Source organism: Gottfriedia sp. NPDC057991, from assembly GCF_042886615.1.
GTDB lineage: Bacteria > Bacillota > Bacilli > Bacillales > Bacillaceae_G > Gottfriedia.
Map to the genome: position 1 here is coordinate 1 of NZ_JBHVQN010000011.1, position 52539 is coordinate 52539.

At 34.4% G+C, this 52539-nt stretch carries 53 protein-coding genes and 2 tRNA genes; 54 read left to right on the forward strand and 1 reads right to left on the reverse strand.

Translation table 11 applies throughout. The features are described 5' to 3' along the window. Positions 1 to 549 precede the first annotated feature (549 nt). From ACFVR2_RS24015 to rsmI, 9 genes are all read left to right on the forward strand, one after another. The gene (locus ACFVR2_RS24015; RefSeq protein ID WP_387367811.1) at positions 550 to 738 is read left to right on the forward strand and encodes a sigma factor G inhibitor Gin; all 189 of its coding nucleotides are present in this window, start codon (positions 550 to 552) and stop codon (positions 736 to 738) included. Between the two features lie 339 nt (positions 739 to 1077). Beyond that, positions 1078 to 2496, forward strand: a complete 1419-nt coding sequence (locus tag ACFVR2_RS24020; RefSeq protein WP_387367814.1) for an aminotransferase class I/II-fold pyridoxal phosphate-dependent enzyme — start codon at positions 1078 to 1080, stop codon at positions 2494 to 2496. A gap of 12 nt (positions 2497 to 2508) precedes the next feature. Then, positions 2509 to 3141 carry a dTMP kinase gene (gene tmk, locus ACFVR2_RS24025; protein ID WP_387367817.1) on the forward strand — a complete coding sequence of 211 codons (633 nt, stop codon included), beginning with the start codon at positions 2509 to 2511 and terminating at the stop codon, positions 3139 to 3141. A gap of 213 nt (positions 3142 to 3354) precedes the next feature. Beyond that, positions 3355 to 4350, forward strand: coding sequence for a DNA polymerase III subunit delta' (gene holB, locus ACFVR2_RS24030; RefSeq protein WP_387367820.1), 996 nt, complete (start codon positions 3355 to 3357; stop codon positions 4348 to 4350). Positions 4351 to 4353: 3 nt separating this feature from the next. Next, a complete protein-coding gene (locus ACFVR2_RS24035; protein WP_098429647.1) occupies positions 4354 to 5181 on the forward strand; it encodes a PSP1 domain-containing protein in 828 nt (275 codons plus the stop codon). Between the two features lie 12 nt (positions 5182 to 5193). After that, the gene (gene yabA / locus ACFVR2_RS24040) at positions 5194 to 5553 is read left to right on the forward strand and encodes a DNA replication initiation control protein YabA (RefSeq protein ID WP_056474527.1); all 360 of its coding nucleotides are present in this window, start codon (positions 5194 to 5196) and stop codon (positions 5551 to 5553) included. Positions 5554 to 5738: 185 nt separating this feature from the next. Further along, positions 5739 to 6479 carry a tRNA1(Val) (adenine(37)-N6)-methyltransferase gene (locus ACFVR2_RS24045; RefSeq protein WP_387367917.1) on the forward strand — a complete coding sequence of 247 codons (741 nt, stop codon included), beginning with the start codon at positions 5739 to 5741 and terminating at the stop codon, positions 6477 to 6479. Next, a complete protein-coding gene (locus ACFVR2_RS24050; RefSeq protein WP_387367825.1) occupies positions 6466 to 6732 on the forward strand; it encodes a GIY-YIG nuclease family protein in 267 nt (88 codons plus the stop codon). Before ACFVR2_RS24045 ends, ACFVR2_RS24050 begins: the two co-directional genes overlap by 14 nt. Beyond that, complete coding sequence (gene rsmI, locus ACFVR2_RS24055) at positions 6728 to 7603, forward strand: 16S rRNA (cytidine(1402)-2'-O)-methyltransferase (protein ID WP_387367920.1); 876 nt, start codon at positions 6728 to 6730, stop codon at positions 7601 to 7603. Before ACFVR2_RS24050 ends, rsmI begins: the two co-directional genes overlap by 5 nt. 107 nt (positions 7604 to 7710) lie before the next feature. Here the strand turns inward: rsmI and ACFVR2_RS24060 are convergent, their stop codons facing one another. Continuing rightward, complete coding sequence (locus ACFVR2_RS24060) at positions 7711 to 7995, reverse strand: AbrB/MazE/SpoVT family DNA-binding domain-containing protein (protein ID WP_088014761.1); 285 nt, start codon at positions 7993 to 7995, stop codon at positions 7711 to 7713. A 303-nt stretch (positions 7996 to 8298) separates the two neighbouring features. Here ACFVR2_RS24060 and metG point away from each other — a divergent pair, with 303 nt between their 5' ends. From metG to lysS, 45 genes are all read left to right on the forward strand, one after another. Continuing rightward, positions 8299 to 10275 (forward strand): methionine--tRNA ligase, encoded by a 1977-nt coding sequence (gene metG, locus ACFVR2_RS24065; RefSeq protein ID WP_387367829.1) that lies wholly within the window; start codon positions 8299 to 8301, stop codon positions 10273 to 10275. Positions 10276 to 10699: 424 nt separating this feature from the next. Further along, positions 10700 to 11470 carry a TatD family hydrolase gene (locus ACFVR2_RS24070; RefSeq protein WP_387367832.1) on the forward strand — a complete coding sequence of 257 codons (771 nt, stop codon included), beginning with the start codon at positions 10700 to 10702 and terminating at the stop codon, positions 11468 to 11470. Positions 11471 to 11656: 186 nt separating this feature from the next. Next, entirely contained in the window at positions 11657 to 12865 is a 1209-nt protein-coding gene (locus ACFVR2_RS24075; protein WP_387367835.1) for a resuscitation-promoting factor, read from the forward strand. Between the two features lie 140 nt (positions 12866 to 13005). Then, a complete protein-coding gene (gene rnmV / locus ACFVR2_RS24080) occupies positions 13006 to 13560 on the forward strand; it encodes a ribonuclease M5 (RefSeq protein ID WP_387367838.1) in 555 nt (184 codons plus the stop codon). Beyond that, complete coding sequence (gene rsmA, locus ACFVR2_RS24085; protein WP_387367841.1) at positions 13560 to 14435, forward strand: 16S rRNA (adenine(1518)-N(6)/adenine(1519)-N(6))-dimethyltransferase RsmA; 876 nt, start codon at positions 13560 to 13562, stop codon at positions 14433 to 14435. The genes rnmV and rsmA overlap by 1 nt, the downstream gene beginning before the upstream one ends. 190 nt (positions 14436 to 14625) lie before the next feature. Then, positions 14626 to 15504, forward strand: a complete 879-nt coding sequence (yabG, locus tag ACFVR2_RS24090; RefSeq protein ID WP_056474498.1) for a sporulation peptidase YabG — start codon at positions 14626 to 14628, stop codon at positions 15502 to 15504. Between the two features lie 205 nt (positions 15505 to 15709). Continuing rightward, complete coding sequence (gene veg / locus ACFVR2_RS24095; RefSeq protein ID WP_097979271.1) at positions 15710 to 15979, forward strand: biofilm formation stimulator Veg; 270 nt, start codon at positions 15710 to 15712, stop codon at positions 15977 to 15979. Positions 15980 to 16098: 119 nt separating this feature from the next. After that, complete coding sequence (locus ACFVR2_RS24100) at positions 16099 to 16257, forward strand: small, acid-soluble spore protein, alpha/beta type (protein WP_387367923.1); 159 nt, start codon at positions 16099 to 16101, stop codon at positions 16255 to 16257. A gap of 183 nt (positions 16258 to 16440) precedes the next feature. Next, positions 16441 to 17310 (forward strand): 4-(cytidine 5'-diphospho)-2-C-methyl-D-erythritol kinase, encoded by an 870-nt coding sequence (gene ispE / locus ACFVR2_RS24105; protein ID WP_097979270.1) that lies wholly within the window; start codon positions 16441 to 16443, stop codon positions 17308 to 17310. A 53-nt stretch (positions 17311 to 17363) separates the two neighbouring features. Continuing rightward, the gene (gene purR / locus ACFVR2_RS24110; protein WP_387367845.1) at positions 17364 to 18221 is read left to right on the forward strand and encodes a pur operon repressor; all 858 of its coding nucleotides are present in this window, start codon (positions 17364 to 17366) and stop codon (positions 18219 to 18221) included. A 36-nt stretch (positions 18222 to 18257) separates the two neighbouring features. Continuing rightward, on the forward strand, positions 18258 to 18629 hold the full coding sequence (locus ACFVR2_RS24115; protein ID WP_056474488.1) for a RidA family protein: 372 nt from the start codon (positions 18258 to 18260) through the stop codon (positions 18627 to 18629). A 208-nt stretch (positions 18630 to 18837) separates the two neighbouring features. Beyond that, positions 18838 to 19128, forward strand: a complete 291-nt coding sequence (gene spoVG, locus ACFVR2_RS24120; RefSeq protein ID WP_056474486.1) for a septation regulator SpoVG — start codon at positions 18838 to 18840, stop codon at positions 19126 to 19128. A gap of 141 nt (positions 19129 to 19269) precedes the next feature. After that, positions 19270 to 20628, forward strand: a complete 1359-nt coding sequence (glmU, locus tag ACFVR2_RS24125) for a bifunctional UDP-N-acetylglucosamine diphosphorylase/glucosamine-1-phosphate N-acetyltransferase GlmU (protein WP_387367849.1) — start codon at positions 19270 to 19272, stop codon at positions 20626 to 20628. A 44-nt stretch (positions 20629 to 20672) separates the two neighbouring features. Further along, positions 20673 to 21626 (forward strand): ribose-phosphate diphosphokinase, encoded by a 954-nt coding sequence (locus ACFVR2_RS24130; protein ID WP_056474480.1) that lies wholly within the window; start codon positions 20673 to 20675, stop codon positions 21624 to 21626. 101 nt (positions 21627 to 21727) lie between these two features. Continuing rightward, on the forward strand, positions 21728 to 22291 hold the full coding sequence (gene pth / locus ACFVR2_RS24135; RefSeq protein ID WP_387367852.1) for an aminoacyl-tRNA hydrolase: 564 nt from the start codon (positions 21728 to 21730) through the stop codon (positions 22289 to 22291). A gap of 90 nt (positions 22292 to 22381) precedes the next feature. Beyond that, positions 22382 to 22615, forward strand: a complete 234-nt coding sequence (locus tag ACFVR2_RS24140) for an anti-sigma-F factor Fin (protein ID WP_165347225.1) — start codon at positions 22382 to 22384, stop codon at positions 22613 to 22615. A 177-nt stretch (positions 22616 to 22792) separates the two neighbouring features. After that, entirely contained in the window at positions 22793 to 26323 is a 3531-nt protein-coding gene (gene mfd, locus ACFVR2_RS24145) for a transcription-repair coupling factor (RefSeq protein WP_387367856.1), read from the forward strand. Positions 26324 to 26554: 231 nt separating this feature from the next. Further along, positions 26555 to 27091, forward strand: coding sequence for a stage V sporulation protein T (gene spoVT, locus ACFVR2_RS24150; RefSeq protein WP_387367859.1), 537 nt, complete (start codon positions 26555 to 26557; stop codon positions 27089 to 27091). A gap of 224 nt (positions 27092 to 27315) precedes the next feature. Beyond that, entirely contained in the window at positions 27316 to 28905 is a 1590-nt protein-coding gene (locus ACFVR2_RS24155) for a putative polysaccharide biosynthesis protein (protein WP_387367862.1), read from the forward strand. 18 nt (positions 28906 to 28923) lie between these two features. Continuing rightward, on the forward strand, positions 28924 to 30378 hold the full coding sequence (gene yabN / locus ACFVR2_RS24160; protein ID WP_387367865.1) for a bifunctional methyltransferase/pyrophosphohydrolase YabN: 1455 nt from the start codon (positions 28924 to 28926) through the stop codon (positions 30376 to 30378). Between the two features lie 34 nt (positions 30379 to 30412). Then, a complete protein-coding gene (locus ACFVR2_RS24165) occupies positions 30413 to 30682 on the forward strand; it encodes an RNA-binding S4 domain-containing protein (RefSeq protein WP_088014778.1) in 270 nt (89 codons plus the stop codon). 90 nt (positions 30683 to 30772) lie between these two features. Then, entirely contained in the window at positions 30773 to 31078 is a 306-nt protein-coding gene (gene yabP / locus ACFVR2_RS24170) for a sporulation protein YabP (RefSeq protein WP_056474457.1), read from the forward strand. Further along, a complete protein-coding gene (gene yabQ, locus ACFVR2_RS24175) occupies positions 31075 to 31686 on the forward strand; it encodes a spore cortex biosynthesis protein YabQ (protein WP_387367870.1) in 612 nt (203 codons plus the stop codon). The genes yabP and yabQ overlap by 4 nt, the downstream gene beginning before the upstream one ends. Then, positions 31687 to 32064, forward strand: a complete 378-nt coding sequence (locus ACFVR2_RS24180; protein ID WP_387367873.1) for an FtsB family cell division protein — start codon at positions 31687 to 31689, stop codon at positions 32062 to 32064. Positions 32065 to 32149: 85 nt separating this feature from the next. Next, positions 32150 to 32620 carry a S1 domain-containing RNA-binding protein gene (locus ACFVR2_RS24185; RefSeq protein ID WP_056474447.1) on the forward strand — a complete coding sequence of 157 codons (471 nt, stop codon included), beginning with the start codon at positions 32150 to 32152 and terminating at the stop codon, positions 32618 to 32620. A 155-nt stretch (positions 32621 to 32775) separates the two neighbouring features. Further along, a tRNA-Met gene (locus ACFVR2_RS24190) sits at positions 32776 to 32852 on the forward strand. An 11-nt stretch (positions 32853 to 32863) separates the two neighbouring features. Beyond that, a tRNA-Glu gene (locus ACFVR2_RS24195) sits at positions 32864 to 32935 on the forward strand. Positions 32936 to 33265: 330 nt separating this feature from the next. Then, positions 33266 to 35740 (forward strand): stage II sporulation protein E, encoded by a 2475-nt coding sequence (spoIIE, locus tag ACFVR2_RS24200; protein ID WP_387367875.1) that lies wholly within the window; start codon positions 33266 to 33268, stop codon positions 35738 to 35740. Positions 35741 to 35819: 79 nt separating this feature from the next. Next, positions 35820 to 36554 (forward strand): VWA domain-containing protein, encoded by a 735-nt coding sequence (locus tag ACFVR2_RS24205; RefSeq protein ID WP_387367878.1) that lies wholly within the window; start codon positions 35820 to 35822, stop codon positions 36552 to 36554. After that, positions 36523 to 37656, forward strand: a complete 1134-nt coding sequence (locus ACFVR2_RS24210) for a protein kinase domain-containing protein (protein ID WP_387367881.1) — start codon at positions 36523 to 36525, stop codon at positions 37654 to 37656. The genes ACFVR2_RS24205 and ACFVR2_RS24210 overlap by 32 nt, the downstream gene beginning before the upstream one ends. A gap of 71 nt (positions 37657 to 37727) precedes the next feature. Then, a complete protein-coding gene (tilS, locus tag ACFVR2_RS24215; protein ID WP_387367884.1) occupies positions 37728 to 39116 on the forward strand; it encodes a tRNA lysidine(34) synthetase TilS in 1389 nt (462 codons plus the stop codon). Positions 39117 to 39125: 9 nt separating this feature from the next. Then, positions 39126 to 39665: a hypoxanthine phosphoribosyltransferase gene (gene hpt / locus ACFVR2_RS24220; protein WP_088014785.1), complete on the forward strand. Its 540-nt coding sequence runs from the start codon at positions 39126 to 39128 to the stop codon at positions 39663 to 39665. A gap of 81 nt (positions 39666 to 39746) precedes the next feature. Next, positions 39747 to 41663: an ATP-dependent zinc metalloprotease FtsH gene (ftsH, locus tag ACFVR2_RS24225; protein WP_387367887.1), complete on the forward strand. Its 1917-nt coding sequence runs from the start codon at positions 39747 to 39749 to the stop codon at positions 41661 to 41663. A 257-nt stretch (positions 41664 to 41920) separates the two neighbouring features. Further along, positions 41921 to 42685 carry a type III pantothenate kinase gene (locus tag ACFVR2_RS24230; protein WP_056474433.1) on the forward strand — a complete coding sequence of 255 codons (765 nt, stop codon included), beginning with the start codon at positions 41921 to 41923 and terminating at the stop codon, positions 42683 to 42685. Positions 42686 to 42698: 13 nt separating this feature from the next. Continuing rightward, positions 42699 to 43574: an Hsp33 family molecular chaperone HslO gene (gene hslO / locus ACFVR2_RS24235; protein WP_387367890.1), complete on the forward strand. Its 876-nt coding sequence runs from the start codon at positions 42699 to 42701 to the stop codon at positions 43572 to 43574. A gap of 154 nt (positions 43575 to 43728) precedes the next feature. Then, positions 43729 to 44649 carry a cysteine synthase A gene (gene cysK / locus ACFVR2_RS24240; protein WP_387367893.1) on the forward strand — a complete coding sequence of 307 codons (921 nt, stop codon included), beginning with the start codon at positions 43729 to 43731 and terminating at the stop codon, positions 44647 to 44649. 145 nt (positions 44650 to 44794) lie between these two features. Further along, positions 44795 to 46225: an anthranilate synthase component I family protein gene (locus ACFVR2_RS24245; protein ID WP_387367896.1), complete on the forward strand. Its 1431-nt coding sequence runs from the start codon at positions 44795 to 44797 to the stop codon at positions 46223 to 46225. Beyond that, a complete protein-coding gene (gene pabA / locus ACFVR2_RS24250; protein ID WP_387367899.1) occupies positions 46222 to 46809 on the forward strand; it encodes an aminodeoxychorismate/anthranilate synthase component II in 588 nt (195 codons plus the stop codon). Before ACFVR2_RS24245 ends, pabA begins: the two co-directional genes overlap by 4 nt. Beyond that, a complete protein-coding gene (pabC, locus tag ACFVR2_RS24255; protein WP_387367902.1) occupies positions 46806 to 47678 on the forward strand; it encodes an aminodeoxychorismate lyase in 873 nt (290 codons plus the stop codon). Before pabA ends, pabC begins: the two co-directional genes overlap by 4 nt. Next, positions 47675 to 48517 carry a dihydropteroate synthase gene (folP, locus tag ACFVR2_RS24260; protein WP_387367905.1) on the forward strand — a complete coding sequence of 281 codons (843 nt, stop codon included), beginning with the start codon at positions 47675 to 47677 and terminating at the stop codon, positions 48515 to 48517. The genes pabC and folP overlap by 4 nt, the downstream gene beginning before the upstream one ends. Further along, a complete protein-coding gene (gene folB / locus ACFVR2_RS24265; protein WP_056474411.1) occupies positions 48510 to 48872 on the forward strand; it encodes a dihydroneopterin aldolase in 363 nt (120 codons plus the stop codon). Before folP ends, folB begins: the two co-directional genes overlap by 8 nt. Then, the gene (gene folK / locus ACFVR2_RS24270) at positions 48869 to 49366 is read left to right on the forward strand and encodes a 2-amino-4-hydroxy-6-hydroxymethyldihydropteridine diphosphokinase (RefSeq protein ID WP_387367908.1); all 498 of its coding nucleotides are present in this window, start codon (positions 48869 to 48871) and stop codon (positions 49364 to 49366) included. The genes folB and folK overlap by 4 nt, the downstream gene beginning before the upstream one ends. Beyond that, positions 49318 to 49518: a helix-turn-helix domain-containing protein gene (locus ACFVR2_RS24275; protein ID WP_056474403.1), complete on the forward strand. Its 201-nt coding sequence runs from the start codon at positions 49318 to 49320 to the stop codon at positions 49516 to 49518. The genes folK and ACFVR2_RS24275 overlap by 49 nt, the downstream gene beginning before the upstream one ends. 30 nt (positions 49519 to 49548) lie before the next feature. Then, on the forward strand, positions 49549 to 50547 hold the full coding sequence (gene dusB, locus ACFVR2_RS24280; RefSeq protein ID WP_387367911.1) for a tRNA dihydrouridine synthase DusB: 999 nt from the start codon (positions 49549 to 49551) through the stop codon (positions 50545 to 50547). Positions 50548 to 50681: 134 nt separating this feature from the next. Continuing rightward, the gene (gene lysS, locus ACFVR2_RS24285) at positions 50682 to 52163 is read left to right on the forward strand and encodes a lysine--tRNA ligase (protein ID WP_387367914.1); all 1482 of its coding nucleotides are present in this window, start codon (positions 50682 to 50684) and stop codon (positions 52161 to 52163) included. Positions 52164 to 52539 lie beyond the last annotated feature (376 nt).

Sequence of the window (52539 nt, forward strand, 5' to 3'; positions counted from 1 at the left end):
CTCTTTTGCGTCGATGGTAGTTGGGGGTTTCCCCCTGTGAGAGTAGAACGTCGCCTGGTAACCAAAAACATCAGCTATTAGGCTGATGTTTTTTTGTATTATATAACATAAAAAAATTAAGAATCAAAGTTAAAGAATACGAAACTTGATCAATATGTTCAAACAAAGCTAATTATACTGGTACTTCTCTTAAAGCTATTTATTTAAGTAGCAGTTCTTTCGAGGCACAGAGTTACCCTGTATGATAATGAGCACCGCGCAGTAACGAAGAATATGATCGGTTTAGCCGGTAGTCTGAGACTACAAACTAATTGTAGTCCTTTTTTAGTAGTTAAAAGGAACAAAAATAAGATCAAAGCAGGAAAGTAGTATCATATTTAGAAAAAAAAATTAGAATATAGAGCACAAAATTAGAACTATTTTCATATATTACAAAAAAATAGGCCCTAAATTGTATAAAAAGTTTTTAATTTGCAAAACTAAATAATAAACGAAATTGTTTAATCAATCGTAAATTACACTGGAAGTACACTTAGAGGAGGAATAAAGGTGAATAGTTTATCAAAATGTATAGTTTGTGAAGAGAAAAAGGAACATGGCATTCATATTATTGAGGCATTCGTATGCGAAGAGTGTGAAAAGGAAATCGTAAAAACTGAAACAGATGCACCTATATACAATTCCTTTGTAGAGAAATTAAGATGTATTAGTACGGTGAAAGAAGAAATTGTGAATTAGAGCTTAGTATAAGCGTAATAGACTAATAGTAGTAGTCTAATAAGTTTTTGTAAGTTAAAATAAGATATAAATGAAGGACCGATTTTATATACAGGTACCTCTGCCATAATTTATTACTGTTTGGTCGCCCCTTTAGTGACTGAGCCTTTAAGTAATGGAGAGGACTTGTAAATATAATCGGTTTTTATATTGTCTCTAAATTATTGGATTTTGAATTAGGTAGTTGTATTAAATTATCGAAAAGTATATTAGGTATGTTAAATTAAAAAAGCTAACAAAAAATATACTAGTATAACGACACATGCAAACAATTTGCGGAAATTAAAGGAAGCGTTAATGATGAATAAAATGCCATTACTAAATGCACTGAAACAGTTTGTTAAAGAAGAAACAATATCTTTACATGTTCCAGGTCATAAAAATGGAAAGCACACTTTTATAAATGAATTAGGATTACCAAATATATTAAATTATGATGTGACGGAATTAAACGGCTTAGATGACTTACATTATCCTTCAGAGGTGATCAGTGAGGCTCAAATAATGTTAGCCAAAGTATACAAAGCAGAAGAAAGTTTCTTTTTAGTAAATGGATCAACTGTAGGTAACCTAGCTGCGATTTTATCGTTATGTGGCGAAAATGACGAAGTATTGGTACAACGAAATTGTCATAAGTCGGTTTTTCATGGTCTTTTACTTGCTGGAGCAAAGCCTATATTCTTGCCATTAGATATTGATGAAGAGCTAGGACAGCCACTTGGGGTAAACGCTGAGCAATCTATGAATGTAATAAAAAATTATCCAAAAGCAAAAGCAATCATTTTAACAAATCCTAATTATTTTGGAATGTCTCAGAACTTAAAAAATATAATTGAGGTTGCCCATAATATGGAGATCCCAACGATAGTGGATGAGGCTCATGGAACGCATTTTATAATTGGGGCACCTTTTCCAGAAGATGCGCTCTCTATGGGTGCCGATATTGTCATACAGTCAGCGCATAAAACTTTGCCCGCAATGACGATGGGTTCATACTTACATATAAAATCAAAACTTGTTTGCAAAGATAAAGTAAGAGAAATGCTGAGAATGCTACAAAGCAGCAGTCCTTCTTATCCAATCATGGCTTCCTTAGATTACGCAAGGAGTTTTGTCGAAACATTTTCTATTGATAAAGTGAAAATACTTCAAAAGAAAATTGCCGAATTTATTAAAGAAGTTAATGATTTATCTAGTATACAGATTGTTTCATCAAGTCATATAAGCTATACACAAGATTTACTAAAAGTAATCGTAAAAAGTGTAAAAGGACATACCGGTAAACAATTACAGGAAATATTTGAAAATGAGGGAATCTATTCTGAGCTATCAGATTGGGGACATGTTCTGTTTATCCTTCCGCTAGATGAAGGAATGGATTTTAGTGACCTTATTAATCGTATAAAAAAAGCAACTGAATCTATGGTATATATTGAAAGCAAACAGCCTAAGCTTAACGTACCTAATTTTACGAGTACAGTTTTACATAGTTACGCTGATTTAAAGAAAAAGAGGAAGTTGGTAAAAGATTTGGCAGATTCGGTTGGAGAAATCTCTGCTGAAAATATTGTTCCTTATCCACCAGGAATTCCGATTTTATTAAAAGGTGAACTAGTTACTACTAAGCATGTTGATTATATTCATGATGTATATCAATATGGAATGACGATTCAAAATTTGATTGAAGATAAAAATTTACAAATTGAAGTATTGATTTAGGAGGAAACACACTTGAAATCTTTGTTCATTACATTTGAAGGACCAGAGGGTGCAGGGAAAACAACAATTATAAATATGATCTCGGAGGAACTTCTTAAAAGAAGTGTAAATTTTATATCCACTCGCGAACCAGGTGGTATACGTATCGCTGAAAGTATAAGAAATATTATTTTAGATACAGAGAATATTGAAATGGACAAGCGTACGGAGGCACTACTTTATGCTGCAGCAAGAAGACAGCATTTAGCAGAGAAAGTAATCCCTGCATTGGAAGAAGGGAAAATCGTGCTATGTGATCGTTTTGTAGATAGCTCGCTTGCATACCAAGGTGTCGGTAGAGGGATCGGAATAGATGAAATTTATAATATCAATCAATTTGCGATCGATGGTTTAATGCCTGATTTAACGATTTACTTTGATTTAGACCCTAAAGTTGGGTTAAATAGAGTTCATCAAGCAGATGAGAGAGAAATCAATCGATTGGATTTGGAAGAACTAGATTTTCATTTAAAAGTTCAAAGTGGATATGCTGAAATCATGAAGAGAGAACCATGGCGCTTTAAACGAATTGATGCATCAAACCAGGTCGATCAAGTATTTAATGATACGTTAAAAGTCATTTTAGAAAAAATAGAAGAAATTTAATTATTTACAAAAATTGATTACATGAACAATAACATGACGGAACTGGTATAATAGAAGAAAGAATATTTTCGGAACTTAACTGAAAATTAATTGTACCAATAGATAAAAGTAGGCCAAAAACTAGGTTGGTGTAATTGGTAAAACAATTTTTAAAAAAGAGATACAATTGAAAAAGTATCATTGATTATTTTATAGATATAAGTAGGTGTAAACATGAAAACATCTTGGGAGAAACTTTGCGATCGTCAGCCAGTTGCTACAAAAATGTTAAAAAATGCAGTAATTAAGAACAGGGTAGCTCATGCTTACCTATTTGAGGGTCCAAGAGGAACTGGTAAACGCGAACTTGCATTATACTACACAAAAGTATTACTATGTGAGAATGTAAGTGACGCTAAACCTTGTGGAACTTGTCGTAATTGTAAGCGTGTCGATTCTGGTAATCACCCAAATGTTTATGTAATTGAGCCTGAAGAAGCCTCTATAAAGAAACATCAAATTCAACAATTACAAGAAGAATTCTCTAAAACAGCTGTTGAATCGAATCGAAAAATTTATATAATAGACCATGCTGATCGAATGACGACAAATGCAGCTAATTCTTTATTAAAATTTTTGGAAGAGCCGGTCTCAATTACAACTGCATTTTTATTAACTGAACAAGTACAACAAATTTTGCCGACGATACAATCTCGCTGTCAATCAATCCATTTTAATCCATTACCAACAAAATACTTTGAAGAACATTTAGTTAATATCGAGCTCCAATCAAACTTAGTCCCATTATTAGCAAGGTTAACAAATAGTGAAGCAGTCGCACTTCAAATTGCTGAAGAAGAATGGTTTGCACAAGCTAGAGATTTAGTGATAGAATTATATGAAGCATTATTAACGACAAAAAAAGATAGTCTTCTAGTCATACAACAAAATGTTTCTCGTTATTTTGATACGAAGGAACAGTTACAAATGATGCTTGATATGCTTGTATTAGCCTTTAAAGATATGCTATATATATATGCTGAGCAAAATCAAAACGTTGTTTTTAAAAATGAAGAACCATTAATGACACAAGCATTAAATCGTATTTCATTAGAGAAAATAACCACTTGTTTAGAAATCATCCTTTTTGCTAAAAAGCGATTAACATCCAACGCAAATATGTTAATGGTTTTAGAGCAAATGATTATAGAGCTACAGGAGGGATTGTAGATTGTGTACGAAGTAGTCGGAGTACGTTTTAAAAAAGCTGGTAAAATCTATTATTTCGATCCAAATGGATTAGCAATCCCTAAAGATACTTTTGTCATCGTTGAGACGGTGAGAGGGATTGAATTTGGAAAAGTAGTTGTACCAAATAAAAAGGTCGGAGAAAATGACGTAGTCCTTCCGTTAAAAAAAGTTATGCGATTAGCTGATGAGCATGATCGTATGATTGTTGAAGAGAATAGACAATCAGCTAAAGAAGCTTATGAAGTTTGTTCTAGTAAAGTTATGCAACATGAACTAGATATGAAATTAGTTGATGTCGAATATACGTTTGACCGAAATAAAGTCATCTTTTATTTTACAGCAGATGGTAGAATAGACTTTAGGGAATTAGTAAAGGATTTAGCTGCTGTATTCCGTACTCGAATTGAATTAAGACAAATAGGCGTACGTGATGAAGCTAAAATGCTTGGTGGGATTGGGCCTTGCGGTAGAATGTTGTGTTGTTCAACGTTCTTAGGTGATTTTGAACCAGTATCCATTAAAATGGCTAAAGATCAAAACCTTTCTCTTAACCCGGCGAAAATTTCAGGACTTTGTGGCCGATTAATGTGCTGCTTAAAATATGAAAATGACGAGTATGAGGCTGCAAAAGAACAACTTCCAGACTTAGAGGATATCATCAAAACAGCAGAAGGTCCTGGAAGAGTAGTAGGATTAAACATCTTAGAACGAGTTATTCAGGTAGAATTGATCAAAAAAGAACGCGTTGTGGAGTATACCCTAGATGATTTAATTCACGAGGGAGTCGTGTCAATACAAACCACAGATTAAGAGGTGGTAAGATTGGACAAGAAGAATATATTCTTATCTCTTTCCAATATGGAAGAACAAATTCAAGATTTATCAACACAGCTTAGTGAATTAAAACAATATATTGCTGAGCTACTAGAAGAAAACCACTATACGAAAATTGAGAATGATCATTTACGAGAAAGATTAGGTCTAAATAAACGTATAGAAGAAAAAGAGCAAATAAAAGACTCAAAGAAGAAAAAGGTACAAAAGGATAAGGATCTTGGGGAAGGCTATGATAATTTAGCAAGATTGTACCAAGAAGGTTTCCATATTTGTAATCTCCATTATGGAAGCGTACGTCATGGCGAGGACTGTCTGTTTTGTTTATCCTTCTTTGATAAAAAGTAATGGTAGGCTATTCCGGAAGAAGCGAGCAATTACCTTTTTAAAAAACAGCTATTAAATAAGCTGGTTAAAAAGGTAATCGCGCGCAGGTTCCAAATGGAATAGCTTCTTTTTATGCATTGCTAGTTAATTATTAGACGATTAGGTAATGCTAAATGATAATATTGGTGTGAATTTGAAAGGAACTAATTATGCTTATAGGTGACGAACGTTTAGATTACTTATTAACCGATGATATGAGGATTATTCAAAGTCCATCTGTTTTTTCATTTTCATTAGATGCAGTTCTTTTATCCAATTTTACATATGTCCCGATCCAAAAAGGTACAATTGTTGATTTATGCTCTGGAAATGGAGTTATTCCATTGATGCTACACCGAAGATCTAAAGCAAATATAATAGGTGTAGAAATACAAGAGCGTTTATATGATATGGCTAAAAGAAGCATTGAATATAACAAGTTAGATGAAAAAGTATCAATGATTCATGACGATTTAAAAAATGCACCAGATAAAATAGGTAGAGAGTTTGTAGATGTTGTTACATGTAATCCACCATACTTTCAAGATATTCCGACTTCTGAACAGAATATGAATGAGCATTATGCAATAGCGAGACATGAGATTAAAACGAATTTAGAAGAAGTAATCAATGCAAGTAAACAACTTTTGAAGCACGGTGGAAAATTGGCGATGGTTCATCGTCCAGGACGTATGTTGGATATTGTTACAACAATGCGTAAACATGGCATTGAGCCGAAAAGAATTCAGTTTGTCTATCCAAAAATGGGTAAGGAAGCAAATACACTTCTAATTGAAGGTATTAAAGGTGGTAAGGCAGACCTTAAAATTTTGCCTCCGATTTACGTATATGAGGAAAATAACGAGTATACGACTGAGCTAAAGGAAATTCTATATGGAAGACCATAAACACTATTTATATGTACTAGAATGTTCTGATGCAACTTTCTATGCAGGGTATACAACTAATATTGAGCGTAGAGTAAAACAACACAATGATGGAAAGGGTGCAAAATATACGAGAGGTAGAACACCTGTAAATTGTATATTTTTTGAGGAGTACCCAACTAAAAGAGAAGCGATGCAAGCGGAATACGCTTTTAAGCAATTATCAAGAGAAAACAAAGAACGATATATGAGAGGAGGAGCAAGCAATGATTAAAAGTCAAAAGAGCTTCTTAAATGAAGAATTAGGCTGTCTTTATTTAATACCAACACCTATTGGCAACTTAGAAGATATGACGTTTAGAGCGGTAAGAATACTAAAAGAAGTCGATTATATTGCAGCAGAGGATACTCGTAACACGAAAAAGCTTTGTAATCACTTCGAAATACCAACACCTTTAGTGAGTTACCATGAGCATAATAAAGAAAAAGCAGGATTAAAGCTTTTAGAAGACTTGAAACAAGGATTAAAAATTGGATTAGTAAGTGATGCAGGAATGCCATGCATAAATGACCCAGGTTATGAACTTGTAAAACTTTGTTTAGAAGAAGGTATTTCTGTCATCCCTTTACCAGGTGCAAATGCTGCCTTAACATCTTTAATATCATCTGGGCTACCTACCGATTCATTTTTATACATAGGATTCTTGTCACGTCAAAAGAAAGATAAGAAGAAGCAATTGGAACCGTTAAAGGGGCAACGTAGTACAGTCATTTTATATGAGTCTCCACACCGTTTAAAAGAAACTTTACACGTTATTCTTGAAGTATTAGGTGACAGAAAAATTGTACTTTGTAGAGAATTAACAAAGAAGTTCGAAGAGTTTTTACGAGGGACAGTTAGTGATGCAATAGACTGGGCAACGAATGAAGAAGTACGTGGAGAGTTTGTAGTTGTATTAGAAGGGGCATCTGAAGAAGATGTAAAAAACAATGAGGAGTGTTGGTGGCAGGAACTATCAATTAACCAACATGTCGATTTGTACATAAATGAAAAAAATGAAAAAAGTAAAGATGCAATAAAACTTGTTGCGAAGGATCGTTCATTAAATAAAAGGGACGTCTACGCGGAATATCACGAAATTTAATATGGTTTAAAAATGAAGTTAGGCTGTCTTATTTATTTGTAATTCTCTACTCATTTTTACTTGCTTTTTATTTAGAGAATGCAATTAAAATAGGCAGCCTCTTCAATTTAATTATTATTAGCTATAAATTGTTCAATCTCGAATTTTAGAAGCTCTGCGCCTTTTTTACTTAAAACAATTTTGCCATCAGCAACCTCAAGATTATTTTGAGAAATTTCTCCCGTCATCATACAAGTCATATTTGGTTCATACTTTTTTAGGATAATTCGATCATCCTGAACAAATATTTCAAGTGTGTCTCTTTCAGTGATATTTAGTGTTCTTCTAAGTTCAATGGGAATTACTACACGGCCAAGCTCGTCTACCTTACGGACAATTCCTGTAGATTTCATAATTAATCCTCCTATATAAAGTTTTTATGAAAATAAATGTACTATGTAGTCCAAAAAAACAGAGCTACATCATGCTACTGTGCCAAAATGGGTTAATTAAAGAGAAAAAGTATGTATATTTATGAGAAATAATAGAAATAGATGTTACTATTGTGTAAAATTTAACTTATAAAATAAGTATGAAGTTGTAATAGTAGATGGGGATATGCAGATAACTCATTTTTCATTTTATAATGAAATGCAAAATCATGCGAATAATTTAGTGTCAATATTTAGAAATTTTTGAAGGAGGATTTTTGGTCAATGAGTAATAAAACTTTTTATATTACAACCCCAATATATTATCCGAGCGGAAAATTACATATAGGTCATGCTTATACGACTGTTGCTGGGGATGCAATGGCTAGATATAAAAGACTTCAAGGTTTTGATGTTTTTTATTTAACGGGTACAGATGAACATGGTCAAAAAATTCAACGAAAAGCTGAGGAATTAAATATCTCGCCTCAAGAATACCTAGACGATATCGTTGTTGGAATTAAGGACCTATGGACAAAATTAGATATTTCATATGATGACTTTATCCGTACGACAGAAAACAGACATAAAGAAATTGTTGAAAAGATTTTCAAGCAATTACTTGATCAAGGTGATATTTATTTGGACGAGTATGAGGGTTGGTATTCTGTTCCGGATGAAACATATTATACTGAAACGCAAATTGTAGATCCTCTATATAATGAAGAAGGAAAAATTATTGGTGGAAAGAGTCCGGACAGCGGTCATCCAGTAGAGCTAGTTAAAGAAGAGTCATATTTCTTTAAAATGAGTAAATATGCTGACCGATTACTGAAGTATTATGAAGAAAACCCAGAATTTATTCAACCTGAATCAAGAAAAAATGAAATGATTAACAATTTCATTAAACCAGGTTTAGAGGATTTAGCTGTCTCACGTACTTCATTCGACTGGGGTGTAAAAGTACCTGGTAATGCTAAACACGTTATTTATGTTTGGATTGACGCTTTATCTAATTATATTACAGCGTTAGGATATGGTTCAGATAATGAAGAGAACTATAAAAAATATTGGCCAGCGAATGTTCATTTAGTTGGTAAAGAAATTGTACGTTTCCATACGATTTATTGGCCGATTATGTTAATGGCATTAGACTTACCATTACCTAAAAAGGTCTTTGCTCATGGATGGTTATTAATGAAAGACGGCAAGATGAGTAAATCAAAAGGAAATGTAGTAGATCCAGTAGTATTAATCGATCGATATGGCTTAGATGCTCTAAGATACTACTTACTACGTGAAGTTCCTTTTGGATCAGATGGAATTTTTACGCCAGAGGGATTCGTTGACCGCATTAATTTTGATTTAGCGAATGATCTAGGTAATTTATTAAATCGAACAATTGCAATGATCCAAAAATATTTTGATGGTAATATTCCTGCAGTTAATGGAACAGTAACAGATTTTGATGAAAACCTTCAACAAGTGGCAAAAAACACGAAAGAAACTGTGGAAGCAGCAATGGAAAATATGGAGTTTTCAGTTGCATTAACAAATATTTGGCAGTTCGTTAGTCGTACAAACAAATACATTGATGAAACACAGCCGTGGGTACTTGCTAAAGACGAAAGCCGTGTAAAAGAACTAGCTTCGGTAATGGCACATTTAGCTGAATCTTTACGTCAAGTTGGGATTTTACTAAAACCTTTCTTAACTCAGACTCCAGCGAAAATTTTCACTCAGTTAGGACTAGTTGATGAGAAGATTCTTTCATGGGACAGCTTGAATGAGTTTGGAGCAATTCAAGAGGATACGAGAGTACAAAAAGGTGAACCAATTTTCCCTCGTTTAGAGACAGAAGTTGAAGTTGCTTATATTAAAGAACAAATGCAAGATACTGTAAAACCAGTGGTAGAAGAGAAAGTGGAAGAAACTGTTCCTGAAATTACAATTGATGACTTCTTTAAAGTTCAACTAAAGGTAGCTGAAGTAAAAGAAGCTGGTGCAGTAAAAGGGGCAAAAAAACTTCTAAAACTTCAATTAGATTTAGGGAATGAATCAAGACAAGTTGTATCGGGTATAGCGGAATACTATAAACCAGAAGACTTAATTGGTAGAAAAGTGATCTGTGTAACGAATTTAAAACCTGTTAAGCTTAGAGGGGAACTATCCGAAGGGATGATCCTTGCAGGAAGTATTGAAGGTAAGCTATCACTTGCAACAATTGATCAATCATTACCAAACGGTACTATTATTAAATAATGTTACTAGGAAAAGTATTTCGTGTAAAAACTAACATGAAATACTTTTCTTTTTTAATTTATTTTACTGAAATAATTGTTGTATTGTGCAGAAAATTGTAAAAATATCGTAAGAATCACAAATATGATAATAATTTGTTGATTTATGGCAGTTGTTAACAAGTTATTGTTAGAAAATGTCATTATATGAAGAAAATATTACAGATTGATTACAATGGTAAACTAAAAAAATTATCTGAATTTAGTTACAAAAAGTAAGAAAGTCTTGATATAACATGGAATTAATTTAAAAAATCTTTAAAAATTTATTAGAAATTGCTTAATTTTGACCGTTTCTTTTTGTAACGGAATTGTTAACTGTGCGTTAGGTAAGAAATTTTACGGTATGCTAGACTAAATCTCAGATGAGCAAAGGGGAAGTAAAAATGCTTTTTGATACACATGTACATTTAAATGCAGATCAATACAAGGAAGACCTTGAAGAAGTAATTAGTAGAGCACTAGAAGCAGGAGTTGTTCATCAAGTAGTTGTTGGCTTTGATCGACCAACAATTACGAAGGCTATGGAATTAATTGAGAAATATGATTTTCTTTATGCAGCTATTGGCTGGCATCCAGTTGATGCAATTGACGCAACTGAAGAAGATTTTGAATGGATTAAGGAATTATCAAAACATCCTAAAGTAGTAGCAATTGGTGAAACTGGATTAGATTACTACTGGGATAAATCTCCAAAGGAAATCCAACAAGAAGTATTTCGCAAACAAATTCAATTAGCAAAAGAATGCGGACTACCGATTGTCATTCACAATCGAGACGCAACAGAAGACATTGTAACCATTTTAAAAGAAGAAAATGCATCAGAAGTAGGTGGCATCATGCACTGCTTCGGCGGAAGTGTGGAAACTGCAAAAGAATGTATTAAAATGAACTTCTATATTTCATTAGGAGGACCAGTTACATTTAAGAATGCAAAAAAACCAAAAGAAGTGGCGACAGAGATTCCGTTAGAAAATCTATTAATCGAAACGGATTGTCCATACTTAACACCACATCCGTATAGAGGAAAAAGAAACGAACCTAGCTATGTATCACTTGTTGCTGATGAAATTGCACGTTTAAAAAACATATCAGTTGAGGAAGTTCAAAAACGAACTTTCGAAAATGCGTGTAATATTTTTCAGATTAACAAATGATCTCATGAACTAGTACGAATACATAAAATTCGTCACAGTTCACGTATGAAGAGTTGAAGAATTTGTCGAAAGAAAACTCTTCTACTTCTAAATCTAGTAAACATACATTCAGTAGAGTAGAAGCACTAGTTAATAGGTTTGGAGCTAGTCAATCTTTTTTCTCAGGCGAAAAGGAGGAGTAAAATCGTGATAGACGCGAATAGGTTACTTTCTAGACTTGGGAGTAGTAAAAAACTAGCAGTACAACTTGCAGGAGCTTTAGTTTTCACTGGATCAGTAGGTACAGGAGCATATGAGGGACTTAAAGAACAAGTAACTCTTGAGGTAGACGGGAAGGAACAGGTTATTCAAACACATGCAAATACTGTGGCTGAATTATTAAAAGAACAAAATATTAATATTACGAATGCAGATGAGATATATCCGTCAGCCAAAACGAAAATATCAGATGATATGGATATTACGGTTCATTTAGCGAAACCTGTTAAACTTACGATCGATGGGCAAGAAAAAGTCATTATGACAACTGCTCAAACGGTAAAGGAATTATTAAAGGAACAAAATATTAATATCAACCCTGATGATGTTATAATGCCTGCACTGTCAACACCGTTAGAGGAAAATGGTAACGTATCTTACGAAAAAGCATTCCCTATGGTATTAAATGACGGAGGAGTTTCTAAAAAAGTATTTGCAACTTCGACTACTGTCGCTGACTTTTTAGAAAAGCAGAACATTACATTAAACGAATTTGACCGAGTTGAACCAGGTGCCGGCGAAATGATCAAACAAAATGATACAGTTCGAGTTATCCGTGTCGAAAAAGTCAACGATGTGGTGGAAGAGCCTGTAGATTTTAAAGAAAAAGAGCAAAAAGATTCTTCTATGTATAAAGATGAATCTTCGGTCATTTCAGAAGGTGTAAAAGGACTTGTTAAACGTAACTTTGAACTGATTAAAGAAAATGGTAAAGTAGTTTCTAAAACGCTAGTTGATGAAACGATATTAAAAGAACCAATTGATCGAGTAGTTGCAGTTGGAACAAAGTCTGTACCAACTTCAAGTGCATTAGTAAAATCTAGTGCGCCAAAATCAAGTAGTAAGGTAAAAGAAATGTATGTTGAAGCTACTGCATATTCACCTTATGATGCTGGGATGTCTGGTGTAACAGCATTAGGTATTAATGTACGTAAAAATCCTAACACGAAACTGATTGCAGTTGATCCAAAAGTTATTCCTTTAGGATCTAAGGTTTGGGTTGAAGGATATGGCGTTGCTATTGCTGGTGACACTGGTGGAGCAATTAAAGGCAGAAGAATCGATATTTTAATGCCTACAAAAGACGATTGTTATGATTTTGGTCGTCGTACTGTAAAAATTCGTATTATTAGTTAATATATTTAAAATAGATCGTTGTTTGAAAAAAAGTAGAAGGATAAGTCCTTCTGCTTTTTTTTATACTACTTTTAAGAGAGTATGAAGTTTTATTATCCATATGGTATGATTACATATACTTGTATTGGTTGGAGGAACAAATGAAAATTAAAGAAATCATTGTTGTTGAAGGTAAAGATGATACGGCAGCAATTAAAAGAGCTGTAGATGCAGATACAATTGAAACAAGTGGTTCTGCTATAAATAAGAATACTCTAAAATTAATAAAGCATGCTCAGGAGACTCGAGGAGTAATCGTATTTACAGATCCTGATTATCCAGGTCAACGTATACGCTCGATTATTAAAGAGCATGTACCAGGATGTAAGCATGCGTTTTTACCAAAGGAAGAAGCTGTTCGTTCAGGAAAAAAGGGATTAGGGATTGAGCATGCTACTAGAGAATCTATTCGAAATGCTTTAATTCATGTTAAGCAGGAATTTATCGAAGTTGAATCCGAAATTACAAAGGAAGATTTAATAGATGCGGGATTAATTGGACATCCCTCATCAAGTGAAAGACGAGATAAACTTGGTAAAATTCTTAATATAGGTTATACAAACGGTAAGCAACTAGAGAAAAGACTGCAAATGTTTCAAATATCAAAAGATGAATTTGGGCAAGCAGTAAAAAAAGTTTTAATGGAGGAAAAATAATGAAGGATATCGCGACACCTAGTCGAACGAAAGAAATATTAGCCAAGTACGATTTCTTCTTTAAAAAAAGCTTTGGTCAAAATTTCTTAATTGATACAAATATACTAGAAAACATTGTAAGTTATGCAGATTTAACTGAAGAAAGTTGTGCAATTGAAATTGGCCCGGGAATTGGGGCATTAACTGAGCAAATTGCTAAGCGTGCTAAGAAGGTATTAGCTTTTGAAATTGATAATAGACTCATCCCAATCTTAGAAGATACACTTTCTCCGTATGATAATATACAAATCGTTAATGAAGACGTACTAAAGGCAGATGTTGAAAAAGCGATTAATGAGTATTTGCCAAATGAGTCGGATATAATGGTAGTCGCAAACTTACCATATTATGTAACGACACCAATTATCATGAAGCTATTAACTGAAAGTTTACCAATCAGAGGAATTGTTTGTATGTTGCAAAAAGAAGTAGCTGACCGTATCGCCGCAAAGCCGGGAACAAAGGATTATGGTTCACTATCAATAGCAATACAGTTTTATACACATGCTTCAACGGTTATGACTGTACCTAGAACGGTCTTCATGCCACAGCCAAACGTTGATTCTGCTGTTATAAAGCTAGTAAAACGAGAAGAACCAGCAGCAGAGGTAATTGATGAATCATTCTTTTTTGAAGTAGTTAGAGCTAGCTTTGCTCAAAGAAGAAAAACATTAAATAATAATTTATTAAATCATTTTTCTCAACTGAAAAAGGACAAGACAATCCTTGAAGCTTGTCTTTTAGAAGCAGGTATTGAAGGAACAAGAAGAGGAGAAACTTTATCAATTCAAGAATTTGGAACTTTAAGTAATAGTCTATATAGAAGAATGAAATAACAAAAAGATGATTATAAACTAATTTACCAACTAGTTTGTAATCATCTTTTTTATTTGCTGCCTCATTTTAGTTCCGATGCCCTACAAAAGTTCAATAAACCTTCTTTTCACCCTTTTTTTTGTCCATACATAATCTAAGAAAAGAGAGCGAACTCGTAGTGTACTTAAGCAATTTTGGAGGGGAAGGCATGTGAATATTAATGTAGGGGATATAGTAGAAAGAGCATCTTATAAATATGACCTAGTTTTTCGAGTAGTGGAGGTAAAACAAATCGGGGATGAAGTCATTGCTGTTTTATATGGTGACGATTTTCGTTTAATTGCTGATGCGCCTTTATCCGACCTGCGAGTAATCATTGAATCAGAGTATCGAGAAAAAGGTAAAAGATCATCTGTTCAAATTGAGGAAAACTACAAACTATTTAAAAGAGAAGCCATGGAGCAAAAAGAAAAAAGAAGATTTCAAGCAACAAATGGATTTAGAACAGATGTAAATCTTTTTCAAATACCAGGTCGGGTTCTTCACATCGATGGAGATCCAATTTATTTAAAAAAATGTCTTGAAATGTATAATAAGATGGGTGTCCCCGTTGAGGGAATCTATTGTAAGGAAACAGAATTACCAACGAAAATTGGTTATTATTTAGATCATTATCGCCCCGATATCCTAGTTATAACTGGCCATGATGCATACACAAAGGCAAAAGGGGTCGTTACTGATCTAGAAGCTTACAGACATTCAAGATACTTTGTCGAAGCTGTAAAAGAAGCGAGAAAAAAGGTTCCATCTTTAGACCACCTTGTCATTTTTGCTGGGGCATGTCAATCTCACTTTGAAGCGATTATACGTGCGGGAGCAAACTTTGCAAGCTCACCAACTAGAGTAAACATACATGCATTGGATCCCGTTTATGTAGTTGGGAAGATAAGCTTCACATCCTTTATGGATCGAGTAAATGTTTATGAAGTGGTTCGTAATACAATTACAGGTGAAAAAGGACTAGGCGGAGTAGAAACAAAAGGAATTTTAAGAACAGGGCTACCTTTCCAATCGATGGAAGAGGAGTAAGGAAAAGATTTTCTACATTAACGAGAAAACTCGTTTGTAGAAAATCTTTTTTTTATTTTCATACATAAATTTTCTGATTTTCACAAATAATAATCGGGTGTTGCAAAAAAATATTGACAGGTAACCTGTATCGTTGGTATAATTTTATCTTTTTTTGACTTAGTTTACATAAGATGGTATACTTGTCATAGTGAGGTGGTATGAAATGGCAAAAAAATTATCTGAAATAAAGGATACTTTAGATAGTCATGTTGGACAACGACTTACATTGAAAGCAAACAGCGGACGTAGAAAGACTGTGGAACGCTCCGGTGTATTAGCAGAAACATATCCATCCATATTCGTAGTACAATTAGATCAAGAAGAGAACACATTTGAACGCTTATCTTTTAGTTATGCAGATATTTTAACAGAAACAGTTGAATTGTTTTTCTGTGATGACCATACAAGTGGACTAATGGCGAATGGGCAGTAGAATTTTCTACTGTCCCTTTTCTTTTTATTATTCATGAAATTAAACAGATTTACACATACTAATAATGTCGAAGTGGAAAAAGGGGGTTGCTTTTTTTGGGTAGAAGAAAAAGAGGTATAATGTCACAGAGCTTTAAAGAGGAACTTGCAAAAGAACTTGGTTTCTATGACGTCGTTCAAAAAGAAGGCTGGGGAGGCATTCGAGCGAAGGATGCCGGCAACATGGTTAAAAGAGCAATCGAATTAGCTGAGTTACAATTATCTAATAAGCAACAATAAACAATCTTCACTTCGACAAGCGAATTTGTCTACACATCAAACCGAAGCAATTTGCTTCGGTTTTTGTGAATCTTCCTAAAGAAAATTTACTGTTCAAGCTCACTTTCATTGGGGTACATTTTTCTTATGAGTTAATTATGATACAATAGCAAAAAAGTAAGTGTTCATAAGAAGGTGAGAATAGTGAAATTAATGGTGAAGGCTCCTGCGAAAATAAATCTTTCATTAGACGTAGTAGGGAAAAGAGGCGACGGTTATCATGATGTAAAAATGATTATGACAACAATCGATTTAGCCGATCGAATTGAATTAGAGCTTATTCAAGAAGATAAGATTGTAGTTACATCACATAATCGTTATGTACCAGATGATCAACGTAATTTAGCTTATCAGGCTGCGATGCTACTCAAAGAAATGTTCGGAGTTAAATTAGGAGCGCATATTTTTATTACAAAAAATATTCCTGTAGCTGCTGGTTTAGCTGGAGGTAGTTCAGATGCTGCGGCAGTACTAAGAGGTCTAAATAAGCTTTGGAATTTAAATTGTTCGTTAGATGAATTAGCGGTAATTGGTTCTAAAATCGGGTCGGACGTATCATTTTGTGTTTATGGTGGAACAGCTATAGCTACAGGTCGTGGTGAAAAGATTGAACATATCGATACACCGCCACCTTGTTGGGTTATTTTAGCGAAACCAACACAGGGCGTTTCAACAGCAACCGTTTATCAAAAGCTTAAATTAGATAATATTCAACATCCTGATGTAGATCGTATGGTTAATGCCATTTCGAATAAAAATTACGACGATATTTGTCTGTCATTAGGAAATGTATTAGAAACAGTTACATTGCAATTACACCCTGAGGTTGCAATGATTAAGGATCAAATGAAACGTTTTGGTGCTGATGCCGTTTTAATGAGCGGAAGTGGTCCTACAGTATTCGGATTAGTTCGCCATGATTCTAGGATGAATCGTGTTTATAACGGTCTAAAAGGTTTCTGCGATCAAGTATACGCCGTTCGGATGTTAGGCGAAAGGGAAAAACTTGATTAAAAACGAATATTATTATAAAATTTTTATAAAATATTCGTGATTTGAGGTGCTGCATGAAAATTAGAAGAAGCTCTCGTCTTGTAGGTATGACACACTATTTGTTGCATCATCCACAACAATTAGTATCATTAACATTTTTTGCTGATTTATATGCGTCTGCTAAATCATCAGTAAGTGAAGATTTAGGTATTATAAAACAGACGTTCGAACAGCAAGGAATTGGGACACTATTGACTGTGCCAGGAGCAGCTGGTGGTGTAAAGTATATTCCTAGTATTAGTAATCAAGAAGTAAATACAGTAATTGAAGAATTATGTGATTTACTTCAAAAACCAGACCGAGTGTTGCCGGGTGGATACTTATACATGACTGATATATTAAGCAATCCTAACTATGTTAATAGTGTAGGCCGTATGTTTGCATCTATATTCAGTAATCAAAAAATAGATATCGTTATGACGATCGCAACGAAAGGAATTCCTTTAGCGTATGCTGTTGCAAACTTTTTAAATGTACCAGTTGTAATTGTTCGTCAAGATAACAAGGTTACGGAAGGGTCAACTGTAAGTATTAACTACGTATCTGGTTCTTCAAAACGTATACAAACAATGTCATTGGCAAAAAGAAGCATCGAGGCAGGTTCAAATGTTTTAATTATCGATGATTTCATGAAAGCTGGTGGAACGGTTACTGGTATGAAAAATTTGCTTAAGGAATTTCAAGCAAATGTTGCGGGAATTGGTGTATTAGTTGAGGCAGTAAACATTGAAGAAAGATTAGTTGAAGATTATATATCACTTGTAAAGTTATCTGAGGTAAATGAAAGAGAACAACTTATTCGAGTTGAAAGAGGTAATTTCCAAGAAGAATCATTTATTAAAACTGAAAGCTTATTGTCGTTAGATAGATAAGCTACTTGTATATAATGAAGAAGGGGAAGATACATAATGCAATTAATTCATACTGATCATGCACCAAAAGCAATTGGACCATATTCTCAAGCGATAATCGCTAATGGACTATTATACACTTCTGGACAAATTCCGTTAACTGTAGAAGGAAATATTGTAGAAGGTGGAATTGAGGAACAAACAAAGCAAGTGTTTGCGAACCTTAAGGCAGTTCTAGAAGAAGCTGGAACAGACTTATCAAAAGTTATTAAAACAACTGTATTTTTAAAAGATTTAACAACTTTTGTTGATTTTAATGCTATTTATGAAGAGTTTTTCAATGGACACAAGCCTGCAAGAAGCTGTGTGGAAGTTGCAAGACTACCTAAGGACGTTTTAGTAGAGATCGAGTGTATCGCAGTTATATAAAACCAAAACCTGAAATTATTTTCAGGTTTTTTTTATTTTCACTGAAATTCAATTGAAAAATTCCGATAAATAAGTTGAGGCCTCTTATTTCGTAAACTTTTGTAAAAATTAAATAATTTAAATAAAAAATTTTCCAAAAAGAAGGAAATTATTGATAATTGTTGAAACTTACTAATTATGGTTTAAGTTGATAAAGGTGGTGAACAAGATGGAAGTGACAGACGTAAGACTACGCCGCGTAAACACGGAGGGTCGTATGAGAGCTATTGCATCAATTACATTAGATCATGAATTTGTTGTTCATGATATTCGCGTAATCGATGGTAATAACGGTTTATTTGTAGCAATGCCAAGTAAACGTACTCCGGATGGAGAGTTCCGTGATATCGCTCATCCGATTAACTCTTCAACTCGTAGCAAAATACAGGATTCTGTACTAGCTGAATATCACCGTGTAGGTGAGTTGGAAGAAGACTTTGAAGAAGCAGGTGCTTCTTAAAAATATGACCAAAAAGAACCCATTAATGTATAATGGGTTCTTTTTTTATGGTATAATAAAATGGATGTATTTTGTGGAAAAATATTAAAATTAGCACTTTGAGCTACCAGGTATAGGTATTTAGATTGATGGAGGATGACTATGTCAAATAAATATGCGATTGTTCTAGCTGCAGGAAAAGGTACTAGAATGAAATCAAAATTATATAAAGTACTTCACCCTGTTTGTGGGAAGCCTATGGTTCAACATGTTGTAGACCACGTAATATCAGTTGGTGTACAAAATATTGTAACCGTTGTAGGTCACGGAGCGGAATTAGTTAAAACACAAATAGGTGATCATAGCGAATATGCTCTACAAGCTGAGCAATTAGGTACTGCACATGCTGTTATTCAAGCAGCGCCAATGTTAAAAGATAAAGAAGGAACTACTTTAGTAATCTGTGGCGACACACCTTTAATTTCACCAAAGACAATTCAAGCTTTATTCGATGAGCATGAAAGATTACAGGCAAAAGCTACCATTTTAACAGCCCATCTTGAGGATTCAACTGGTTATGGTAGAATAATTAGGGGCGAAAATGGGTCCGTATTAAAAATTGTTGAGCATAAGGATGCGAGTCCAGAAGAGCTAACAGTTCAAGAAATAAATACAGGTACATATTGCTTTGATAATAAAGCATTATTTGAAGCATTAAATGAAGTAAACAATAATAACGCTCAAGGTGAGTACTACTTACCAGATGTTATTGAGATACTAAAAGCAAAAGGCGAAATAGTAGCTGCATATAAAACAGCAAATTTCGATGAAACATTAGGCGTAAATGATCGATATGCATTATCTATTGCAGAATCAATCATGCGCAAAAATATAAACAAAAAGCATATGTTGAACGGTGTAACGATTATTGATTCAGCTAGCACATACATCTCTGCAGATGCAAAAATAGGTTCGGATACAATTATTTACCCTGGTACAATGGTCTATGGAAATAGTATAATTGGAACGGGTAGTACAATTGGCCCAAACACTGAAATTATCGATAGTGAAATTGGTAATGATACAGTGATTAAACAATCAGTTGTACATGAAAGTAAAATCGGTCATTCAACTTCAGTTGGACCATTTGCTCATATTCGCCCAGCGTCAACATTAGGTGATGAAGTTCGAATTGGAAATTTTGTTGAAACTAAGAAAGTTACTTTTGGTAACGGAAGTAAAGCATCTCATTTAAGCTATATTGGTGATGCGGAAATCGGTCAAGGTGTTAATCTTGGTTGTGGCTCAATCACTGTGAACTATGACGGTAAAAACAAGTTTAAAACAACGATTGAGGACAATGTCTTTGTTGGTTGTAATTCAAATTTAATTGCACCTGTAACTGTGAAAAAAGGTTCATACATTGCAGCTGGTTCAACAATTACTGATGAAGTTCCAGAAGATTCACTAGCAATTGCAAGAGCAAGACAAGTGAACAAAGAAGGTTACTATAAAAATTAATTATAGATAAAAAGAAAAGAAAAAAAGCGGAGGGTACACGAAACATGCCTAATCATTATCCAGACAAGCATTTAAAAGTATTTACTCTAAACTCAAATCCTAAATTAGCTGAAGAAATTGCAAAACACATTGGTGTAGAGCTTGGTAAATGCTCGGTTTCTCGTTTTAGCGATGGAGAAGTGCAAATTAACATAGAGGAAAGTATCCGTGGTTGTGATGTATTTATCATTCAATCAACAAGTTTCCCTGTAAATGAAAGTATTATGGAATTATTAATTATGATTGATGCTTTAAAACGCGCATCTGCAAAAACAATTAACATTGTAATTCCATACTATGGCTATGCTCGTCAAGATCGAAAAGCTCGTTCACGTGAGCCAATTACATCTAAGTTAGTTGCAAATCTTCTTGAAACTGCTGGTTCAACTCGAGTGATTACACTTGATTTACATGCACCACAAATTCAAGGATTCTTTGATATTCCGATTGACCACTTATTAGGTGTACCTATCCTTTCAGATTACTTTAGAAAAAAACAGCTTGAAGATATCGTAATTGTTTCTCCTGACCATGGTGGAGTAACAAGAGCTCGTAAAATGGCAGATCGTCTAAAAGCTCCGATTGCTATCATTGATAAACGTCGTCCAAAACCAAATGTTTCTGAAGTTATGAACATCATCGGTAATATTGAAGGTAAAACGGCTATCTTAATTGATGATATTATTGATACAGCTGGTACAATTACACTTGCTGCTAATGCATTAGTAGAACATGGTGCAAAAGAAGTATATGCATGTTGTACACACCCTGTATTGTCTGGACCGGCAATTGATCGTATCGAAAACTCTTGTATTAAAGAATTAGTTGTAACAAATTCAATTTGTCTTACTGAAGATAAAAAGACTGATAAACTTGTTGAATTGTCAGTTGCTGGCCTATTAGGTGAAGCGATTATCCGTGTATATGAAGAGCAATCAGTAAGTACTTTATTTGATTAATATAAAAATTACATCTTTGCTTTAAAACTTATAAGAGGACGTAACCAGAAGTGGTTACGTCTTTTCGTAATATAACCAAGATTAGAATGGAGGATAATAAAATGAAGTTGTTTGTAGGATTAGGCAACCCAGGTAGAGAGTATGAAAGAACGCGACACAATATTGGTTTCATTGCGATTGATGAATTAGCTCACCGATGGGGCTTTTCATTAACCCAACAAAAATTTAATGGTATTTATACTTCAGGAATTGTGAACGGAGAAAAAGTTTTCTTATTAAAACCTTTAACATATATGAACTTATCAGGTGAATGTGTAAGACCATTTATGGATTATTTTAATATTGATCTAGAAGACCTTGTCGTCCTTTATGATGAAATGGATATTCCAACCGGAAAGCTACGTCTGCGTACAAAAGGAAGTGCTGGGGGGCATAATGGTATAAAGTCATTAATTCAGCATTTAGGAACACAAGAATTCCAACGTGTACGAATTGGTGTAGATCGTCCGTCCAATGGAATGAGTGTCGTAAATCATGTATTATCAAACTTCTTTGAAGAAGAAATTGCGGAAGTAGTTGATGGTGTGAAAAGAGCCGCAGATGCATGTGAATATTTTTTAAAGCATTCTTTCTTGGATGTAATGAATCAATATAATAAAAAATAAAAAAACAGGAATTTAAGCTTTCACATTGAATAAGTATAGTTAGTACAATCCATACTGTATATATGAATTTTTTGTAGTATGGAGGAAGTAATGGAATTATTAGATTGTCAGTGTCGGTATTGTAGTAAACAAATGGGTAGTATTGAAAAGCAACAGTTGTTACAAGTTTCATCTTCGTATTGTCATTCTTTCAATGAAGAATTGAGCGATTTTGTAAATTTTATTCAATCTCCTAATCAAGTAATTTATATTGTGTGCGAGGATTGCGAAATGACTCTATCTGAGTTTCCACATTACCATGAATATAAGAATTTCATAAATTAAATTGCCTTTGGTTTATAACTGAGGCGTTTTTCTGTTTTTTTCTAGACTCTGTTAAGATGAAGTGTGTTTATCTATACAAATGACACTTAAAATGGAGCAAATTACTAAAAAACTATAAATATAAACTTCAACTAAGATTATTGTTGCTTAGATTGACTGTTAGGGGAGATTGACTTCGTGATTGGTTTAATTGAACAATTTAACCAGTATAAAGATATTAAAAAAATAATTAATGGCCTAAAAAATGGGCTAAGAGAACAATTGGTTACAAACTTAGCGGGGTCTGCGAAAACGTTGCTATCTGGAGCTGTTTTTAGAGAAACTGGACAAACGCAGTTAATCGTGACAAATAATCTTCTTCAAGCTCAAAAAGTATCAGAAGACCTAAAATCAGTAGTTGGGGAAGATAAAGTATTTTTATATCCCGCAAACGAATTGATTGCTTCAGAGATTGCAGTATCAAGTCCAGAGCTTAGATCGCAAAGACTAATCGCGTTAAACAGTCTGATGTCAAAAAAACCGTCGGTAGTGGTTACACCTGTATCGGGATTAATTGGCTATTTGCCATCTCCAGAATTATGGTCTAACTATCAGATCAATTTTGAAATTGGTGAAGATATCGACTTATCGAGTTTGGTTTCAAAGTTTGTCCAAATGGGCTATGAACGTGTTGGGATGGTCGAAAGTAAAGGAGAGTTTAGCGTACGCGGAGGAATTCTTGATATTTACCCGCTAACGTATGAAGATCCTATTCGAATTGAACTCTTCGATACAGAAATCGATTCAATCCGTTCATTTTCTCCTGATTCTCAAAGATCTATTACAAAATATGAGAGTGTCCAAATTGGTCCAGCGACGGAAAGAATTATTTCCAAGACTGATTTGCAATTAGGAGTTCAACGAATCGAACAAGCTTTTAAAGAAACTCTATCAAAAATAAGTGATCAACAAGTAAAAGAGTTATTGGTTGAAAAGGTAACCTATGATCTTGAGCAATTAAAGCAAGGGCAATTGATTGATCAAATATATAAATATTTTGGTCTAATCTATGAAAACCAATTTAGTTTACTAGATTACGTTCCTAAGGAAACTGTTGTCGTTATTGATGAGATTTCGAGGGTTCATGAAATCGTAGAGCAGCTTAAAAAGGATGAAGCAGAGTGGTATACGTCATTACTAGCTGAGGGAAATGCATTACATGGAGTAAGTTTTTCACATGAATTTTTTGAATTACTACATTCGAGAAAGCGCCAACAAATTCATACGAGTCTTTTTCCGAGAAGAGTACCTCATACGCATCCTGAACAGGTAGTTTCGATTCAATGTAAATCGATGCAAGAGTTTCATGGTCAAATGAGCTTGTTAAAAAATGAATTAGACCGTTGGAAGAAAAATAAATATACAATTGTTATGCTCGGCGAAAGTGACGAAAGAACAAATAAAATTGAAAATATATTAGAAGATTACAACATTGAAGGGAAAATTGTCTCTTCTTTAGAGCAAATAAAAAATGGTGAAGTATACATCATGAAAGGTGATCTTCGTTCAGGATTCGAACTTCCTTTAGAAAAATTTGTTCTAATAACAGAACGTGAGTTATTCACGAAAAAAGCTAAGAAGAAAAAAAGAATCAATACAAAATTATCAAATGCAGAACGAATAAAAAATTACTCAGAATTAAAAGTTGGAGATTATGTTGTTCATGTAAATCATGGTATTGGTAAGTTTTTGGGAATTGAAACATTAGAGATTAATGGTATTCATAAAGATTATTTACATATTCGATATCATGGCGACGACAAATTATTTGTACCGATTGAACAAATTGATCAAGTACAAAAGTATGTTGGATCTGAAGGTAAAGAGCCAAAGATTTATAAGCTTGGTGGAACTGATTGGAAAAAGGTTAAGAAGAAGGTTGAAGGCTCCGTTCAGGATATAGCTGATGACTTAATTAAGCTTTATGCAGAACGCGAAGCATCAAAAGGCTACGCTTTTTCACCTGATGGCCTGGAACAACAAGAATTCGAATCTTCATTTCCTTATCAGGAAACCGACGATCAACTTAGATCAATTCATGAAATTAAAAAGGATATGGAAAGAGAACGTCCAATGGATCGACTGCTTTGTGGTGACGTAGGATACGGAAAAACTGAAGTAGCTATTCGAGCGGCTTTTAAAGCAATTGTGGAAGGTAAGCAAGTTGCTATTTTAGTTCCTACTACAATTTTGGCACAGCAGCATTTCGAAACATTAAGGGAAAGGTTTCAAGATCATCCAATTAATATCGGTTTGTTAAATCGTTTCCGATCTCGCAAACAGCAGCTTGAAACGATGAAAGGCTTAAAAGAGGGCTCTGTCGATATAGTAGTTGGAACACATCGCCTATTATCGAAGGATATTCTATATAAAGATTTAGGACTTTTAGTTATTGATGAAGAGCAAAGATTCGGTGTATCTCATAAAGAAAAAATAAAGCAATTAAAAGCAAATATAGATGTTTTAACGTTAACTGCAACTCCGATCCCTCGTACATTGCATATGTCGATGCTAGGAGTAAGAGATTTATCAGTTATTGAGACACCGCCAGAAAATCGTTTTCCAGTTCAAACATATGTAGTTGAATATAATGCTGCATTAGTGAGAGAAGCGATTGAAAGAGAGCTTGCTCGAGATGGACAAATATATTTCTTATATAATCGAGTAGAAGATATTGAACGTATGGCTGAACAGATTTCGATGCTTGTACCAGATGCAAAAGTAGCTGTAGCACATGGTCGAATGAATGAAGGCGAACTAGAATCAGTTATGTATGCCTTTTTAGATGGACAATATGACGTATTAGTAAGCACGACGATTATCGAAACGGGCGTGGATATTCCAAATGTTAATACATTGATTGTATATGATGCAGATCGAATGGGTCTATCAACACTTTATCAATTAAGAGGGCGTGTAGGACGTTCGAATAGAGTGGCATATGCTTACTTCACATATAAACAGGATAAAGTATTGACTGAGGTTGCCGAGAAGCGCCTGCAAGCAATTAAAGAATTTACAGAGCTAGGTTCAGGTTTCAAAATTGCCATGCGTGACTTGTCAATACGAGGTGCAGGAAATCTACTTGGAGCACAACAACATGGATTTATTGATTCGGTTGGATTTGATTTATATTCTCAAATGTTAAAAGATGCAATCGAACAGCGTAGAGGAGTTAAGAAAGAAGATATCATTTCAATTGAAATTGACATTGAAGTAGATGCTTATTTACCTGATACGTATATTCAAGATAGTAAGCAAAAAATTGAGATGTACAAGCAATTTAGACGTGTTGAAACGTTTGAAGAGTTAAATGATTTACAAGAAGAATTAATGGATCGGTTTGGCGATTTCCCGTTAGAAGTAGGCTATCTATGTCAGGTTGCTCATATTAAACTTTTAGCGATTGCAGAGAAGATTGAACTGATTAAACAAGTTAAGTCAGAAGTAAGTGTTTATTTCTCTGAGGTGGCAAGTGCTAATATCGACGGTGGGAAGTTATTCCAGTTATGTAATTCATTCGGTAGAGGCATTGGCTTAGGAATGGATGGATCGAAACTAAAAGTAACGCTAGACGTAAAAGGAAAAAATCCAGCAGACTGGCTTACAACGCTAGAAGGTTTAATTAATGGATTAAAGAACGTGAAAAAAGAGAGTGTAAATGCCTAGGGAAGTAATACGAATGGCTGTTTTAATTTGGCGATAAAGTCATTAAAAGTTACCAAAAAGTGCTTACACTACTATATTTTTAGTAAAGGTGTTAAAAAATCTCACTTATTTTGTATAGAACTTTCGTTGTGTAGGATACTATCATTAATTAAGGGTGACCCTACCTCATTGTCACTCGGTTATCTTTCATCAACGTAGACATGCAAGTAAGTGAGGAGGCGCTTTACAAGTATGAAAGCAACAGGTATTGTCCGTCGAATTGACGATTTAGGTCGAGTAGTAATACCAAAAGAAATTAGGAGAACTTTACGGATTCGTGAAGGTGATCCATTAGAAATATTTGTGGACCGAGATGGAGAAGTCATTTTAAAGAAATATTCACCAATTAGTGAATTAAGTGATTTTGCGAAGGAATACGCTGATGCACTTTACGACACACTTGGACATACAATCATTATAAGTGACCGAGATTCAGTTGTAGCAGTTGCAGGAGTTTCCAAAAAAGAATACTTAAACAAAAACATTGGTGATATTATCGAAAAAACCATGACTGAGCGTAACTCAAAAGTAGTTAGCGAGCCTGGGGAAGCTTCATTTATCGAAAGTGTAATTGAAAAATATCAATCCTATGCAGTAGGAGCAGTCATCGCAAGTGGGGATCCAATTGGAGCCGTTGTTATCTTTTCAAAAGATAAAACAATTTCTGAAGTTGAAAAGAAAGCAATCGATACTGCTACTAACTTCTTAGCTAGACAAATGGAGCAATAATCATATATGTAATATACATGGGCCAGTAAAGGAATATTACCTTAACTGGTCTTTGTTTTTTCGTTTCTTCCCTTTGGCATAAACTACCAGATTAACATTTAAACAAAACCATTACTTTCTAAAATTGGAAAAGAGAGGGTTTTTCTTTTGGCAACTCTTTACATAAGCCCTAATAATGTAATACATTAAAGGGTGAACCGTCTAACAAAGGAGTTGTTATCCTTTTGCAAAAAGCCAAGCAAAAAGCAGCCCTTCAAGGGGCTTTGTTCATAACAATAGCATCATTATTATCGAAAGTACTAAGTGCGTTTTATAAAATTCCTTATCAAAATATTGCCGGCGATTTAGGTTACTATATTTACCAACAGGTATATCCTGTCTACGCAATTGCTTTAGCTTTTTCTACATATGGCTTTCCTTTAGTTTTATCATCTTATGTGGCTGAAAGATTGGCGAAAAAAGATGATAAAGGGGCTAAAGATTTGGTTTATGCAACATTTATGATGTTGTTAGTCATTGGTATATTGTGTTTCTTTACTTTATACGTAGGAAGTAATAGTATAGCGAAATTTATGCGTGATGATCATCTAGCGATGTTAATTCGTGTTGTTAGTGTTGGCTTTTTATTTGTTCCAATCACTTCAGCATTTCGAGGATATTATCAAGGTTTAGGGGATATGGGACCTACTTCAGTCAGTCAGGTAATTGAGCAATTAATTCGAGTTATTACGATTTTAGTGCTATCACTTTATTTAATGCAAACGACCGACAATCTTTATATTGTAGGTGCAGGGGCAGTTTCAGGTTCGATACTGGGTAGTATAGCAGCGATACTGTACTTCTTTTATTGGGTTTCTTTTCGTGGCTCTGGTTTGACCATACCATCATTTGGTTTACTTAAAACCTATCGCTTAGAATTAAAAACAATTTTGTATCAAGGGATCTTACTAAGCTTAAGTAGTTTAGTACTTGTATTCATTCAGTTTATCGATTCCCTCTCTTTTTATCCGTTATTAGTACAATATGGATATCATGTTGAAGGTGCTAAGCTAGTAAAGGGTATTTATGACCGTGGATTTCCGCTAATTCAATTAGGCTCTGTCATTGCTTCATCGTTTTCACTGGCCCTAATTCCGTACTTATCTAGTGAATTAGCTCGTAAAGAACATCATTCTATTAATAATCGAATATCAGGTGCCATTAGAGTAAGCATTGTAGCGGGAGCAGCAGCCACAATTGGTTTAATTTCAATTATCCATCCGACCAATATAATGCTTTATCGAAATGATTTAGGAACGGATGTCCTAACTGTTTTATGTATATCGATCTTCTTTGCTGGGGTATCGATTACGACATCTTCAATCGCACAAGGATTAGGTAAAAGTTTAATTCCGGCTTTAAATGTAATTGCTGGAGGATGTGTTAAATTTATTGGAAATGTTATTTTAATGGAGCAAATCGGATCTAAAGGAGCAGCTTATTCAACGGTATCTGCTTTAATCATTGTTACGATTTTGAATTTAGCTTATATATATAAATTGTCAAAAGTAACATTTTTTGACTTTAAGTTTATTTTGAAATTACTAGTATCTTTAGCCATTATGTATGGTTGTGTATATGGTTATGAATATTTTTATGAAAAATATGCAATGTTTATTAATCCGCTTCGTTTAAGAATGTTAGTTGAGGCGTTATCTTCAGCGGTTGTAGGTGCAATCGTATTTGCGGTTGTATTAATAAAAATTAAGTTATTTACAGTAGAAGAGCTAAGCTCAATCGTTAAAAGCGAAAAATTACAGAAATGGCTTTCTTAAAAGAACAGGAGGATCAAAATGAACAAGATTACAGTTTTAGGTTTAGGTGCAGGTGACCTTAATCAGCTTCCGTTTGGTATCTATAAAGTGTTACAAAAAACTGACAATCTATATTTACGTACAAAAGACCACCCTGTTATAAGTGAATTAGAAACAGAAGGATTAACGTTCCAATCATTCGATGAAATTTATGAAAAACATGATCGCTTTGAAGAGGTATATCAAGAAATTGTTCAACTATTAGTGAAAGCTTCTGAAGAAAGGGCAATTACATATGCTGTACCAGGCCATCCTCTTGTAGCGGAAAAAACTGTTCAGCTATTAATAGAGCTTGCAGATAAAGGAAATATCCAGCTAGACATCATAGGTGGGCAAAGCTTTTTAGATGCAATGTTTACTAGTTTGAAGATTGATCCAATCGAAGGCTTCCAGTTTGTTGATGCAACGGATTTAGAGGCGGAATCAATTACGTTTAGACAGCATTTGATCATCTGCCAGGTATACGATCAAATGACTGCCTCTCATGCGAAATTAAAGCTAATGGAGCAGCTTCCCGATGATTATGAGGTCATAATCGTTACGGCAGCGGGTAGTGCAAATGAGCAAATAAGAAGAGTACCATTGTTTGAGTTAGATCGCGATACATCAATCAATAATTTGACAAGTGTTTATGTACCGCCAGTTAAAAATGAAGAGGATCTCTATCATCAATTTGAAACACTTCGTTCTGTCATTGCTACTTTAAGAGGTCCTAATGGGTGCCCGTGGGATCAAAAGCAAACCCATGAATCATTAAAGAAGTACTTACTAGAAGAGGCTTATGAGCTTCTTGAAGCAATCGATGAAGAAGATGATGATCATATTATTGAAGAACTTGGAGATGTATTACTTCAAGTCATGTTACATGCTCAAATTGGAGAAGATGAAGGCTACTTCTCAATCCAAGATGTAATTCAAGGATTAGTAAGTAAGCTAATCTATCGTCACCCGCATGTATTTTCAACAGTTCATGTGAAAGATGAGGAAGACGTATTAAAAAATTGGCAAGAATTAAAACAAGCTGAAAAGGGACACGTCGTTGAATCCGTTCTTTCAGGCATACCAAAGGATCTGTCAGGATTATTAAAAGCAGAGAAACTTCAAAGTAAAGCTGCGAAAGTAGGGTTTGACTGGAAAGAACTACCGCCAGTGGTAGACAAAGTTAATGAAGAGTTAACTGAAGTTCTTGATGCCATTAAATTGAATGATCAATCTAAAGTTGAAGCGGAACTTGGAGATCTATTATTTAGTATTGTTAATTTAGCACGTTTTATCGATGTAAATCCTGAAGAAGCGATTTTAAAAACAAATATGAAATTTACAAAACGTTTTCAATATATTGAATCAAGACTTCGTGAAATAAATAAGACATTTTCTGATGTATCTCTTGAAGAAATGGATGAGATATGGAATGAAGCTAAAAAATACGAATAATGTCTAATTGAATGAGAATTGAGGAGAATAAATTATGAGACTTGATAAATTTTTAAAAGTATCGAGAATTATTAAGCGTCGTACACTTGCTAAAGAAGTAGCTGATCAAGGAAGAATAATGATCAACGGAACAGTTGCAAAAGCATCTACAGAAGTCAAAGTAAATGACGAATTAAAAATACGTTTCGGACAGAAAATTGTTACAGCAAAAATTAATTTACTTAAAGAGACTGTTCGAAAAGAAGAAGCAGATGCAATGTATACGATCATAAGTGAGGAAAAACTGTCAGATAGCTTGTTCTAAAAAAGTTGTCCCTTCATATACTTGTACAAATAACACTGTATTAGGAATCGATTTACAAGAGGTACAGTTTATGTAAATGGAGGGACTAGTATGAATAATCCGTATGAGTTAAATGCGAAAAATACAAGCCAAATAATCGAGCAGGATTTATCGTTAAAAAGTAGAAGATATCTTGAAATTACTGGAGTAAAACAGGTTGAGAGCTTTGATAGTGAAGAGTTCCTATTAGAAACAGCACTAGGCTTTTTGCATATTAAAGGTCATAATTTACAAATGAAAAACCTCGATGTAGAAAAAGGTCATGTAGCAATCAAGGGAAAGATTAATGAACTTTGTTATATTGACGAATACAATTCGGGGAAAGCTAAAGGAATCTTTAGCAAGCTATTTAAATGAGCTTAAACGTTCAGTTCTACTCAATGATAGCGATGGTCGGTATGGGTGCTTATCTTGGTATGGCACTAGATACATACCATCGTTTTTTATATCGAGGTACTCGTAATCGATTGATTGTATTTGCAACAGATATATTATTTTGGGTTTTTCAAGCTCTATTAGTTTTTTATGTATTATACTTAGTTAATGAAGGTGCACTCAGGTTTTATTTACTATTAGCTTTACTATGTGGTTATGCGGCCTATCAAAGTCTTTTTCGAACTATTTATAAAAAAATATTAGAACTTGTTATTCAGCTGGTTATTAGCATTTATCGCATTATAGTAAAGTTAATGGTAATATTTATTGTAAAACCTATAAAGTGGATTATTCAGGTAATAATCGTCATTCTTTTGTTTATTTATGGACTCCTTATTCGACTAATCCGTTTAGTTTACAACGTTCTACTAGCAATTCTTTTGTTTTTCGGCAGAGTATGTTGGTTTTTTGTGCCAAAACGAGTCAAAAACTATTTAATACAATTTAAAGGAGTTTTCGGAAAATTCAAGAATATCTTCCTTACTACTATTAAAAAAGTAAAGGACCTTTTAGATAGGAGGAAGAAATAGGTGGAACATGCGAGAAAGTTGGATTTAACTAGTCAAGTTCAAGATAAACAAAATATTACTTTAGTTGAGGAACAAGGTGTTAAGCCTAGGAGAAGGAGTTTTAAAAAGTTTTTAGTGCGCATTTCATTATTCTGCTTTTTAACTGTCCCCCTATTTTTTTTATTACAATCTCATTATGAAACACAAAAACATGTGTATTCATCTAAAGTAAAACAATTAAAACTAGCAAAGGTTGATTTAAAGAAAACAAAGAGTACGGTAGAGGATTCGAAGCGCATGATTGACCAATTGAACGATGATCAATACATTATTGAGTTAGCTAGAAAAAATTTATTTTTTTCTAAAAAGGGAGAAATAATTTTTCCTAATATCAAGTAATTATCGTTTCATTGACACTTGTTTTTATAATTTTATATAATATAGTAAATCCAGTTAAACATTTTTAAGGAGGAGCATTTTTTTTATGTCAATTGAGGTAGGCAGCAAAGTTAGTGGGAAAGTTACAGGGATTACAAATTTTGGTGCTTTTGTAGAGTTACCAGAAGGAGTAACTGGACTTGTTCACATTAGTGAAGTAGCTGACAACTATGTTAAAGATATTAACGAACATTTAAAAGTTGGCGATGAAGTAGAAGTAAAAGTAATCAATGTTGAAAAAGATGGTAAAATCGGTCTTTCAATCAAAAAAGCGAAAGAACGTCCACCAGTAAAAGAGGGAGAGCGTGAGCAAAGACCTCGTCAAAGCAGACCTTCATATGGAGGCGGCGGTGGTGGAAACCGTGGCAAAAATCAAAACCGTTCGGATCAACGTCCGGTTAAAGAAACATTTGATCAAAAAATGAGTAAATTTTTAAAAGACAGTGAAGACCGTCTAGCTTCATTAAAACGCAACACAGAATCTAAACGTGGTGGCCGTGGAGCACGTCGAGGCTAATTTCCTACCTTGTCAGGACATAAATAGGCATATAGAACACGCACTCTTTAATGGGTGCGTTTTTTGTATGGAAAAAATAATAAAATAACATTTTTAAAAACTATTGACGGCTATTTAGTACCATGATATTATAAATCTTGTCGTTTAAAGATAATGGCGGTGTAGCTCAGCTGGCTAGAGCGTACGGTTCATACCCGTGAGGTCGTGGGTTCGACTCCCTCCGCCGCTACCATTCCCTTTAACGGCCCGTTGGTCAAGTGGTTAAGACACCGCCCTTTCACGGCGGTAACACGGGTTCGAATCCCGTACGGGTCATACAACAACAAAAACGTTTGGTCTCTATAAGAGAGGCTAGGCGTTTTTTTCTTTTCCAGGAACAAGCGTCCTCATCTCTTAATCGCATTCTTCATTCCATACTTTCTCCCTTTATTCTGAATTTCGATTGACATAAAATTTAATAATTGCGTTTCTTTTACCCTATTAGAGAAATTATGCTGCAAGCTTTTCTCATATTTTGTAAAACAGTTGTACGTAAAAGCTTTTTCCGTCGAAGAAAACTTTTATTTGCCTTTGTCATTTTGACATATTCCTTCAATTGGACAAGTTAAAATATGTTCAATAAACCAAATCGGATGAGGTGGAAATATGACGAAACTGCAAAGAGGGTCTTCTAATTCTTCAGCAAGCTTAGTCCCTACTAATGGATTTCAATCAGTATTTCGGCAATCTTCTAAATCAATTAAATCCAAATTAGAGAGAGCATTCTTTGACTTTGGGCTACTAATCTTTTTAACGGGATTTTTATTAGGACGAGCGTTGATACTATCGCATATTCTCCCGTTTGTATTACCGTTTTTTGCCTCAGTTTATATGATGAAACGTGAGCGTACAGGAATAGCCTTTGTTGCTCTTATGATCGGTTCATTAACTGTGTCGATTGAAACGGTTAGTTATGCATTTGCCACGATTATCCTATTTTTTATCCTTAATATTTTCTTCGCTAGAGTTAAACGACATTATATAGGTCTAGTACCTTTTCAAGTTTTTTTATCAGTATTTATTAGTCATCTATTAATTACTTATGCTTTTCAACAAGAAGTTCTGATGTATGATGTTTTGATGGCATCAGTTGAAGCGGGATTAAGTTTTATTTTAACGATGATCTTTTTCCAAAGTGTACCTCTACTCGCGATTCCTAAAAGAAAACAGCTTTTAGGTGTTGAAGAAATCGTATGTTTAGTTATTCTTTTAGCTTCAGTTGTGACGGGGACAACTGATTGGTATATTCAAGATTTATCTATTCAGCATATTGTTACTAGATATATTGTCTTACTATTTGCCTTCGTAGCTGGAGGAACGATCGGTTGTACAGTAGGGGTTGTAACGGGTCTTATACTAAGTCTAGCGAGTGTTTCAAGTCTATATCAAATGAGCTTATTAGCATTCTCTGGATTACTTGGTGGCCTCCTTAAAGAGGGAAAAAGATTAGGTGCGGCAGCGGGACTATTAATTGGGACATGCCTAATCAGCTTTTATGCTGAGAAACAGTCTGATATTATCTTTTCCATTATTGAATCAGTGATTGCGATTGTATTATTCTTATTAACGCCGAATTTCTTGCTAAAACAATTAGCTAAACTAGTACCTGGGACAGAGGAACACTCTACTGACCAACAGCAGTACTTACGTAAAATAAGAGATTTGACGGCGAATCGAATTACTCAATTCTCTAATGTGTTTGAAGCGTTATCGGCAAGCTTCTCACAGCCTAGTCAGTTTGCGCAGATTGAAGACGAATTAACTGATGAAGAGCTTTTCATTTGTAGTATTTCAAATAAATGCTGTAATAGCTGTATGAAAAAGGATCATTGCTGGTCAGACAACGGTGACCGGACATATCGATATATGGAAAATATGATGCAATTAGTTGAAAAGGACCAGCTTATTAAGAATGGCCAATTTATGAGAGAGTGGGAAAAATATTGCCAACGTTCTTCAAAAATGGCAGATTTAATGAAGCAAGAGGTTTTCTACTTCCGTGCAAATCAAAGACTTAAAAAACAAGTTCAAGAAAGTAGAAGATTAGTGGCAGAGCAATTGCGCGGGGTTTCAAAAGTAATGGTCGATTTTGCAAAAGAGATTCAACGAGAAAAAGAAAATCATCAATTACAGGAAGACCAAATCCTACAAGCTTTATTAAACTTTGGAATTGACGTTAGCCAAGTAGAAATTTATAACTTAGAGCAAGGTAATATTGATATAGATATCTTAATTCCATTTGAAAACGAGCATGGTGAGTGTCAAAAATTAATTGCGCCGATCCTATCAGATATTTTAAAAGAGACGATTGTCGTATTAAAAGAAGAGGCAGCGACAATACCAAATGGAGGTAATTACTTAGTTACATTTGGATCAGACAAGGCATTTGTTATTGAAACCGGAGTTGCGACTGCAGCTAAAGGTGGAGGCTTTATTTCGGGTGATGCATTTAAAATAATGGATGTTGGAGCAGGAAAGCACGCTATTGCGATTAGTGATGGAATGGGAAATGGCGAGCGAGCTCATATTGAAAGTAATGAGACACTAAAACTACTTCAAAAAATTTTAAATTCAGGAATTGAAGAAACAGTCGCTATTAAATCGATTAATTCGATTCTATCTTTACGTACTACTGAAGAGGTTTTTGCTACATTGGATCTAGCGATGGTCGATTTACACGATGCTTCAGCAAAATTCTTAAAAATTGGTTCATCGCCAAGCTTTGTTAAACGAGGCAAGCAAGTTATTAAAATTGAAGGTAGTAATTTACCAATCGGGATCATTGATGAATTTGATGTAGAAGTCGTAAGTGAGCAGTTAAAAGCTGGAGATTTATTAATTATGATGAGTGATGGTATTTTTGAAGGTCCTAAACATGTTGAAAATTACGAAATGTGGATGAAACGTAAAATAAGTGAATTTGAAACAGATGATCCACAAACAGTAGCAGAATTGTTACTGGAGGAAGTAATTCGTTCGAATACAGGTGATATTAATGATGATATGACGGTTGTGGTTGCTGTCGTTAAACGAAACTTGCCAGAGTGGTCGTCAATCTCATCATATAGTGCGATGGCTTAGTAAAATTAAATAAATAAAGGTTTATCCCCTCCCGTAATTGGACAAAATGGTAACAACTTTTACGCGGAGGGGATTTTGTATGTATAAGGGAAAGTTAAAACAAATTCTATTAATAACTGATGGTTATTCAAACCATGGTGAAGATCCGTTAGCAGTTTCAAGCCTGGCACAAGAATACGGTATTACAGTAAATGTAATTGGAATTTTAGATGAAAATGTACAGAGTGGTGACGGTTTAAAGGAAATCGAGGAAATTGCTAGAGCAGGTGGAGGGATTAGTCAAGTCGTTTACACAAAGCAACTTTCTCAAACTGTCCAAATGGTTACTAGAAAAGCGATGACACAAACAATTCAAGGATTTGTTAATAAAGAATTAAAGCAAATTTTAGGCGATAGCAATTCGATTGAATCACTTCCTCCTTCAAAGCGAGAAGAGGTATATGAGGTTGTAGAGGATATTGGTGAAACTGTAGGTTTAGAAGTTATTATTTTAGTAGATACGAGTGCTAGTATGAAAGACAAACTAGAAACTGTTAAGGAATCATTATTTGATTTACAAATTAGTTTAAACTCAAGAACAGGAGAAAATGCCTACTCATTATTTATATTTCCTGGGAAACATGACGATGTAGACAAATTACTAGATTGGACACCTAAATTAGAAAAACTAAACACAATTTTTCCTAAGTTAACGATGGGTGGTATGACACCAACCGGTCCTGCTCTACGTGAGGCTTTAAACTATTTTAACGACCAAAACTACAATAGAGGTAATAATGGTGATGATGAACAATCAATTGAATGGGCAGATTAATTTAGCGCCTGGGACTCTCATTACTGGAAAGTGGAATAAAAACAAATACGAAATAAAGAGTTTACTTGGAAATGGAGCAAACGGAACCGTTTATCTAGCTTCTGGAAAATCTGGAGATGTTGCTATTAAGCTGAGTAAAGATTCTACTAATATCACGAACGAAGTAAATGTTTTAAAAAAAATCACACAGGTCCAGGATTCATTCCTTGGGCCTTCTTTTATCGATGTAGATGACTATATAAATCCAGGAACAAATGAATGCTGCTATTACTATGTTATGGAATACGTAAATGGTGTAAGTTTGCCAAAATTTATTGAAAGAAATGGAATGGAATGGAGTAGTATTTTTATCATACAAGTTTTATCATTGTTAGATAAATTGCACCATAAAGGCTTTATTTTTGGAGATTTAAAAACAGATAACCTACTAGTTATGAAAGAACCAAATAAAATCCAGTGGATCGATTTTGGAGGGGTTACTCAAATTGGACGTGCAGTTAAAGAGTTTACCGAGTTCTTTGACCGTGGCTACTGGGGCTTAGGTTCTAGAAAAGCAGAAGTTTCCTATGACTTATTTGCAGTTACGATGATTTTTATCCATTTGCATTGTAAAAAGCAGTTTTTAAAAAATGGGCTGGGAATAAATCAGATTGAACAAGTAATAACTCAAACACAAACCCTTAATCCATATAAAGAATTTCTAATGAAGGGATTAAAAGGGGAATATGTTAGTGCAAGTGCTATGAAACAGGCTCTATTAATGTATGAACAAAAGATAAATGCTACAAATAAGAAGAAGAGTAAAAAAGTTCAAACTACTACAGCACAAACAAATTCGTTGAATCAAACAAGGCAATCAAAAAAACAAAATCAAAATCAGACTGGTAATCAAACAACACAATCAAAAAAACATAGTCAGCCTACAAATCAATCTAGAAATTCAAATAGTCAGAATCAAAAACCTAACCAATCAACACAGACAAGAGCAGGGAACAATGTCCAAGTGAAGCAAAAGAAAAAAAGAATTCACTGGTTCGAAACATCGACCATTCTCTTGTTAATGGGCTTGGCCTATGCATTATATTTTTATTATCAGATGTAAATTATAGTACTCCAAGTGTGTGAATGGTAACATATAGATATGAATTTTACTTTCATTAGGAGTCTAGGTAAATGGTAATTAATCAATTAAAGGAATTTATAAAACAAAACAATATTATCAGAAATAGTGTAATTGTGATCGGTGTTTCTGGAGGCCCAGATTCAATGGCGTTAGCTCACTCTTTTTTATCGATCAGAGAGGACTACGGGTTCTCGATTATTATCGCACATGTAGATCATATGTTTAGGGGACAGGAATCTTTAGATGATTTGGAATATGTTAAGAACTGGTGCCTCCAACATAACGTTCAATATGAAGGTAAGAGCATAAATGTGAATCAGTATATCGAGGAAACGGGATTAAGTAGTCAATTGGCGGCAAGGGAATGTCGCTATCGTTTTTTTGACGAAATGATGAAGAAATATGAAGCGAATTATTTAGCGTTAGGTCATCACGGGGAAGACCAAGTTGAAACGATTTTGATGCGGTTAGTAAGAGGTAGCTCGCAGGTCGGTTACGCTGGCATTAGGGAAAAGAGGTCTTTTAGTACAGGCGAAATTATTCGTCCATTTTTAGATTTAAGAAAACAAGCATTAACTACATATTGTCACGAACAAAGTATTATCCCTCGAAAAGATCCAAGTAATGATAAAGATGTTTACACTAGAAATCGATTTAGACATCATATTCTACCTTTTATTTTTGAAGAAAATCCAACTGCACAAAAAAGATTCCAGCAGTTTAGTAGACAGCAATTGGAAGATGAACTATATTTAATGGAATTAACTGAAGACGCAATGAATACAGTTATAAAAAATAAAGAAAAGCAAGCAGTCACTATTGACGTTAAACAGTTTTTAAATGTGCCTATATCTTTACAAAGAAGATGTATTCAACTAATATTAGATTATGTCTACCTATCTATCCCTAAAGGCTTGACACAAGGGCATCTTAATTCAATTCTGACTTTATTACGAAATGAAAAATCCACATGGGAGCAGCATTTGCCTGAAGGACTTTTTGTCACACGCTCATATAATGAATGCACCTTTACATTCGAACAAATGAATGTGAAGGATTATACTATTTCTATTAATGAGCCTGGCGTATACGAACTACCAAATGGCTTTTCAATAAAAGTTGAATTAAACAATCAAAGTTTTGAACCGAAAAACGACACGTTTATTTGTTCTGTCAAGGATGTTTCTTTTCCACTCATTGTTCGGAATCGAAAGAATGGTGATCGAATGTCATTAAAGGGTATGAATGGGTCAAAAAAGTTAAAAGATATATTTATTGATGAAAAAATGAAACAATCAATACGTGATGAATGGCCAATAATTACGGATAGTCAAAATAAAATATTATGGGTACCTTTCGTAAAGAAATCTGCATTTGAAAGAAATTTTTCGACAGATGAGTCACTCATTGCAATACAGGTGGTTTCTAAGAGTTTCTAGGAGGAAAAGATGAAACAAGACATTCAACAAGTATTAGTAAGTGAAGAGGCAATTCAACAAAAAGTAGTAGAATTAGGTGCAGTACTAACTGAAGAGTACAAAGACCGCTTTCCACTAGTAGTGGGTGTTTTAAAAGGAGCTCTTCCGTTCATGTCTGACCTTATCAAGCATATTGATACATATATCGAAATTGATTTTATGGATGTTTCTAGTTATGGACATAGTACAGTTTCTTCTGGTGAAGTAAAAATTGTAAAAGATTTAAATACTTCAGTAGAAGGAAGAGATGTAATCATTCTAGAAGATATTATTGATAGTGGTCTAACTTTAAATTATTTAGTTGAACTATTTAAACATCGCAAAGCTAATACAGTTAAAATCGTTACTTTATTAGATAAGCCAAGCGGACGTAAAGCAAATATTGAGGCTGATTTAGTTGGTTTCGAAGTACCAGATGCTTTCGTAGTAGGATATGGTTTAGACTATATTGAACGTTATCGAAATCTGCCATATGTTGGCGTTTTAAAGCCTGAAGTTTACACGAAATAAGTCAAGTTTTATTCGTTTGTTTACATGGTATAACTATGCTACTATATAAAGTAATTAAATTGAAAGAGAGGAGGTTTGGAATTGAATCGAATTTTCCGTAATACAGTCTTTTACATATTAATCTTCTTAGTTGTGATTGGTGTTGTTACATATTTCAATGGGCCAGAATCTCAAGTTAAGAAAGTAAGTTACGATACATTTTATACTAAGTTACAAAAAGGTGATGTTAGCAGTTTAACATCTATCCAACCTAAAAATGGAGTGTACATAGTAAGAGGTCATTTTACAGATGTAAAAAAAGGCGAATCTTTCCAAACTCAAGTACCAATTAGTGACGAAACGACAAAAATAGTTAACAAAGCAGTTGCTGACTATAAAATAAAGGCTAATTGGAATCCAGCTGAAACAACAAGTGCATGGGTGCAAATCTTCACTTCACTCATTCCATTTGTCATTATTTTCATTCTTTTCTTCTTCCTAATGAATAATGCACAAGGTGGCGGAAGCCGTGTTATGAACTTTGGGAAGAGCAAAGCTCGTCTTTATAATGACGAGAAAAAGAAAGTACGATTTAAAGATGTTGCAGGGGCAGATGAAGAGAAGCAAGAGCTTGTTGAGGTAGTAGAGTTCTTGAAGGATCCTCGTAAATTTTCTGAACTAGGTGCAAGAATTCCTAAAGGGGTACTATTAGTAGGACCTCCAGGAACAGGTAAAACATTATTAGCGAGAGCTGTTGCAGGAGAAGCTGGAGTTCCATTCTTCTCAATCAGTGGTTCTGATTTCGTTGAAATGTTTGTAGGGGTCGGTGCTTCTCGTGTTCGTGATTTATTTGAAAACGCGAAGAAAAACGCTCCTTGTATCATATTTATAGATGAAATCGATGCTGTAGGTCGTCAACGTGGTGCTGGATTAGGTGGAGGTCACGATGAGCGTGAACAAACATTAAACCAGTTACTTGTTGAAATGGATGGTTTTGGTGCTAACGAAGGTATTATCATCATCGCTGCAACAAACCGTGCAGATGTTCTAGATCCAGCGTTATTACGTCCAGGTCGATTTGACAGACAGATTACGGTAGATCGTCCAGATGTAATAGGACGTGAAGCGGTATTAAAAGTTCATTCAAGAAATAAACCATTGGCGCAAGATGTAGACTTAAAAGCTATTGCTCAAAGAACTCCTGGATTCTCTGGTGCAGATTTAGAGAATTTATTAAACGAAGCGGCATTAGTTGCGGCTCGTCGTGATAAAAAGAAAATCGATATGCTTGATATTGACGAAGCAACTGACCGTGTAATTGCGGGACCTGCTAAGAAAAATAAAGTTATATCTGTAAAAGAGCGAAAAATTGTTGCGTTCCATGAAGCTGGACATACGGTTATTGGTCAAGTATTAGATGATGCTGAAGTGGTGCACAAAGTAACAATTGTACCTCGTGGTCAAGCTGGTGGTTATGCAGTAATGCTTCCAAAAGAAGATCGTTACTTTATGACAAAACCAGAATTACTTGATAAAATTACAGGTCTACTTGGTGGACGTGTTGCTGAAGAAGTGGTATTTGGTGAAGTAAGTACAGGAGCTCATAATGACTTCCAACGTGCAACAGGTATTGCTCGTCGTATGGTTACTGAGTTCGGTATGAGCGATAAACTAGGTCCATTACAGTTTGGTCAATCTCAAGGAGGAAATGTATTCCTTGGTAGAGACTTTAATAATGAACAAAATTATAGTGATAAAATTGCTTATGAAATCGACGTAGAGATTCAAACAATCATTAAAGAATGTTATGCAAAAGCAACTGATATTATTAAGACGCAGCGCGAAAAATTAGACTTGCTTGCTAACACATTATTAGAAGTGGAAACTTTAGATGCAAAAGCAATTAAGAGTCTTTGGGAACAAGGTACACTTCCTACATCTCCAACTTCAAATGATGAGATTAAAGTCAACATTTCTAAAAAGAATGATGAACCAACTGAGCCTAAAATCACTGAATAAAAAATTAAGAGTGTCTTTATAGACACTCTTTCTTTTGTTTATTGGTGAAAAGAGATAAAGGGCAATACCATGAAAAAAATCAGTTTAATGATGCGTTTAAAAAGACCAATACGAACCATGCCCACAGCAGAAAGCATCTATTTTTAAACTACTATCAACTTGTGTTATCATTATTTTTATAGTGATTAAAAAATGTACTTGAAACTAAAAATATAAAATAAAAGTTTTATTTTTGAAATGGAGAGACGGTGGATTATATGTTATTTGTAATCGATGTAGGAAATACAAATACTGTTTTAGGTGTTTACCAAGAAGACGAGTTGATACATCATTGGAGAATTGAGACGAATCGTTATAAAACTGAAGATGAGTACGGTATGGTCATAGGATCATTACTTGAGTATGCAGGCATTGGGTTTGATGAGTTTCATGCAGTTATTATTTCATCAGTTGTCCCACCGATTATGTTTTCATTGGAAAGAATGGCAACAAAATACTTTAAACAAAAGCCACTAATCGTTGGTCCTGGTATAAAAACAGGTTTAAACATAAAATATGATAATCCGAAAGAAGTGGGCGCAGACCGAATTGTTAATGCAGTTGCTGGAATTGCACAATACGGAAGTCCGCTGATTATTGTAGATTTCGGAACGGCTACTACATATTGTTATATAGATGAAAATAAAAATTACATCGGTGGAGCTATCGCACCAGGCATCAATATTTCAACAGAGGCACTATATACAAAGGCTTCAAAACTGCCTCGTATTGAGCTTTCAAGACCTTCTAATATTGTCGGTCGTACAACTGTAGAGGCTATGCAGGTTGGAATCCTATATGGTTATGTAGGTCAAGTTGAAGGTATAGTAAAACGAATGAAAGCTCAAGCAAAGGTAGAACCTACTGTTATAGCAACAGGCGGACTTGCATCATTAATATCTAAGGAATCGGATATCATTGATGTCATGGATCCATATTTAACATTAAAAGGTCTACATTTAATTTATAAACGAAATTCATAAAAAGGGGTAAAACATGAAAGATTATTTAGTAAAAGCATTAGCTTTTAACGGTGAAGTCCGTGCATATAGCGTTAGATCAACAAATATTGTAAAAGAAGCTCAAGAACGTCATGACACTTGGTCAAACGCTTCTGCTGCATTAGGTCGTACACTAACAGCTGGAACAATGATGGGTGCTATGTTAAAAGGCGATGAAAAGTTAACTTTAAAGGTTGAAGGTAATGGCCCAATTGGCCATATTTTAGTCGATAGTAATGCAAAAGGTGAAGTCCGAGGATATGTACAGAATCCGCATGTACAAACTGAACTTAACAAACATGGAAAAATAGATGTAGCTAAAGCAATTGGTACTGTAGGTACAATCTCAGTTGTTAAAGATATTGGTATGAGAGAACCTTTCACAGGCTCAGTACCTATTGTGTCAGGTGAACTAGGTGAAGACTTCACTTACTATTTTGCTGTCTCTGAACAAACACCTTCATCTGTAGGTGTCGGCGTATTAGTAAACCCAGATCATTCTATTTTAGCAAGTGGAGGATTTATAATTCAAATGTTACCTGGCGCTAGTGAAGAATGTATTACGCAAATTGAAAATCGTTTAAAAACGATTAAACCAGTTTCTAAACTAATTGAAGAAGGCCTTACTCCAGAAGAGATTTTATATGAAGTGTTAGGAAAAGAAGAAGTTAAAGTTTTAGAAACAATGGATGTAAAGTTCCAATGTCAATGCTCAAGAGAGAGAATTGAGGGTGCTCTTTTAAGTATTGGTAAACAAGAATTACAATTAATATTAGAAGAAGATGGAGAAGCAGAAGTAACATGTCATTTCTGTAATCAACCTTATCATTATTCTGAAGAACAATTAAAAGAATTAATTTACAAATTGTAGGTGAAAATTGAAGGAATTTGTCGAGCTTTCTTTTCATAATTTATTATGAATATCATACAAGTTATGTATAGGAGAAAGTAATTGACAGATTCTTTCGTTTTTTACATAATGTATATTAAACAGGTCAACATACTAGGGATTAGGAGTGGATGAAATGAAAGTTGCAAATTCAGTTTACGAATTAATCGGTAGAACTCCAATTGTAAAACTTAACAGATTAGTAGACGAGGACAGCGCGGAAATTTACTTAAAACTAGAGTTTATGAATCCTGGTAGCAGTGTAAAAGATCGTATTGCTCTTGCGATGATTGAGGATTCGGAGAAAAAAGGTTTAATAAAACCGGGTGATACAATTATTGAACCAACTAGTGGGAATACTGGTATTGGATTAGCAATGGTAGCAGCTGCTAAAGGCTATAAATCAATTCTAGTAATGCCAGAAACAATGAGTATTGAGAGACGAAACTTATTACGTGCATATGGTGCAGAATTAGTTCTAACTCCGGGCCCTGAAGGAATGGGAGGAGCAATTCGTAAAGCGGATGAATTAGCAAAAGAAAATGGATATTTCGTTCCACAACAGTTTAATAATATTGCAAATCCTGAAGTACATCGTTTAACAACTGGTCCTGAAATTGTTGAACAAATGGGAGACCAACTTGATGCATTTATTTCAGGAGTAGGTACAGGAGGAACAATCTCTGGTGCTGGAGCAGTGTTAAAAGAAGCTTACCCTGGAATTAATATTGTCGCAGTTGAACCTGAAGACTCTCCAGTTTTATCAGGTGGTAAACCAGGTCCGCATAAAATTCAAGGTATTGGAGCAGGGTTTATACCTGAAACATTGAACACGGATATTTATGATGAAATCGTTCAAATCAAAAATGACGATGCAATGGAGACGGCTAGAAGAGTAGCAAAAGAAGAAGGTTTACTTGTAGGTATCTCTTCTGGTGCTGCAATTAGTGCTGCATTACAAGTTGCAAAAAAACTTGGAAAAGGTAAAAAAGTACTTGCGATCATTCCAAGTAATGGAGAGCGTTATTTAAGTACAGCTTTATACCAATTTGAGTAATTTTTTAATGGATTAAATGATAAATTTAAAAATCCCTTTGCAAGTGAGCAAAGGGGTTTTTTGTTTTTCCATAAAATGCTTTGATGTATACTTCTTACTTTTTGTGTAAAATGAAAAATAAGCGCTATCAGAGGGGGATATTCACATGAATTATGAAATCTTTTCAAAAGTTATCAATTATACTACACCTTTCTTTAAACACTTTGTAGAAACGGCAAAAGAGAAAAAGAATGCCGTACTTCTTGAAAGTGGTCGTGACGGAAGATATTCAATTATGGCATCAAATCCTGTTGCGAAGTTATATGGGAAGGATAATAAATTAACGGTAGAAGTAGGGATTGAAGAATGCTCAGGAAAAGTGGAGTATGAAGGAAATCCAATTGATTTAGCAAAGGAATATCTATCTAAATACACTGCAGAAAAAAGAGATGACTTACCACCATTTCAAGGTGGAGCAATCGGTTATTTCACATATGACTGTAACCATTATATCGAAGACCTACCATCAATGGCTGAGGATGTCTACAATATTCCAGATGTTTATTTATTAATCTTCCATGAGATGGTTATTTATGACCATCAAGAAAAACAATTATATTTTATTGTTATAGATGAAATGAAAAATGCTGATAAGGCACAAGAACGACTAGACTCTTTAGAAGAGTTCTTCATTAGTGAAATAAAGCAAATCGATTTATCTAGAAGAACTTCTACGGAAGAGATTGAAAAAACAATTTATATGTCTGAACAAAAATTTACGGATGCTGTTGGAAATGTTAAAGAATATATCAGTGCGGGAGATGTATTCCAGGTGAATTTATCTGTGCTACAATCCGAGACGCTGGTAACAGATCCACTATATATATATGAGCAGCTTAGAGAAATAAATCCGTCACCATATATGTCCTATCTAGATTTTGACGAGTTTCAAATTGTTAGTTGCTCACCAGAGCTATTAGTAGCTAAACGTGATCAAGAAGTTTGGACAAGACCAATAGCAGGTACAAGGTCTCGTGGTAAAACAGTTGAAGAAGAACAACAACTGATGGAAGAACTACGTTCAAATGAAAAAGAACAAGCTGAGCATATTATGCTAGTTGATTTAGAGCGCAATGATTTAGGAAGAGTATGTGAATATGGAACTGTTGAAGTAGACGAACTATTAGTAATCGAAAAGTATTCGCATGTAATGCACCTTGTTTCAAATGTTAGAGGTGAGTTACAAAAAGATAAGGATTCCTTTGACTTATTAAAGGCAGTATTTCCCGGGGGAACAATTACAGGGGCTCCAAAAATCCGTACGATGGAAATTATTGAAGAACTAGAGCCAACCAAGCGTGGTATTTATACGGGTTCTGTTGGATGGATTAGCTTCACTGGAGATATGGAGTTAAACATTACGATTCGAACAATGATTACAAAAGACCAGCAAGCATTTGTACAAGCTGGTGCTGGTATTGTTATTGATTCTAATCCAAAACATGAGTATTTAGAAAGCCTTAAGAAAGCTCAAGCTTTATGGACAGCTAAGAAAGTAAGTGAAGAAAAAGCAAAGTTGGGTGGGAATGTAAAATGATATTAATGATTGATAATTATGATTCATTTACCTATAATCTAGTTCAATATTTAGGCGAATTAGGTGAAGAGTTAATTGTAAAACGAAATGATGAAATTACTTTAGAAGAAATCGAAGCATTAGCCCCATCTTATTTGATGATTTCACCAGGTCCTTGTACACCAAACGAAGCTGGAATCAGTTTAAAAGCCATTGAACACTTTGCTGGGAAAATCCCAATTTTGGGCGTATGCTTAGGGCACCAATCAATCGCTCAAGTATTTGGAGGTGACGTAGTACGTGCAGAACGCTTAATGCACGGAAAAACATCGGCAATTACACATGAAGGTTTAGGATTATTTAATGATTTGCCATCACCAATTGACGTTACACGATATCACTCCTTAATCGTAAAAAAAGAAACTTTCCCTGAGGAGCTAGAAATAACAGCTTGGACGAATGAGGGAGAAATTATGGCTTTAAAACATAAGACATTACCGATTGAAGGAGTACAATTTCATCCGGAATCGATTATGTCACAATTCGGTAAAGAAATGCTTAGAAACTTTTTACAAGCATATAAACCGTCTAGGAGTACAATATGAAACTATATTGTAATGGAGAATTCTTGAACGATCATGAAGTGAAAATATCTCCATTTGATCATGGCTTTTTATATGGCTTAGGAGTATTTGAAACATTTCGAATCTATAATGGGCATCCATTTTTATTGTTTGATCATTTAAATCGTATAAGAAAGTCGTTATTAAACCTGAATATCGAGTGGAATTTGCTAGATGAGGAAATACAAACGATTTTAAATAGGTTAATTGAATTAAATGAGTTACAAGATGCGTATATACGTTTGAATGTTTCAGCGGGTGTTGGAGAAATAGGTTTATACACTGGTAAGTATACGGATCCAAATACAATCATTTTTATTAAACCTATGCATGAAAGTAATATCTTAGAGAAAGAAGGGGTAATACTAAATACCCCTCGAAACTCTCCTGAAGGAAAAGAGCGATTAAAGTCTCATCACTATTTAAATAATATTATCGGGAAAAAAGAGATCGGTAGCTCACCAAGTATAGAAGGAATCTTTTTAAACAAAGATGGGTTTCTTTCAGAAGGTATCGTTTCAAATCTTTTTTTTATTAAACAAGATCGATTATATACACCACACATTGATACGGGAATCTTGAATGGGATAACGAGGCAGTTTGTAATTCATTGGGCTAAATTAAAAGGGATTACAGTTGAAGAGGACTTCTACACGGAGGAAGAGCTGTTAAAAGCGGATGAAATATTTATTTCAAACTCAATTCAAGAAATTATTCCCGTTACAGTAATTGGCGAGCGGTTCTTTAATGTTAGTGAAAATAGCGTAATAAAGGATTTGCAAAAGGATTATAGACTTCATCGAAAATCCTTATTAAGCATGAAAGAAATGGAAAGAAGTGAACAAGCGTGAGAAGAGCAACAAAACCTTTGATTTGTGGGAATTACTCATTACCAATTCAGAACGAAACAATTGTGATGGGGATTTTAAACGTAACTCCGGATTCATTTTCTGATGGTGGTCGATACAACGAAATTGAATTAGCAATACAACATGCAAAAAAGTTAATTGCTGATGGAGCAAAAATTATTGATGTAGGTGGAGAATCGACAAGGCCTGGAGCTGCCACAGTTGATGTAGACGAAGAGTTAAGAAGGGTAGTTCCAATTATTTCAGCATTATCTAAAGAAATTGATGTCCCAATTTCTATTGATACATATAAATCTGAAGTGGCAAAGCAAGCTGTTGAAGCAGGAGCTACAATCATTAATGATGTTTGGGGAGCTAAGAAAGATCCTAAAATCGCTGAAGTGGCTGCAGCGTATAATGTTCCAATTTGTTTAATGCACAATCGAACAGATGAAAACTATTATAGTTTAATGAGTGATCTTGTCTGTGATTTAGTAGAAAGTATTAATATTGCAAAACGCGCAGGTGTAAAGGATGAAATGATTATTTTGGATCCGGGTGTTGGTTTTGCAAAATCAGCTGGGCAGAATTTGGAAGTTTTAAACCAAATGGAGCAAATCAAAGCATTGGATTATCCAGTGTTACTCGGTACTTCTCGAAAAAGGTTTATAGGGGAAGTTCTTGGTACTGAAGTACATGAGCGAATGGAAGGTACAGGGGCTACAGTCTGTTTAGGTATTACGAAAGGCTGCGAAATTGTACGAGTACATGATGTATTAGCGATTTCCCGTATGACTAAAATGATGGATGCGATGTTAAAGATTGGAGTAAAAAATGGATAAAATTTATGTAACAGGTATGAGATTTTATGGATACCATGGTGTATTTAAAGAAGAGAAAACATTAGGGCAACGATTTAATGTTGATTTAATTGTCGAATTAGATACAAAAAAAGCAGGAGAAACAGATGATTTGGCGTATTCAGTAAGTTACGCAGACTTATTTAAAACCTGCGAAGAAGTAGTTCAAGGTCAGTCTTATGATTTAGTTGAATCAGTGGCTGAAGAGATTGCCAAACAAATATTAAATACATATGATTTAATTCAACAATGTACTGTAAAAGTCATAAAACCAGATCCGCCAATACCAGGACATTATGATTTTGTAGCAGTTGAAATAACAAGAGGTCGCATATGAAAAATGAATCATATTTAAGTTTAGGAACGAATATTGGCGACCGAGAAGGTTTTCTTACAAAGGCTATTAGGGATTTAGTGAATCATCCCGACATTCAAGTAGAACAAATCTCTTCTATATATGAAACAGACCCAGTTGGTTACGTAGATCAAGATCCATTTTTAAATCTCGTTATTAAAATTTCTACCAATTTGACACCTCTTCAATTACTTGATGTTACGCAAGGAATTGAACAAAATCTTGGTAGAAAAAGGGAATTGCGTTGGGGTCCAAGAACAATAGACCTTGACATTTTACTCTATAATCACGAAGATATAGAAGTTGAGCACCTAAGAATACCGCACCCGAGAATGTTTGAAAGAAGCTTTGTATTAATCCCCTTAAAAGAAATTAACCAATCAATTAAGGTTGAAACTAAATTTTTAGAGGATAAAGGAGTTCGATTATGGAAGCTGAAAAGTGGGGTAGACGGATTAGGGCTTTTAGAAAATTAAAAGGTTTTACCCAAGAAGGCTTTGCAAAAAACCTTGGAGTTTCTGTTTCAGTGTTAGGTGAAGTTGAGCGAGGGAATCGTATGCCGACTGAACAGTTTTTGCATGATTGTGCAAAACAATTAAAAGTAAGTGTAGAGGAATTATCGATATAGATTTTTATTGTAATTGAAGGAGGATGGGATGTGCTAAAAATTGGTGACATCGAGATGAAAAATCCCGTCGTATTAGCACCGATGGCAGGAGTTTGTAACTCTGCTTTCCGTTTAACAGTAAAAGAATTTGGTGCAGGTTTAGTATGCGCAGAAATGGTAAGTGATAAAGCTATTCTTCACAATAATAAAAGGACATTAGATATGCTTTATATGGATGAACGTGAAAAGCCATTAAGCTTACAAATTTTTGGTGGTGAAAAAGCAACATTAGTTGAAGCTGCTAAGTACGTTGACGAAAATACGAATGCAGATATTATTGATATTAATATGGGGTGTCCTGTTCCTAAGATTACAAAAGTAGACGCAGGAGCTAAATGGCTTTTAGATCCTAACAAAATTCATGAAATGGTATATGCTGTAGCACAGAATGTAAGTAAACCAGTTACAGTTAAAATGCGTCTTGGATGGGATGACGATCATATTTATGTAGTAGAAAATGCAAAAGCAGTTGAAGCAGCGGGTGGAAAAGCAGTTGCGATCCATGGTCGAACTCGTTATCAAATGTATGAAGGGAAATCTGATTGGAGCTGGATTAAAGAAGTTAAAAATCAGGTTTCGATTCCGGTAATCGGTAATGGTGATGTAGAGACTCCTCAAGATGCCAAGCGTATGTTAGATGAAACAGGCTGTGATGGCGTAATGATTGGTCGTGCTGCTTTAGGGAACCCGTGGATGATTTATCGTACAGTTAAATATTTGGAATCTGGTGTATTAATGCCAGAGCCAGAACCACGTGAAAAAATTGATGTATGTTTATTGCATTTAGACAGATTAATTGATTTGAAAAATGAACATGTTGCTGTAATGGAAATGAGAAAACATGCTGCATGGTATTTAAAAGGTTTGAAAGGTAATGCAATAGTTCGTAATCAAATTAACGAGGTTAGTACTCGTGCTCAAATGGTTGAAGTATTAACAACATACGTTAATGAAGTGGAAGAAAAAATGAAAGCTGCTCAAGCTTTGTAAGTTTGACAGGTTTCGCTTGACAAAATATAATAAGTTATAGTAAACAAAACTGCCAGATCGAATTACTGGCAGTTTTTCTATTAAAATCATATTGTATTTAAATATTTATTGAATAATTACGTGGAGTTGAGAAAATGAGTCACGAAGAATTAAATGATCAAGCCCTTATACGTAGGGAGAAATTAAAAACACTTGAAGGAAAAGGTATCGATCCATTCGGTAAGAAGTTTGTGCGCACACATTCTTCAAATGATTTATTAGCACAATTTGACCAATTTTCTAAGGAAGAATTAGAAGAAAAAGCGATTGTTGTTTCATTTGCAGGTCGAGTAATGACTAAACGTGGTAAAGGTAAGGCTGGATTTGCACATGTTCAAGATTTAAATGGACAAGTTCAAATCTATGTACGTAAAGATGCTGTAGGCGAAGAACAATATGAAATCTTTGATATTACTGATTTAGGTGATATTGTAGGTGTTTCTGGTGTGGTATTTAAAACGAATGTAGGGGAATTATCTATTAAAGTTAAAGAATATACATTCCTTTCAAAAGCGTTATTACCACTACCTGATAAATTCCATGGTTTACAAGATGTTGAACAACGTTACCGTCAAAGATATTTAGATTTAATGAATATGGATAGCCGACAAACATTTATTGCTCGCAGTAAAATTATCCAATCTATGAGACGTTATTTAGATAGCCAAGGTTATTTAGAAGTTGAAACTCCTATGCTACATGCAATTGCAGGTGGAGCTTCTGCAAGACCATTTATCACTCATCATAACGCGCTTGATATGGAATTATATATGCGTATTGCAATTGAGCTACACTTAAAACGACTAATTGTAGGTGGACTTGAAAAAGTTTATGAAATTGGTCGCGTATTCCGTAATGAAGGTATTTCTACTCGTCATAACCCAGAGTTTACGATGATTGAATTATATGAAGCTTATGCTGATTATGCTGACATTATGGAACTTACTGAGAATCTAATTGCTCATATCGCTAAAGAAGTTTTAGGTACTACTACTATTCCTTACGGTGAGTACACGGTAAACCTTGAGCCAAAATGGACTAGACTTCATATGGTAGATGCGATTAAAGAAGCTTGTGGAGTAGATTTCTGGCCAGAGATGTCAGTTGAGCAAGCAAGAGAATATGCTAAAGAACATAATGTTGAAATTAATGCGAATATGTCTGTTGGCCATATTATTAATGAATTCTTTGAACAAAAAGTTGAGGAAACGCTAATTCAACCTACATTTATTTATGGTCACCCTGTTGAAATTTCACCACTAGCGAAAAAGAATGCTGACGATCCACGTTTTACTGATCGTTTTGAGTTATTTATTGTGGCGCGTGAACATGCTAATGCATTTACAGAGTTAAATGACCCAATTGACCAAAAGGAACGTTTTGAAGCACAGCTTAAAGAACGTGAGCTTGGTAATGACGAAGCACATATGATGGATGATGATTACATCGAAGCATTAGAGCATGGTATGCCACCAACTGGTGGTCTAGGAATAGGTATTGATCGATTAGTTATGTTGTTAACTAATTCTCCTTCAATCCGTGACGTTCTATTGTTCCCATTAATGAGACATAAATAAGATCTAACTGGCTAAAGGAGTACTTTTAGCCAGTTTTTTTTATGATTGGACGTATCTTTTTAAAGGAATAGGGACATCATTTATTTATTGGAATCTGGTATAAACTATCTGAATAAAAAGAATTTAAAATTAGGTATTGTATTTTGTTTTTATAGATGTTATATTATTAAACGTTGTCACGTTAATTCGAAACAACAACGAAAAAACTTTTTAAAAAAACATTGACAACATTTGAAAGAAAATGTTAAGATGTTTAAGTCGCCTCAGAGCGATGAAGTGATCTTTGAAAACTAAACAAAACATGAAGTAAACGTCAATTATTAGTTTTTTTGAGCAATACAAGATTTAAACTTAACTTTTATGGAGAGTTTGATCC

Bases quoted from the DNA above. Each gene is read 5' to 3' on its own strand.
- ACFVR2_RS24130 (WP_056474480.1), top strand. From the start codon at position 20,673: ATGCCTAATCATTATCCAGACAAGCATTTAAAAGTATTTACTCTAAAC.
- spoVG (WP_056474486.1), top strand. From the start codon at position 18,838: ATGGAAGTGACAGACGTAAGACTACGCCGCGTAAACACGGAGGGTCGT.
- spoVT (WP_387367859.1), top strand. From the start codon at position 26,555: ATGAAAGCAACAGGTATTGTCCGTCGAATTGACGATTTAGGTCGAGTA.
- holB (WP_387367820.1), top strand. From the start codon at position 3,355: ATGAAAACATCTTGGGAGAAACTTTGCGATCGTCAGCCAGTTGCTACA.
- rnmV (WP_387367838.1), top strand. From the start codon at position 13,006: ATGAAAATTAAAGAAATCATTGTTGTTGAAGGTAAAGATGATACGGCA.
- pth (WP_387367852.1), top strand. From the start codon at position 21,728: ATGAAGTTGTTTGTAGGATTAGGCAACCCAGGTAGAGAGTATGAAAGA.
- hslO (WP_387367890.1), top strand. From the start codon at position 42,699: ATGAAAGATTATTTAGTAAAAGCATTAGCTTTTAACGGTGAAGTCCGT.
- ACFVR2_RS24165 (WP_088014778.1), top strand. From the start codon at position 30,413: ATGAGACTTGATAAATTTTTAAAAGTATCGAGAATTATTAAGCGTCGT.
- ACFVR2_RS24185 (WP_056474447.1), top strand. From the start codon at position 32,150: ATGTCAATTGAGGTAGGCAGCAAAGTTAGTGGGAAAGTTACAGGGATT.
- cysK (WP_387367893.1), top strand. From the start codon at position 43,729: ATGAAAGTTGCAAATTCAGTTTACGAATTAATCGGTAGAACTCCAATT.
- ACFVR2_RS24245 (WP_387367896.1), top strand. From the start codon at position 44,795: ATGAATTATGAAATCTTTTCAAAAGTTATCAATTATACTACACCTTTC.
- spoIIE (WP_387367875.1), top strand. From the start codon at position 33,266: ATGACGAAACTGCAAAGAGGGTCTTCTAATTCTTCAGCAAGCTTAGTC.
- hpt (WP_088014785.1), top strand. From the start codon at position 39,126: ATGAAACAAGACATTCAACAAGTATTAGTAAGTGAAGAGGCAATTCAA.
- yabN (WP_387367865.1), top strand. From the start codon at position 28,924: ATGAACAAGATTACAGTTTTAGGTTTAGGTGCAGGTGACCTTAATCAG.
- folB (WP_056474411.1), top strand. From the start codon at position 48,510: ATGGATAAAATTTATGTAACAGGTATGAGATTTTATGGATACCATGGT.
- ACFVR2_RS24230 (WP_056474433.1), top strand. From the start codon at position 41,921: ATGTTATTTGTAATCGATGTAGGAAATACAAATACTGTTTTAGGTGTT.
- ACFVR2_RS24275 (WP_056474403.1), top strand. From the start codon at position 49,318: ATGGAAGCTGAAAAGTGGGGTAGACGGATTAGGGCTTTTAGAAAATTA.
- ACFVR2_RS24050 (WP_387367825.1), top strand. From the start codon at position 6,466: ATGGAAGACCATAAACACTATTTATATGTACTAGAATGTTCTGATGCA.
- pabA (WP_387367899.1), top strand. From the start codon at position 46,222: ATGATATTAATGATTGATAATTATGATTCATTTACCTATAATCTAGTT.
- ACFVR2_RS24070 (WP_387367832.1), top strand. From the start codon at position 10,700: ATGCTTTTTGATACACATGTACATTTAAATGCAGATCAATACAAGGAA.
- lysS (WP_387367914.1), top strand. From the start codon at position 50,682: ATGAGTCACGAAGAATTAAATGATCAAGCCCTTATACGTAGGGAGAAA.
- folK (WP_387367908.1), top strand. From the start codon at position 48,869: ATGAAAAATGAATCATATTTAAGTTTAGGAACGAATATTGGCGACCGA.
- yabQ (WP_387367870.1), top strand. From the start codon at position 31,075: ATGAGCTTAAACGTTCAGTTCTACTCAATGATAGCGATGGTCGGTATG.
- veg (WP_097979271.1), top strand. From the start codon at position 15,710: ATGGCAAAAAAATTATCTGAAATAAAGGATACTTTAGATAGTCATGTT.
- ACFVR2_RS24140 (WP_165347225.1), top strand. From the start codon at position 22,382: ATGGAATTATTAGATTGTCAGTGTCGGTATTGTAGTAAACAAATGGGT.
- pabC (WP_387367902.1), top strand. From the start codon at position 46,806: ATGAAACTATATTGTAATGGAGAATTCTTGAACGATCATGAAGTGAAA.
- ACFVR2_RS24060 (WP_088014761.1), bottom strand. From the start codon at position 7,995: ATGAAATCTACAGGAATTGTCCGTAAGGTAGACGAGCTTGGCCGTGTA.
- ACFVR2_RS24210 (WP_387367881.1), top strand. From the start codon at position 36,523: ATGATGAACAATCAATTGAATGGGCAGATTAATTTAGCGCCTGGGACT.
- purR (WP_387367845.1), top strand. From the start codon at position 17,364: ATGAAAATTAGAAGAAGCTCTCGTCTTGTAGGTATGACACACTATTTG.
- ACFVR2_RS24115 (WP_056474488.1), top strand. From the start codon at position 18,258: ATGCAATTAATTCATACTGATCATGCACCAAAAGCAATTGGACCATAT.
- ACFVR2_RS24100 (WP_387367923.1), top strand. From the start codon at position 16,099: ATGTCACAGAGCTTTAAAGAGGAACTTGCAAAAGAACTTGGTTTCTAT.
- yabP (WP_056474457.1), top strand. From the start codon at position 30,773: ATGAATAATCCGTATGAGTTAAATGCGAAAAATACAAGCCAAATAATC.
- tilS (WP_387367884.1), top strand. From the start codon at position 37,728: ATGGTAATTAATCAATTAAAGGAATTTATAAAACAAAACAATATTATC.
- rsmA (WP_387367841.1), top strand. From the start codon at position 13,560: ATGAAGGATATCGCGACACCTAGTCGAACGAAAGAAATATTAGCCAAG.
- metG (WP_387367829.1), top strand. From the start codon at position 8,299: ATGAGTAATAAAACTTTTTATATTACAACCCCAATATATTATCCGAGC.
- ACFVR2_RS24020 (WP_387367814.1), top strand. From the start codon at position 1,078: ATGAATAAAATGCCATTACTAAATGCACTGAAACAGTTTGTTAAAGAA.
- glmU (WP_387367849.1), top strand. From the start codon at position 19,270: ATGTCAAATAAATATGCGATTGTTCTAGCTGCAGGAAAAGGTACTAGA.
- ACFVR2_RS24205 (WP_387367878.1), top strand. From the start codon at position 35,820: ATGTATAAGGGAAAGTTAAAACAAATTCTATTAATAACTGATGGTTAT.